This window comes from Shimia gijangensis (genome assembly GCF_900142085.1).
Taxonomy (GTDB): Bacteria; Pseudomonadota; Alphaproteobacteria; order Rhodobacterales; family Rhodobacteraceae; genus Shimia; species Shimia gijangensis.
This window is the reverse complement of sequence record NZ_FQZQ01000002.1, coordinates 1-57,671: the sequence shown is the minus strand read 5'-3', so window position 1 is coordinate 57,671 and position 57,671 is coordinate 1. Positions and strand designations below refer to the sequence as shown.

Genomic DNA, 57,671 nt, shown 5'->3' with positions numbered 1-57,671 from the left:
GGCAGATAGGCGGCACAGCCCTTCATCAAAGCCGCCGGATTCACCAGCGCATTTCCCGGAGTAAACAACCCGCGTTGATAAAAACCTGTCCCAATACGGGTTTGCATTTCAGATTGATCCAGCCAGCGGTGTTCAAGCCCAAGCTGGCCAAGGGTCTCGGCGATCTCGTCAATGTGCTTTTCACCATCTGGCCCGGCAGCTCCATAGAATCTTCCTGCCTCGCTCCAGTCACAAGGAATCTGAAATTCATTAACCCGGCGGCGCAAGTCTTCCAGCCCGGACGCCCAAAGCTGCATATTGCGACGCAAAATTTCCAACCTCTTGGGGGGGCCATGCGAATGAACATTCAGCATAAACCCAGCATTACGCCCCGAAGTTCCGAAACCGGCGCGTTCTGCTTCAAGAAGAATGGTCTCATCGTTCGGGCATATTTCGCCCAATCGAAAAGCCGTCGCGATACCGCAAACACCTGCACCAATCACAACGGTACGGACCTTGTGCGCCCCTTGCAGAACATTGGGGGCCGCCACCGCTGGCAGGATATGCCACCAGCCATTACTGTCGGTGTGTTTGGGAATAACCTTGGCCTGCAACATCATTAATATCCGCGCGACAAATCAACGATTGGGGCCGGGATGCCGCCATCCAGCACTTTGCGAATGTTGCCTAAGATGAAACGCGCGGCGGATTTTTCGTTGGTCGGAGCAGCTGCGTGCGGTGTGACATGCACGTCTGGACGCATCCAATAAGGGCTGTCTTCCGGCAATGGTTCGGTGCGAAACACATCCAATGCCGCCGCTTCAAGATGCCCGCTGTCCAGCGCGGCAATCAGGTCTTCGTCGGTGATGCTGGCGCCCCGACTGCAGTTGATGACAAAGCCACCCGCCGGCATTTTGTCAAAAACGGCCTTGTTCAAAAGATCTGTGGTCTTTGGTGTAAGGGGCAGCAAATTGACCAGAATGTCAGCACCGGACACAACGGTCTGAAGTGCTGCGTCACCATGCAAACAGGTAACTCCATCAAGTGTTTTAGGACTCTGGCTCCAACCAGTTACAGAAAACCCAAGATCCCGGAGGCGAACGCAGGCATCCAAACCGGTTTGCCCCAGCCCCAAAATCGCGATGCGGCGTTCGCTGTTTTCCGGATAGCCATGCCGCAACCATTTCTTTTGTCTCTGATACTGAGCGTAACGATGATAGTGGCGATGGAAATGCAGAGCCCAATGCAAAATGTGCCCTGACATATCCTGCACCAGCATGTCATCCTGAAGTCGGACCACCGGAATTTCCGGGTTGAACGTGGGATCTTCAGTGATGTGTGTCACGCCAGCCCCAACAGAAAAAACATATCGCAGATTGTCAAACCGACTGAGTTGACCCGCCGGAGGTGCCCAGGCAATTGCATATTCGATTTCAGCAGGATCAAACGTCTGATCCGACGTATAAAATGGTGATTCGATGCCCATTTCCTGCAAAACAGATTGCCACAGATCAATCGACGATCCAGTCCAGTGAAAATAGATTGCCATTGGTTGTTCTTTCCTTTGACTGATGAACCAGCGCTAAAAATGTTCCGTCAAACCGCCGTCCGGGCGTTGATCCGCGTATCGATGTCCGGCCATGCACCGCTTTGGGGCTTGCTTCAGGCATCGTGGTTGCCGAACACTGGCATAGTATTCTGGATCAAACGACTTAATAAAAGTCGCGCTTGGCGTAACCCTGAGTTACGCTGGGTATTCCGATTTACCGCAGAAACTTCTCGTCGCAAGGATGGCCCATGGCACTCGGTTTCAGAAAACTACCTTCTCCAAGGTCCTTGTTGGCGTTTGAAGCAGCTGCCCGCAACCTCAGCTTTACCGAAGCGGCAAAAGAACTGAATGTCACACGGGTCGCGGTTTCTCGTCAGGTTAGCCAGTTAGAAAGCTTTTTAGGCATCCAGCTATTTCTGCGTCACCAAAGCCGCATAGAACTCACCCGCGCCGGGCGTCGGCTGGCACGAGTTATCTTCAATGGGTTTCAGTCAATTGCCGAAGAAATTCAGGCGATTAACAACACGACCGACGATCAGCTTGTGACACTGGCCACCACGTCTGGGGTCTCGACCTATTGGATCATGCCCAACATCGGTCGCTATCGCCTGTTAGAGCCCTTGGTGGATTTCCGGCTCCTAGTCTCACAGGATGTGATCAACCTTGCCAAATCCGATGTTGATCTGGCCATTCGTTATGGCACTGGAAACTGGCCTGGGGCGACAAGCACCCTATTGCGTCGACAGATGATTTCTCCGCTGTGCAGTCAAAAGTTTCTGCAGGATCACGGACCGTTCGAAGACATCGAAGAGTTGACCAAGGCCCCCTTGTTGGATTTCGAATCCGCTTATGATCCATCATCTTCGTGGCCAAATTACTTTCGGGATATGGGCAAAACCCTGAAAACCGGGCTGAGGATGAGTTCATTTGATTCCTACATCAACTTTGTTCAGGCGGTTTTGGATGGGCAGGGCGTTGGCCTGCTCGGGGCCCCTTTGATGCAACAGTTCATCGATAGCAAAATTCTGGTGCCTGCCCTGGATACCGAACCGCTTCCTCAACACGGCTATTATTTGTGCCAACCTGAAGGTGCTACATATTCTAAGGTCGTCGAAGATTTTCGCGTTTGGCTATTGTCTGAGCTTTGCAAAGGTTGAGCCCTTGACCGGGCTGGCTACTTGAGGGTCAGCTAATGAGCAATGATGCTCTGTTGGAACCGGACATTGGATTGTAAAGGGCGGAGGTCCAACGCGTTGCTTCAACCAATCGCCGATTACTGTCTCTGCACGTCCCATTCCATAGATATTGGCCGTATCGACATGCGTTATGCCAAGGTCCACACAGGCACCCGGAATGGTCGCCGAGCCTTCATCCGTCGCGGGGCCGTAGAAGTTCGTGAATGGCATTGATCCGTAACCAACCACGCTGACCAAGGGGCCGTCTAGACCCAGTTTGCGCTGTTTCATTTGGGATTTGTCCTTGCTATTTTTCTTTTCCAGGTAGCAAAAACAGCTTCTAAAAATGCGGGCGTTCAAATCCATCAAATTCAGTGTCCGAAGTTCCGGTGAAGCGGCCGTGCTTGCACCCCAAACCGGGCACTTTGAGATCGGCTGCATTTCCGGTGAAAACGGTAGAAGATCAACCAACGAACCACCACAGATTTTTTGTGACCTGTCACTCTACTTTGCATTCAGGTTCACACCGACCCAAATCCATATTGGCTCAAAGTTTGCAAATTACGCCTGAGCCAGCATTTGCAAATCGCCAATCCGAATTAGACCGAGTCTTCTATCTCAAAGGGAGAAGGTTCCGGAAACCATTGCTCAAGCTGCGTGCGCACCATCGCCTCGACTCGTGGGTTCGGCGTACTTTCAAAACTGTCGTTCAACGTTATGCTCAAGGGTTTGCGCCTGTTGACCCACTTCAGTTGCCACCAGGTCCAAGGTGCAAAATTCTCAAGGCTCACATAGCCTTGGATCTTCCGGCTGAGCGACCAATCTGCTTTAACGGCGGCTCCGATCTCAACCGCGAGATGACGCGACAACCATTCAGGCGGCACGTTGTCTCCGGCACGAAATCGGGAATGGCGGGTTTTGTCTATGAGCTCTGCATAGTTCCGACACATCGCCTCGCAGGACTCGGTGTCCATAATTTGAGGGCCGTGAATGATGTGATTGCGCGGCTCAGATCCAAATCGTTGTGACAGCGCCTGGTTAGCGGTTGCCAGAGACAGGTTCCAAGGGCTTGATTTCACAGGATCCAGTTTGTCCAGCGTCTGAACCTGCAAGGGCTTAAAATGAGCATAAGGCATGCCGTCGGGGGCAAATAGCGCGGGCAACAGATCAGGCGACATCACCAGCATGTCGTCTTCGATGTACAAAAATCGCCGTGAAATGCCCGGCAGAAGGTGTAAATGGCTGACGATGCAGAATGAATTGAACGTTGGCAAGATATCTTGCGACATAATTTGGTCGTGATGCACCACTTCGATCTGAGGGTGATCCACATTGAGCCAGGCTGGGACTTGTGGCCGACAGCTGACAAAGTAAATTCGACGGATACCCTTTAGATTTTTCGCAGTGGACCGCAAGGAATACCGGATAATATCAAGATTGTCGCGCGTACGATTGGGGTTGCTGTCATGCTTGTCAGACACATAGTCATTCAGCGTTTCCTGATAGCCCGGAAAGCTATCATCGACCCATGTATAGACCAGGTCAATTGGCTCAGCTAATTGCGACATGGGCCCTCCTGCCTATGTTAACAAATCTATCTGACAGCCCGACCGACATTGCAAGCCAAGACACGGTTTCTTGGGGAATTATGCCGTCAGATCAATCTGTCGCGCCCCACCCAATCCCATGGCACGGACATCTTGGAAGGCGCCCAGTTTTTCGCATTTCACAGTGTCACATCGGCCATTTTCTTTGGTGAAGTGGCACACAATGCTTGCGGTATTTGATAAGTTCAGGGCAATAAAGGAACACAGAGATCGGACCCATAGTTTTTCATCGGGACGAGGTCTGCAAATTTTTTGGAGTTTCCATTTCAATGCCGAAGACATTCTTGAATTCAACGATCCGCCGCACGGCTATTACAGCCGCCACTTCTTTGTTGTTTTCATCGTCTTTGGTTTTGGCCCAAACGCCATTGGAAGGCTTCAGCACCCGGTTCGTGAATTTCGAGACCGCCGAAACTTTGCCGGACAATACTTTTTTGCTTCACGCGGGCACCCACCAGACGATTGGGAGCGGCAGCGGAACCGGAAGCCAACTGTATTACGGGGCGCTGGACTATGCCATCACGGATGATTTCCAACTTGGCTTTACAACTCAGGTAATCGAGGACATCACTGAAAAGCCAATCCTAGGTGTCCAATACCCAACGCGTTTTCTCACCTATGGCGCCAGCGTCAAATATCGATTTGTAAACACCTCTCAATGGCAGATTGCTGCGCAGGCATCGCTTGAGTATTTGGAATTTCGAACTCAGCATTTTGGAACGAACGTATCTGATGCCAGCAATTTCATCGGATCTTTCCAGATGCCGATCACCTATACTGCTAGACCAAATTTGCAATTTCACCTGACGCCCGGCGTATCGGTGTTTCCAGACGACCTTAACGGTATTCCGTATTACGGGACCGTTGCCAGCGTCGGTGCCGGATTCACTTGGAAAAACTCGGACCGGCTGCAGACATTTGCCCAGGTTTCCACACCTCTGAGCGGTGGCAATACGATTGATTCCAACCGAAATATCACCAAGGAACTCGTCTACACTGCGGGCATGCGCTATGCATTCACCCCCAAAGTTGCGCTGGAAGGCTATGTCACCAACGGCATCGGCGTATCACCGGCAACCAGCATCCTGACCTTCTATCCTGACGGCGATGAACCACTTTTCGGCCTGCGTGTTCTCTACACGCCGGGCCAGAAGTTAAGCAATACTTACCGCCCGACACCGCTTGCACCGGTGACCTTGCGCGATTTGGGATTGCAGCAGGACGGCTTCACAGTTGGCACTGGCAGCGTACTTGAACCTGGCGCGCTGAGGCTGTCAGCTTCTGGTGGTACGGATGGAAATTATGCTCTTGTTGCATCTATTGGTCTGGAGCAGGATTTTCAGATCGACGCCATAATCGAAGACTATTCTAACGATGGGTCTTTGACTGTTGTCGATGACCCCACGCCGAATTCTGCGCGCTGGATGCTCGGAGGGCGTATTCGTGTGCTTGACCAGAACAACGGCAGTCCGTTTTCCTGGTCGCTCAGAGTTCTCGGTGGCCGCGATTTAGAGACACTTGATGTTGGCGTACTTTATTTTGCGACACCAGCCAGCTTTGACGTCGATGACCGTTTGACGTTTCATGTAGAACCCAAAGCCGCTGCTTTCGGAAATACAACCATTCTGGGCCTGGGACTGGGTGTAAACTATGAGATAGCAGATGGTCTTCAGTTGATAGGTGAAGTCACCCCTGTATCGGATGGCCGCACTCCGGCCTGGGCAGCGGGTTTGCGGTACGATCTGGCAGACGCCGGGTGGAGTCTTGATCTCTCAGCAACGAACGCGATTGGGCGCTATGGTCACGGTACAATGGTCTCTCAAGACGACACCCGGTTTGCCTTTGGTCTGACAAAGCAATTCAACCTTCGCAGAAATCACTAAGCCTGTTTAAAACTTGCAAAGAGCAACCTGAATGATTTTGGCTTGCCGCAACACCCGGACACAATCGCACGCAAGCGCCTAAGCATTGCCCTAGGGCGCTGGGACGGCGCATTGTTTAAATATCAAAGGGCTTAGGGCACACCGTCACACAACCATGGGCGTGACGTGGTGTCCGGCAGATTGGTCCAAAGTTAGACTGGTTTACTGTTTGGCATTAAAAACAAACAGCGTTTCGCCATTGATCGTGTATGTGTTTATCAGATCTTTGGCTGTGTCGGAAACCAACCAATTCTCCAACTTCAAAGCAAGATCGTTTTTCACATGGCCATGTTTTTCAGGACTCACCGGAATATAGGCATATTGGTTGAACAAAGTCGGGTCACCCGAATAGAGCAGTGCAAGATCACCTTGATTGCCAAAGTTCAACCAACTTGCCCGATCTGACATGATATAGGCGTTCATACCCGAGGCCGTGTTCAATGCGGCCCCCATGCCTGCACCCACAGATCGATACCAGCTTCCGAACTCTTCAGACACAAGTCCGGCATTTTCCCAAAGGCTTAGCTCTTTCTTATGAGTCCCGCTGTCATCTCCCCGGCTAACAAAATTTGCCTCGGCGGTTGCCACTTTCTGAAGCGCATCGATCGCATTATCCGCGCGCCCTACAGCGGCGACATCCGATTTAGGGCCGATAAAGACAAAATCATTATACATGATTTCGCGGCGATGTGTGCCGTTGCCACCTGCCAGAAAGGTCTCTTCAGCCTTTTTCGAATGCACCAGAATGGCATCCACATCCCCGGCCTCTCCCAGACGCAATGCCTGCCCCGTGCCAACAACAAGAAGTTGCACTTCAAGGCCCAGATCATTTTTGATTGCCGGCAGCAGGACGTCAGACAAGCCTGAATTGTGAAATGAGGTTGTAACGGCCATTTTCATGTCATCAGCCCAGCAGGCTCCGGAGATTGCGGCCGCGGCGACTATGCCAGTAAAAAATGCTCTCATTCGACAATGTCCCCATTCAAAAACGCATTTGCCATCGCAGTTTTGGGTTGTTCAAAAAACTGTGCAGCGTCGCCTTGTTCGTGAATCTTGCCGCCAAGTAAGAACAGAACTTCGGTGGCAAGACGCCGTGCCTGCCCCATATCGTGGGTCGACATAATCAAACGTGTGCCATCATTTGCGGCATTTTTCAGAATGGTTTCGACGTCGCGCATGGCAGGTCCGTCCAACGACGCGCAAGGTTCATCCAGAAACAGCACATCCGGCGAACGGATCAAAGCACGCCCCAGCGCAAGCTTTTGCCGCTCACCACCTGAAAGGACCGTTGCAGGTCGTGACAGCGCATAGGTCAGACCAACCTTTTCAGCCATGCCTTCGGCCAGTTTCCCGGCTTCGGCCCGCGTCTCGCCAATCAGCCGAAGCGGATAGGCCAGATTATCACGAACAGAACGACGCAACATGACGGGCGATTGAAACACAAATGCCTGCCTTTGCCGCGCCTCTTCCTGGTCGCAGGCCCAAACGATGCTGCCTTCGTTCAGGCGCGCGATACCATGCAACATCCGCAACAATGACGTTTTGCCCGCCCCGTTTGGGCCGATAACAATCGTGATACCATGGCCCTCCAAGGTCAGATCAACCGGGCCGATCAGCACTTTGCCACGCCTGCGAGAGATCGCACTTTGTGCAATCATAGGAAACAGTTCGCTCACCAGCGCCCCTCCTGCTCGGTTTGCGTCAACCAGTGGATCGTCAGGTTTACAGCGATGGCCATTCCAATCAGAACAAAACCCAGCGCCAACGCCAGTGCAAAATCGCCTTTGCCTGTCTCCAAAGCGATAGCCGTGGTCAGAACCCGCGTGTGGTGGTCGATATTGCCGCCGACCACCATAATGGCGCCGACTTCACCGATTGCGCGCCCAAAACCAGCCAGAGACGCGGTCAGCAATGCCCGCCTGCCGTCCCAAAGCAAAGCCATCATTCTTTGAAAATGGGTGGTGTTCAACGAGATCAACAGATCGTGGTAGTCCGACCATAATTCGCGCAAGGCCTGATGGGCGATTGAAGCAATCAGCGGTACAATAATTATGACCTGTGCAATGGTCATCGCTGTCGGTGTGAACAAAAGTCCAAAAACCCCAAACGGGCCGGATCGGCTCAGACAAATGTAGACGATCAAACCGACAACAACCGGAGGAAGGCCCATCAACGCATTCAAAACCGCGATTGTCAGGCGGCGAATTCGAAAGCGGCGAACCGCCAACAAGGCCCCAAGTGGCAAGGCGATTGCCGACGCAATCACCAAAGCGGTGAGGGTCACATGCAGCGACCGTAAGATGATCTCAACGAGGTCTGGATCAAGCCCTATCAGGAGCAACCAAGCCTGGGACAGCCCGTCCCAAATATCCGCCATGTTCGTGCTTGCCTCTTTCCCGAGTGACCTTCGCCTATCGCAGCATAAAGAGCCTCAGTAGGACCGAAGGTAAATACAATAATCCGGGATGTCCCAAATTGCCATCATTTTGAGCGCCAGATTATTAGGTTCGGCCAAATTGTAACGTTGGGTTTTCAACGGGTTCAACACTGCAAGACATAACAATCAAAATGCGCAAATTTTTCATAGTGTTCTTGGAAAAACCGGGGAAAAGCAACAAGCTTCAAACCGGGTGGCCCTTGGTCGATCCAGTCAGCTCACTAAACTAGAGGCCCCTTGTTGATTAACAATCCGGGAACATCGAGAGCCATTTCCCTCAATGTCATCACAATGGGCAGTCTGAATCGCCCCGAGTTTGTCGGAGACCGTCAACTTAAGAAAGGATGATGGTTATGACAAAAAGCAAAATGGGAAATCGCTATGCGCCTGAGGTTCGGGTTCGTGCGATTCGGATGGTGTTTGAGCACCAAGGTTCATATGAAACGCAGGCGGCCGCGATCGCGGCGATTGCACCCAAGATTGGCTGTATTCCGCAAACGCTGCGGGGATGGGTCATGCAGGCCGAAAAAGACAGTGGCATGCGCGACGGCGTGACGACCGAGGAACGGGACCGGATCAAAGCCCTCGAACGCGAGAACCGAGAGTTGCGCCAGGCCAATGAAATACTGCGTAAGGCGTCAGCATATTTTGCTCAGGCGGAACTCGACCGCCCACTGAAGCGATGATCACCTTCATTGAAGATCAGCGCGTTGTTTACGGCGTCGAGTCGATCTGCAGAGTTCTGCCGATTGCGCCGTCGACATATTACCACCGGCTGGCATGTTACGCTGATCCTTCAAAAGCCTCTGGGCGTGCCCAGCGAGACGCTGAGCTGCGTCCCGAGGTTCAACGGGTTTGGGATGACAATTATCAGGTCTATGGTGTTCGAAAAGCTTGGCATCAGTTGAAGCGCGAGGGCTTTGATGTCACGCGATGCACCGTCCAGCGCCTTATGAAACAAATCGGCATACGTGGTGCCGTGCGTGGAAAGGTGGTGAAGACAACAGTTCCTGACACGTCAGTGCCCTGTCCTCGTGACAAGGTGAACCGCATCTTTCGGGCACCAGCGCCGAACCTGTTGTGGGTGAGCGATTTTACCTATGTGTCAACCTGGCAGGGCTTTGTTTATGTGGCCTTCGTGATCGATACGTTCGCTGATCGTATCGTGGGCTGGCGGGTATCGAGGTCAGCCAAGACTGACTTTGTCCTCGATGCTCTGGAACAAGCCTTGCATGATCGACGACCTGTTCAGGAAAGCGGGCTGATACATCATAGCGACCACGGCGGGCAATATTTGTCCATTCGCTATACAGAGCGTTTGGCTGAAGCTGGAATTGAACCATCGGTCGGCAGCGTCGGGGATTCATACGACAATGCCCTTGCTGAGACGATTAACGGACTCTACAAAACCGAACTGGTTCATAAGCAAGGTCCCTGGCGCAACATACAGGACTTGGAAATGGCCACCCTCGGCTGGGTCGATTGGGTCAACAATAGACGTCTGCTTGGCCCTATCGGAAACATCCCGCCAGCAGAGGCTGAAGAGAACCTCTATGCACAGCGCGACGTGCTCGAATTGGTCGCGTAAAATGAAGCTATAGGTCTCCGGTAAAACTGGGGCGATTCATCCTAGATTGTTTTCATTTCAAATTATGGGGGATGGCTGTACTTCACTCTACCTAATTTGAAATTCATCACCTACAATAAAATTCTTAGTTGACGGCTGGAGCAGTAAGAAAAGATGTCGGATAAGCAGCCGAAGAGTATTAGTGAATTACGGAATCCGCATTGGATTGATGAATTAAGACCGGGCGTTGTTGGGCGCGGGTTTATTGAAAAACAGCTCAGACACACCCTGATGTTTGTTGAGCGCCCAGTAAATCGTTTGCTTGTTACATTTGACAACCTTTCGAACGTTGGAGACACATCCATCGCAAGAGAGCCATGGGCTTTCAAGTTTGCTCGGGACATTAACGTGTCTCATCTTGGGATTATGGCGAATGTCGGAGATTGGTACCGTGATCCCGATCTAATAGACCGCATGCAAACCTTAGTCGATGATGGCTTCTTTGACGGTTATGACAGAGTCATTTTTGCTGGTGTTTCCATGGGAGGATTCGCCGCGATTACATTTGGGTCTCTGGTAAAGTCTGCCCACGTTGTCGCAATAAATCCGCAGAGTACGCTCGACACCAATTTGGTCCCCTGGGAAACAAGATATAGCAAGGGACGACGTCAGGATTGGACACTTCCCAGATCTGATGCCGCCAGCGATACTTCTGACTTGGAACGCTTGAATATCTTCTATGACCCTTATCACGAGCTGGACTCGAAACATGTTGCGCGTTTTTCCGGGGACAACATCCGGGTGTTCAATTGCCGATACTCAAATCACAAAACGGCAGTGTTCTTGCGAAAGATTGATGCGCTTAAGCCGATAATGAAACATGCTGTTTTTGACGAGTTAACAAAAACGGAGTTTTACAATTTATATCGTGAAAGACAAAAACTACCTTGGTTTAGGGGCGCTTTAGCAAGTTACTATTCAGAGCTTGGGCGCTTTGAAATGGCAGAAAGAGTTTCGAGTGCGTTTATGCAACGCAAAAGGAAACTGAATAGTCGAACAGAGACTGAAGATGAAAAAGCACCTCTCCCTGACGTCGAGGATCCAAAAATAACGGCCGCGCACTATCACCAGAACGACAAACGGCTAATTGTCACCACTATGAAAAATGAAGGTCCGTTCATGTTAGAATGGATCGCGTATCATCGGTCGATTGGATTTACTGATTTCTTGATTTACACGAACGACTGCAATGATGGCACGGATGCAATTGCCAAGCGCTTGGAGCAATTGGGAGTCGCGCAACACGTTGACAACGTTTTCAAAAAAGGCGCAAGCCCGCAACGTGTGGCATTGCGCCGTGCGCTTGCGCAGCCGGTATATCAAGAAAGCGACTGGGCATTGTGCGCTGACTGCGATGAATTTCTGAATATTCGGGTTGGACAAGGTCATTTAGACGATCTTTTTAAAGCCGTTGGAGACTCAGATGCCATTTCCCTGTGTTGGAAGATTTTTGGCTGTGGTGGGCAGGTGGAGTACAAAGACAAATTTGTCACGGAGCAATTCACCTGGGCTGCCGAAGAGGCTTTTCGCGCCAAGTACAAAGCACTGGGGCTGAAAACGCTATTTAGGCCTTCTGAGGCTATCTTCAAGATAGGCGTCCATCGCCCCAAATTTCACGAACAACCCGACAGCTTTCTTTGGAAAGACGCAGGCGGTCAAATCATGCCAAAGCAGTATTTCGCTGCCGGTTGGTCGGCACACAAAGCGTTCAGCCACACATACGCTCGGCTACACCATTACGCCGTTCGGTCTACAGAAAGCTTTTTGGTGAAAAGAGATCGAGGGCGAACCAACCACATTGATCGCGACCAAGGCTTAGCATATTGGGCAGACCTGAATTTGAATATGGCTGAAGACACGTCCCTTTTGAAACGGTTACAACCTGCCAAAGACGAATTTGAAAAACTACTGGCTGATCCTGTTTTGGCAGAGCTGCACGAAGATGCATGCAAATGGCATCGCAGTAAGATTGACACGCTGAAAGCTGATGCAGCTTGGCGACAGTTCCACGATATGCTGAGTACGGTTAATCGTCTAGGCGAACAACCAGTAGATCGGGAGGCACTACTCCAAGAGGAAACACAGAATGAGTGACCCTTATGTTGTCTTGCATGGCGGGTTCCACAAGACGGCGACCAGTCACATTCAGTCAATTCTCGCTCGAAACTCTAACATGCTGAAACGCAAGGGCACCTATTACATTCACCACAGAGACACGCGAAAAAAACTGACTGTTCCCTCACAGTTCAATACGTACATTAAGTTGGGTATGAAGTGGGATCCGGTTATCTCCGATGAAGAACTCGTCCAGATTACAACAGAGTTCTTTGATGGTCTGAATGTGCCAGACAACACCAGGCTCATATTGTCAGACGAAAACTTAGCTGGCCACTGCGGTCATTGCGTCAAACGAGGTCTGCTTTATCGCTGGCACAAAAAGCTTCTGAAGACCTTTGCCTCGCAGATTCCGTGGACTGTGAAGGAACTGCATTTAAGCGTTCGAAACTATGCAGATTTTTTTGCTTCTGCTTACGTCGAATATCTTCGGTCCGTGTCGAGCACATGGATCATTGATGAAAACCTTATGCGATTACAGGTAATGCAGAATGTGCCCGCTTGGCACAGCGTTATTGAATCGATGGGTAAGTGCTTTCCAGATGCAACTATTTTTGTTTGGAAGTACGAGGATTTTCGCACGTTAGAAGGTCGCGTGCTGTCTAATATTTGTGGCCCTGAAATCAACGTGAAAAACCTCAAACAGCCAAAAGATAAAAACAAGCGCCCAACCGCATCAGGAAGGGCTGTTTTCGAGCTTTTGCAACTCATGCACAAGGATGGGGTGGAATCGGCGTTGGAGCACAGGCTGGAGTTGCAGGAGCAATTCCCAAAAGGAGATCAGTTTGGCAGTTACGATCCCTGGACGCACCATGAAAGGGCTCATTTGGGGCGAATGTATGAGCGCGACCTTGGTGTTATCGAAGAGAACCCACAAGTACGCTTTGTATGGCCAGATTGTTAGATGCCACCGTAACAAGGGTGAACAAGATCATGTCTTGCCTTGAAAAAACCAAAACCCCGATTGATGACTGTCTTCTCAGGAAAATTAGGCACTCTGTAGAACGAATTGGAGGAGCTAGCAGGTTTTGAAGGTAGGTATCAAATCTCCCTCTTTGAGACATTCCGATCGTTTGATTGAAGCAACCCTTGTCTCAGATAGATTTGCAACGTTTCCTAGGCGTAACGACCATGGTTTTCATGCTGCGGTTCGTGGTAACGAGCCTGAACAGTATCCGCCGTTGGGAGTCTGTTCAGCCCCATTTCCAAGAGCCGCATAAAAGTGAAAAGGTTAATCTGGATATTAGCGCGTTTCGAAATTAGGCTTTGTAATTACTTTGTATTGACAGGCTTTAATCGGATGTGCGCCTAAAAGTGAATGAATTAGTAGGTACAAAAAAGGAAATACGATGAGTGGCGAATATGAGATTGGGATGCTGTGGATCGAAGGCCCCCTGAGTTATGTTGAAACGCTATGTGCTCAATCGTTTATGGATGCTGGCCATCATGTGAAGCTGTATCACTATAAAGACGTACAGAACGTACCCGAGGGTGTGGAGTTGATCCATGGTGACACCATCCTGAAAATCGACAAGTTTATTCAACACAGGCGCACTGGCAGTTTTGCACTTTTCTCAGATGTCTTTAGATATCATCTGCTGAAACAGCGGGATCGGATGATCTGGGCTGATCTGGATGCCTATTGTGTGAAGACCTTTCAATCCAAAACTGGTCACTTCTTTGGCTGGGAATCCTCCAAGCATATTAATGGCGGTGTGCTAGGCCTGCCATCTGACAGCGAAGCACTGGGCCAATTGCTGGAAATGACCGAGGACGAGTATGGAATTCCTGAATGGTTTACAGAACAGGAACGCGACCGGCTAAAAATACTGAAGGATCAGGGGAACCCGGTGCATGTGGGTGATATGGTTTGGGGCGTGTGGGGACCTCATGCGGTGACGCACTACCTTCAAAAAACCGGCGAGGCCAAGTACGCTTTTCCGGTTGAGGGTCTCTATCCGATGAGTTTTCGAAATCGCCAGCAGTTAATGCGCAGTGGTTTGCAACACAAGATTGAAGAGGCTCTGACGCCAGATACGTATTCTATTCATTTCTATGGGCGGAGGGTGCGTGAAATCCTGGCTGATATCGGCGGATTGCCAGAGCCCGACAGCTACTTGGAAATGCTGCTAGAAAAACACAAAATAAATACGGCGGCCGCGCCTGTTTTGTCGCGCGAGATGAAAGCAGGAATTGCGAAGGCAAAGTCTATCGTGAAGGCAGATGTTAAACCAGCGGCGGCATTACCCGCAGCTCCGAGCTTGGGCGCGGGTAAGGGAGGTGTTAACATGACCGATCTGGCCGATCGGGTCGGGTCAGACAAGGGATCAGCCAAGCACCGATATACTGAGCTTTATCACATGCTTTTTCACCCCTACCGTCAGCGTAAGATTACCTTCCTTGAAATGGGACTGTTGATTGGCGGACCGGAGCATAACATTGATGCCGACCGCAAGACGGACGATGCGCCGTCAATCCGGATGTGGTTGGAGTATTTTCCTAAAGCCAACATCCATGGCATAGATATCTCGGACTTTTCGTGGTTCAAGGACCCACGCTTTACCTTCCATCGTTGTGATATGGATGACCGCCTTGAAATCGCAAGGGCGGCAGAGAAAATCACCCCGGCACCTACCATTGTTATAGACGACGCCAGTCATGCGTCGCATCATCAGCAGAATGCATTCCTTGAGATTTTCCCGCGCCTGGAATCTGGTGGGCTTTATGTGATTGAAGATTTGCGATGGCAGCCGGCTTCGTATGAGCAGCCGGGAATAACTAAAACCGCGGCTCTGTTCCGCAGTTTTCAAAATGATCGCAGATTCAGCCATTCTGATCCGGCGATTGAAGCGGAATTCAACGCATTGGTACCAGACATCTCGGGTTGTATTGTAGAGCCGGCCCGCTTTCAAAAGCGGCGACGCGATCAGGTTGCGGTAATTCACAAGCGCTGATCTTTCTCGATTACCAAGACCTTTATACCCGCAATATGGGTCTTGAGAGGTGGTCCTAGATTTTCGACCAGTTTGCAGCCTTGTTAAGATGGATCATGGTTTCATTTAGGCTGCTAGTCTCGTTGGATTTGTTTTGCTGGCATGTCCCTTAACCGGAAACAAGGCTCCGGACGTCGAATGCGGGCGTTCGGAGTTGAATTTACCATCAACGTTTACATTTCTACTTTCGATTTGGGGCTTCCTTCAAAGGCATACTAAAAGGTGCATTCGTATTTTGAAGGTCGCCAGGGCCCTTGAACAATCAATTGTCACCTCACACCCCGGTCGGTCAAGAAAGAGAGCATATTGCACCTCAAACAACGCCAGCGCACCCGTGTTCCTTTCTGTTGTAAACGCAGCCTTTCGCCCCCCGTCAGAATTTTCACTATTGAGACATCTAAATCGTCGACTTAGCATTTTCATCAGTCGCCGAAAAATCAGGCGGTCACTGCGCCAATCGACATAGCTTGACGGAAAAACCCATATGCCTAAATCCGCCTCCCCCGACACGCGCCAGAACAAAGCTCAGGGTGACCCCCTTCTGAGACCGTTCAAGTTGAAGCATTTGCAACTCAGAAACCGGGTAATGAGCACCAGCCATGCCTGCGGACTTGAAGTTAACGGGTTTCCCCAAAATGCGTATCAACGATATCACGAAGAAAAAGCCAAGGGCGGCATTGGGCTTACAATGTTCGGTGGGTCGTCCAACGTGGCCCCGGATTCACCTTCGGTTTTTCAACAATTAGATGTCGGTACCGACGAAATAATTCCGCATTTGCAGCAACTGTCTGAACGGGTTCACAAATACGGCTCGGCGCTGATGTGTCAGATCACCCATCTGGGACGTAGAGGGGATCCACATGCGGACAATTGGTTGCCATCCATCGCGCCATCGCCAATTCGGAAAACACTGCATCGTAGTTTTCCAAAAGAAATGGACAAGCACGATATCCAGCGCGTAGTGAAGGCCTATGGTGCTGCCGCACGGCGGTGTAAAGACGGTGGTCTTGATGGTATTGAAACTCTGGCCAGCTCACATCTGATCGGCCAGTTTCTTTCGCCATTTACCAACACACGCACCGATGAATTCGGTGGATCTCTGGAAAACCGCTGCCGGTTTGGGCTGATGGTACACGAAGAAATTCGACGTCAAGTTGGTGACGATTTCATTGTCGGAATACGCTATGTCGTGGATGAGGAATTCGAAGGCTTGGCGTTCGAAGACGCCGTGAAGATCGCCCATATCTTAGAGCGCGAAGGGCAGATCGATTTTTTCAACGCAATCTATGGAAAAATGGACACATATCGTGGGCTAGCGATGGACAATATGCCGGGCATGGCCTCGCCTATTGCGCCGTGGTTACAGGCTGTTGGCGCATTCAAGAAAGAAGTCAGCCTGCCAGTTTTCCATGCCGCCAAGATTGCAGATATTGCGACCGCGCGCTACGCGATCAAAGAAGGGTTGCTTGACCTCGTCGCCATGACGCGCGCGCATATCGCTGATCCTCATATTGTCGCCAAACTGATGCGTGGTGAAGAGGACCGAATTCGTCCCTGTGTTGGTGCCACGCATTGTATGACCGGGTTTCGACCACGCTGTTTGCATAATGCCGCGAGCGGGCAGGAAAATAAGCTGCCGCATGTGGCGGGTCAGGCGACCAGCCCCGGCAAAAAAGTTGTCGTTGTCGGTGGCGGCCCGGCCGGTCTTGAGGCGGCGCGCATCTGTGCGGAACGCGGCCACGACGTGGTATTGCTGGAAGCGGGGACAGCCTTGGGGGACAAATTCTAATCGCAACCAGCGGCTCAACCTGGCGCAAGGACCTGATAGGCATTGTCGACTGGCGTGCAGAAGAGTTGGAGCAACTTGGGGTCACAGTGCGATTGAATACTTTTGCCGAGGCCCAAGAGGTGCAGGCTGAAAACCCTGACGTGGTGATTATTGCAACGGGTGGTTTGCCGGATATTGACTGGATTAGCGGCGCAGAGCATTGCACTACATCCTGGGATTTTCTGACAGGTGCGGCACCCACCAAAGAAAGCATTCTTGTATACGATGGTACCGGGCGTAATCCAGCAATGTCCTGTGCAGAACGCGCAGCTGTGGCTGGTGCGCAAGTGTCTCTGGTCGCGCTGGATGGGTCTTTTGGTCCGGAAATGACTTATTCAGAGCAGGTCACCTGGAAGCAGAGATTGTATGATTTGGACATCCCGGCCAGCTTTGATCTTCTCCTGAAATCGGTGCAGGAATCAGGAGACAAATTGCAGGTGACTTTTGCAAACGAAGTAACAGGTAAGCAAGTCACCAAAACCGTAGATCAGGTGGTGATTGAGCGCGGCACACTGCCAGCAGACGACCTATACCAAGAACTTCGCGCGGCTTCTGCGAATGATGGCGTTACGGACATCGAATGCCTGCTTGCCGGAAAAGCACAGCCTGGTAGTGAAACCTCCAATGCTGCGTTTCAACTGCACCGAATTGGCGATGCTGTATCGAGCCGGAATATCTATTCCGCCATTCTGGATGCGGCGCGGTTAAGCAATTCGATTTAGCCCTGTAGCAATGCAGCCTGATCGGCAAAAACCTCCGATTGCGACGCCTCACTGCGCAACCAATCGATAAACAGCTCAAGCGCCGGAGGTTTCTGGTTGTGCTTAGGCGTGACAACGTAGAACGCACGCCTTTCAACCGGTTGTGACTCAATGATTTTTATCAAAGACCCATCTGCAAGATACTGCTCAATCAGCGGCGGACCAAGCAAGGCGATCCCCTGCCCGTCCAACGCTGCCTGAACCAGATTTGTGTAAGTATTGACGGACAATGCATAAGTAAGGCTTTCTGGCGCAATTCCGTTCGCTTCGAACCAATACGACCATCCCGTTTGCAAATCATACGCCCCTTCTAGGCCAATCAAGGTTTCTTTAAGGATGTCGTGGGGGCCCAACGGCATGCGGTGGTCTTGCACATACGACGGGCTGCATACCGGGGAAATCTTTTCGTAAAACAATGGCTCGCAGTAAAGATCTGGCCACTCACCATTGCCATAGCGCACCCCCAAATCTGCCTCTTCGCTGCTGAAATCGATATTTTGATCCGATACCAGAAGCCGAATTTCGATATCCGGATGCAGCGTTCGAAACAGCCCAATTCTGGGCAAAAGCCAATGCGCCGAAAACCCTGTGGTTGTCGTGACAGTCAACCGATTTAATGAGCGCCCCTTTTGAATCTCACTGGTGCCTTCAAGAATGTCATTCAGAGCGCTTGAAACAACATGATAGTACCGTTCTCCAGCGATGGTCAGCTTGAGCGTTTTGTGGGTTCTCAGAAAGAGTTTCACACCCAGGCGCTCCTCGAGCGCCTTAATCTGCTGGCTAACCGATACCCGACTTACATTGAGCTCTTTCCCCGCCTTGGTGAAATTTAAGCAACGACCAGCGGCCTCAAAAGTTACAAGGTGGTTCGGTGACGGGAGTTTAAAGCGCAATCTGGCCATAAAGTATTTTTTACACCTCGCTGTCTGCAGGTAAATGCAAAGTTTCCACCTTTTGTCGGTTGCCGCGGCAGGCAGCTTCCCGTCGTATGCGGCCTCTCAGGGAAACGAGGCACCACATCGTTCTCAGCGCAACGCCTTTACAGGCTATCCATTGGCAGCTCGCGTTTTCGACGGGTAACAAAGTCACGAAGTCCCTCGTCGATAGCCTCATTCAAAGGTGGCGCTTCGTAATCGGCCAGCCTTTGAGTCACGAGCGTGGATGCACGTGCCAAGGCGTCCTGGCTGCCTTCCTCCGACCACTGTTCATACGTTCCAAGATCAGCGGTTTCGGGGGTAAAAAACGCAGTGGAATAATGTCGCAGCGTATGTTCACAGCCTAGGAAATGACCCGCCGGACCAACTTCGTTCGCGGCTTCAAACGCAAGATCTTCCGCTTCAAACTGCATCCCTCGCGCCAAACGCTGGAGCACAGTCAGCTGATCAGTGTCCAGCATGAATTTGGCAAAGCAAGCTGACAGGCCGCTTTCCAGCCACCCGGCGGAGTGGAGAAAAAAATTCCCACCAGCAAGAATGGCCGGCAACATAGTTTGCAAGGATTCTGAGGCCGCCAGAGAATCCGTCGATTTTGACCCGGTGCGCATGCCGCCAGTCCGCATCGGAAGTTTGTATCTCCTGGCCATTTGACCAGTCAAGAACATCAACTGTTGCGTTTCTGACGTGCCATACATTGGTGCTCCGGTTTTCATCGAAACCGTCGACAGCGTGGCTCCGTAGACGACCGGTGCGCCTGGACGAACCAGCTGGGCATAGGCGATCCCGGCAAGCGCTTCGGCATTCAACTGAGCATAGGCCCCGGCGGTGGTGATGGGTGTGTTAGCACCTTGCATGATAAAAGGTGAAATGATGCAGGCCTGATTGGCCTCGGCATACACACGTATCACCGACAACATGGTTTCGTCCCAAACCAGCGGCGAATTGCAATTTACCAGAGAGGTCATCACTGTGTTTTTTGCAAGAAAGGCCCCGCCAAAAAGAATTCGACACATCGCCAAACAGTCTTCGGCACGCTCGGGCGACGTCACTCCGCCCATGAACGGTTTATCGGAATACCGAATGTGGCTGTAGATCATGTCCATATGTCGATGCGCGACCGGCACGTCGACGGGCTCGCATAAGGTTCCACCTGACATGTTCAGGGCCGGTGACAGATAGGTCAGCTTAACGAACGCCTCAAAATCAGCCAGCGTTGCGTATCGCCTCTCACCGTCCAGCGTGCGCACATATGGAGAGCCGTATACCGGTGCGAACCCCATGGAACGTCCACCAATATCAACCGAGCGGTGGGGATTTCGCCCGTGGTACCGGTAAGACGAAGGGGCCAGGGCGACTTTATTCATTAATAGCTCGCGCGGAATGCGAACCCGTGATCCGATAACGTCGGCACCAGCCTCGCGCCAGGTCGCTAAAGCCATAGCGTCGCGAAACTCGATTCCGATGTCTTCCAATATGCGCATTGAGGCGGCGTGGACGGCATCCAACTGGTGTTCGCTAACCAACTCATATGTTGGGATATCGCGGATAATCGGACCCGGCATCATTATCGCGGGTGCTGACAGCCGTTCCGTGCCACGCCTCGAACGTGCTCTTTTCGAGCGTCTTGCCATTTTTCGTTCCTATTTTTGCGTCCCTGAACATTTCAGAGTGTAGGGGAGCCTCGAAAACAGCGACATCCGCTAAGTAGTGACCCTTTGCGTAAACGAATTCTTATGTAGATCTGCGTTTTTGACCGGCGTGTTTGTTTTACCCCAAGACAGCCTTCACAGCCCCAAGCGTTGCGGAAACCACCGTGTCTGCCTCGGCACGCGTCAGGCAAAATGGTGGTGCAAAACCTAGTATGTCGCCCTGCGGCATGGCGCGAGCAATAACATTGCTTTGCTCCAACAGTTTGGCAGAAACTTGCGGCCCGACCTTATCCTGAGCATCAAAGAAAATTCGGTTGTCCTTGTCCTTCACAAACTCAACTGCGCACAACATACCTTCGCCGCGGATGTCTCCAACGTTTGCATGATCTGACAACCCGTCCTGCATCGTCTTCTTAAGATACGCTCCAACTGTGCCCGCATTTTCCACCAGATTAAGTTCATCAATCAGCTTGAGATTGGCCACACCCGCTGCGGCCCCAATGGGGTGCGCCGAATAGGTCCATCCGTGGCCAATCGGGCCACTTTCATCTGTCCCCTGCTCTAACACTTTCCAAACTTTGCTGGACACAATGGAGCCGGACAAGGGCGCGTAGGCCGACGTCAGCCCCTTAGCGATGGTAATAATGTCGGCCTCAATCCCATAATGATCTGAGCCAAACATCGTTCCCAACCGGCCAAAGCCAGTCACCACCTCATCGGCAATCAAAAGGATGTCGTGTTTCATGAGCACCGTTTGAATAGCCGCCCAATACCCTGCAGGAGGCGGCACGATACCCCCTGTTCCCAACACCGGTTCGCCGATAAAGGCCGCAATCGTGTCCGCCCCTTCACGGGCAATTTGCGCTTCCAGTTCAGCCACACAATGAGCCACAAACTGTTCTTCGCTTTGGTCCAGATCGTCGCGGCGATAATAATAGGGCGCCTCCGTGTGGATCACCTGCTCAACCGGCAGGTCAAATTTGTTGTGAAAAAGTTCAAGCCCGGTCAGCGATCCTGTCACCAAGCCCGAGCCGTGATAGCCACGCCAGCGCGAAATGATCTTCTTTTTCTCCGGCCGGCCGAGGATGTTGTTGAAATACCAGATCAATTTGACGTTGGTTTCATTGGCGTCCGATCCACCAAGACCAAAATAGACCTTGGACATATTGCTAGGCGCGCGATCCAAGATCATCTTGGACAGAGTGATCGATGCCTCTGTCCCGTGCCCGACATAAGAGTGATAGTAAGCTAGTTCTTTGGCCTGATCGGCAATCGCCTCAGCAATCTCTGGGCGGCCGTAGCCCACGTTGACACAGTAAAGGCCGGCAAACGCATCCAGTAGTTTGTTGCCATCGCGATCTTCAATATGCACGCCGCTTGCGGTTTTAATCACCCGGCTAGGGCTTTCACCTCTAGCGTGCTGCGCAAGATGGGTCGAGGGATGAAAGAAGTTTTCGCGGTCCCAGCTGTCCAGTTGATCATTCTTCAGCATCTTACCATCCCGTTTTGCATTGTCTGTTTTGTTTGTTTCGTCGCGGCACAATTTGAATCGCTTCGCCTGAGACGAAAGGCTGGCGCAATTTCTCAAAAGACTCCAATGTATTTTTGATGTTTCTCACATCACAAACCCTCATACCTGTGAAAGGATGGCCCGTTGCCCGCAAAAAACGCCCCCTTTAGCCGCCACGAATATGACCGCCGCATCGCTATGACCCGCGCAGCCATGCAGGACGCTGGGCTGGATCTGCTGTTTGTCACCGACCCATCCAATCAAGCATGGCTCACCGGATATGACGGCTGGTCGTTTTATGTACATCAAGGCGTTCTTCTGGGGCTCGAGGGCGATCCGATCTGGTGGGGGCGTTATATGGACAGCGTCGGGGCCAATCGGACCTGCTGGATGGAGGCTGAGAGCATCCACGGTTACGCCGACAACTATGTGCAATCAACCGAACGCCACCCGATGCAGGATTTGGCCAAACACATTCGTACGCTTGGCTTTGAAGGCGTCCGGATCGGTGTTGAAATGGACAACTACTATTACTCTGCCAAGGCCCATTTGGTCTTGGTTCAGGAACTGCCACAAGTACAAATCAAGGATGCCACGGCGTTGGTCAACTGGCAGCGATTGGTGAAGTCAGAAGACGAAATTGGCTTTATCCGCAAGGCCGCCCGAATTTCTGAGAAAATCATGGCTACCGCGTTGGATAAGGCAGCGCCCGGGGTGCGCAAGAACGATTTGGTCGCCGAAATTTTCCACGCTGGAATCACCGGCGTGGGCGAGATTTGGGGAGATTACCCCGCGATTGTACCACTCACCCCGTCCGGATTGGACGCCACAGCAGCACACCTGACATGGGACGGCACTCCGATGCGCGAGGGAGAGGCGACGTTCTTTGAGCTGTCCGGCTGCTACCGCCGCTACCATGCCCCCCTATGCCGGACCATATTTCTTGGCACCCCACCCCAGGAAATGTTGGACGCTGAACAAGCCCAGCTTGAAGGCATCTCTGCCGGACTGGAGGCCGCACGCGCCGGAAACCGCACCTGTGACATTGCCAATGCCTTTATCGGTGTTTTGCAGAAACACGGCATCCACCGCGAAGGGCGTTGTGGCTATCCCATCGGGCTCAGTTACCCGCCCGATTGGGGCGAACGTAGTGCGTCAATCCGCAGCGAAGACCAGACCGTATTGCAACCGGGTATGGTATTTCATTTTATGCCTGCTTTGTGGATGGACACCTGGGGGCTTGAGACCACGGAAACCATTCTGATCACGGAAAATGGGTCTGCCGAGGCGCTCTGCGATGTTGAACGCAAGCTTTTCGTCAAGAGTTAGACCATGGACACACTTGCCCGCACCATCGAAATCCTGCGCGACCTGGTCGCTTTTCCCACCGTGTCCAGCGACAGCAATCAGGACCTGATCGCTTATATCGCTAACCTATTGCAAGACTGCGGTGCCACAGTGGATGTGATCACCGCCCCGTGTGGGAACAAAGCCAACCTGTTCGCCACTTTGGGCCCCGAAGTGGATGGTGGCATATTGCTGTCCGGCCACAGTGACGTGGTGCCTGTCACTGATCAAAACTGGAGTTCCGATCCCTTCGCTTTGACGGAACGCGACACGCACCTTTTCGGGCGTGGCACGTGCGACATGAAGGGTTTTATTGCCGCGACCCTTGCCATGGCACCGTATTTTGCGGCGCAAATCAAAGCTCGCCCGCTGCATTTTGCCTTTACATATGACGAAGAGGTTGGCTGTTTCGGGGCCCAGCATCTGGCCCAGAAGCTGCAGGATCGCGGCTTGACGCCCGGTGTCGCGATCATTGGTGAGCCTACACAGATGCGAATCATCGAAGGTCACAAAGGATGTTACGAATACTCCACCCATTTTCGAGGTCTCGAAGGTCATGGATCGGCACCGGATCTTGGCGTGAACGCGGTCGAATTTGCCGTGAAATATGTGGCTCGGCTTTTGGAACTCAAACAGGCGTTGCAGGGTATGGCCCCTTCCGACAGCCCCTTTGATCCGCCCTGGACCACCGTCAACGTCGGAGCCATGAATGGCGGCGTCGCTCATAATGTCATCGCCTCCAAAGCGCAGGTAGACTGGGAGATGCGCCCTGTACAGGCGTCAGATGCTGAGTTTGTGAAATCAGCGCTGCGCCAGACTTGCGAAACTGACTTCTTGCCAAAAATGCGGACCGTTCACCCAGAGGCCACAATAGAATTGGAGACGATTGGCGAAGTTGCGGGTCTTATCCCGACAGACAAGAACGAAGCCCGCCAGATTGTCAGCGAGTTGACAGGGGCCAATGGAGCAGACCTTGTGGCCTTTGGCACCGAAGCGGGAATTTTTCAGGCGCTTGGCACAGACGTCGTTGTCTGTGGGCCGGGATCGATCGAGCAGGCCCATAAAGCCGACGAATTTCTTTCACTAGATCAGCTATCTCAATGTTTGACGATGCTGAGCCGGCTTGGCGACAGGCTGTGACGCCAATATTTTTGGTGCAACATGTTTGGCACGACCGGAATTGATGCCGCGACAAACATCGCGCAGAGGGTTTATTAGAGATTTCCGGTTGTGGCCGGGCCGCCGCAACTGATATTTGCAGTAAAAGGCCCGCCCTAGAGACATCCTTGTCAGGCACGGCCAACACTGACTCCTGTATCGTCTCTGCAATGGAGAACTGTCTTGCCAAAACCTGCCCCCCGAAAGCCAAAGGAGACCACGCCAGTGGTCTTTGAAGTTTTCGTGCAGGCCGGATTTTCTGAATTTGAGCTGTCCTCGGTTCTGACAACGTTGAAATTTGCTAACAAAGTTTGCGCGGCACCGGCATTCAGCTGGCGGATTGTGTCTGATACGCCGGGCTTGGTGAACGGAGCCTGCGGGACAATCGCGCGGGCTGCGCCTGCCGTGTTTGACCATGAGCTGGCCGATTTTCTGGTGATCACCGGCGGCGAAAAATGCAATTCACAAGGCTGGCTGGCACGGGTTCGGGCGATGCAGCGGCTCAAACGGCCTGTTGTCATCTTTTCCGACGCAGCCACCGCCTATGTCCGATCATTGGGCGGCTCGCAAGGGCCGACCGCAACTCATTGGAGCGATGTGTGCATTCTCAAAGAAGAAGGCTATTTCCCGCATCTCACCACAAGCTACTCAATGCCGGCAAATGGCGTCACCACTTCTGCTGGGTTCAGTTTCACAATGGAATTGGTGTTGGATTTGATATCAGACCTGCTCGATCCCGGTCAGTTGACGGAATTGGGCAGCCATCTTTTGTTCGAGACCCTGCGCGATGGTGCTGCCGAGCAACCAAAAGGTGTTGGCTTTCTCGGCAATCTATTTGAGCCTTCAATTGAACAATCCATCCGGATTATGGAAGAAAACCTCGCCGATCCGCTGCCTATACCTGACATCTCGGACCGTGTTGGCATTTCAGTCCGTCAGCTTGAGCGACTATTTAAAACCAAGTTAGACACCTCACCCGGCAAATATTATAAACATTTGCGCGTAAAGCGTGCCCATATTCTGGTCACCGGAACCAAATTGAGCCTTGTCGAAATTGCATTGGCAAACGGGTTTGGATCTGCGGCCACGCTTTCAAATGCATATCGGTCCGAGTTTGGAATGTCCCCAAGTGCGGCACGTGCGCGTCGCCGTTCCCTGCCCAAAGGCTCTCGGTCTTCATAACCAAAAAATTGACTCCACGACACGCTCGCAGTGTATTTCAGGAAGACCAAATTCCGTAAGTTTTTCGCAAGTAGGCAACCGCCGCTCTATTCGCACTATTGCGATCATTCCCACCTACCGATGACGTGACCAATGGGTCAAACACTTCGGCTTCGGTGTGATCCGGTTCATACATATTGGCGGGCACCCAGATCGGCACACCCTGCCGCGCTAACATGCCTGACAACCACACGTCATCCACGCTCCAGGCCAAATCCGGGATATCAAACGCCAAATCGTCAAACATTTCAGGGCGCAGCAAAACACCGCCACAGCCTTCGAAAATATCCACATAACCCGAGCGACAAAACACACGGCGATGCGGGGCCTGAACATCGCGCCAACTGCGCCCCGCGGCTATTTGTTTGGCAAAAAATCGCAGCTGAAACTCAACGTCTGTGATCCGCCAACGCCGGATCGCACGGGGCTTTAGAGACCGTTGAGTTGAGGCTCCATCTACCCATTCACTATGCAATCCAAGGGCGGCAACTGCAGCTTTTGGTTTGGTCTGGCTGGCGCGCAACAACCGCGTGGACCACTCCGGCGTATAGGCCCGGTCATCGTCGCACAGCAGCAATTGTACGTTCTGACCGGCAAAGTCACGAACCGCGGGCAAAACCTTGGTGGCCGGACCCAGATCCGTTTCACAGCGTCTAATTTGCACGCCATTTGGCACATCCGGCAAACGCCCATCCCAATTTGGAAAGCGTGCATAGTTTTTTGGAATATAAAGGATAATTCGATCAAAAGGGACGCTCTGGCGCTTCAAACACTCCAAAGTTGCACCAATTTTGGCGAACCTTGGCGGGATCGAAGAAAGCGTCGCAATCAGCATAGCCTAGGGCCACAAACCAAAGTGTTTACGGAAATACAGCATGCCTTCGCGATTGGCGGTTTGACGGTCCGCTCCATCAATCACCGAGAGCGCCAATGGCGAATGGCGTTCTGCCTCGCTATCGCGCGGATCTAAAAGGCGCCCCTCAAGCCAGATAGGTATGCCGCGCCGGGTCATCATGCCTGACAGCCACACATCGTCTACCCCCCAAAGCACAGGCGGGATGTCGTAGAATTCATCGTCAAACATTTCAGGGCGCACCAACACTCCAGCGTAGCCTTCGAAAACATCCACATAGCCGGATTTTTTGAACACACAGCGCGGCGGCGCCGTCAGTTCGTGCCGCCGCTTTCCAGCACGTATATCCTGCCACAGATACCGCAGTTGAAAGCCGATATCCGTGATGCGCCAACGTCTCACAGCACGGGGCTGTAGTTCACGTTTTCCGGTTCCTCCGGCCACGACATGCGCCTGAATCCCACCTTGGGCAATGATACATCCGGGATGGCGGGCTTTAAGATCGACATAGCTTTGTGCCCAATGCGGCGCATAGATGTGGTCGTCATCACAAAACAGGATGTCACAATCGACACCCTTAAATTCCTTAGCTGCGCAAAGCACCTTTGTCCCGGGGCCAAAGTCATCTTCCGTCCGGCGGATTTCGACACCGTCCGGCACCTCCGGCAACGTCCCGTCCCAGTCGGGAAACCGACGGTATGCATTCGGAATATAAAGAAGAATTTTGTCCACGTTGGCCGATTGCGTCATCAGACTGTCCAGCGTGGCGCGCATTTTTTCGAAGCGCGGCGGAATAGCAGTAAGAGAAATAATCAGCATCAACAGTGTCCTGCTTTATGGCCAAAGCTCATAGGTGTCTCGAAAATGGGCAATGCAGGTCTTGTTGGCAATGTCGCGATCAGCCCCCTCAATTTCGGCCTTGTGCAAAGCATCAGAAATGCCTGCAGGCGTGTGTTGAGTGTCATGCTGATCCGCCAAGGCCCAAATTGGCACGCCCATCCGGGCCAAATTACCGGAAAGCCATACATCGTCCACGGCCCAGATCACTTCGGGAATATCAAAGGCCGCATCATCAAAGAACTCTGGCCGCATCAATGCGCCGCCAAACCCTTCAAAACAATCCACATAGCCAGACTGGCTAAAGGTCACCCGCGTGGGCTCACGCAAATATTTGCGTTCAACAGGCGGGAACAGAAACTCCCAAATCATCTTGGCCTTAAACTTGAAATCTAATGCCCGCGGTTTGCGCCTTGCGCGAGGTTGGGGACGATTCAGCATCTGGCTTTGGCCGTACCGATCGGCCTCGAAACCGGCAATGGCAATACAGGTGTCGGGGTGTTCAGCCCGCGCATCCAAAAAGGCCTGCGCCCAATGAGACTTGTAACGCCGATCATCATCACACAGCAGAATATCGCAATCCACGCCCCGAAATTCCTTGGTGGCATAAAGCACCTTGGTCGCAGGGCCCAGATCCTGCGAAACCCGCCGAATTTCAACGCCTTCCGGCACTTCTGGCAAGGTTCCATCCCAATCTGGAAACCGCCTGTAATTCTCTGGAATATATAGAATAATTCGGTCAATCTTGGCCGTTTGACTTAGCAAACATTCCAAAGTCGGACCCAGTTTGTCGAACCGTGTAGGGATGGAAGAAAGTGACACGATCAGCATGAGTGCATGGGCCTCTTGAGGGGGTTGCAAAGCAAAAGTACAACCGGAAAATGGTGACCTCTATTAAGCAGAAGGCACCCTGCACCGCAAGCTTCGCTTACGCATGGGCGACGGCGAAGGCCGAGAACGTTTTTGGCCCCCTGACAGTCAGATTTCCGATTTATGCAAACCGTATGTCAACGGACCCAAAAGCTCCAAAATCCGCGTGGATGTCTGTCCCGGACGGGCATTCGACCGGGCGGATAAAGCTGCCTGACAGGATCACCTGACCGGGTTCAATGCTTTGGCCATACTGCGCCATGCGCCGCGCCAGCCAGACCACACTTTCCACCGGATCGTTCAGCACCCCTGCACCCAGCCCGGTTTCCTCGATCTCTCCATTGCGGAAGGTCAGCGCACCGACCCAGCGCAGATCATGATCTTCAACACCGTGTTTTTCACGCCCTAGAACGATACCCGCATTGGCGGCATTATCGCTGATTGTGTCATAGACGGTGCGCACCTTGCCTGTCTTGGGGTCTTGCCGTTGAATACGTGTGTCGAGAATTTCAATCGACGGCGCCACATAGTCTGTCGCAGCGATCACATCCGCTCTGGTGATGTTTTCGCCACCCAAGGGTGCTTTCATCACAAAGGCAATCTCAGCTTCGATCCGGGGTTGGACAAAGCGCCCAGCGTGCACGATCGCACCATGCTCAAACAGCATGTCATCAAACAGGATACCGCTGTCAGGAATATCGATGTTCAGCGCGTATTGCATCGCCTTTGAGGTCAGCCCGATTTTCCAGCCAATCACCTTTTGCCCCGCGGCAAGCTTGGCGCGATAGATCGCGTTTTGCACCTCATAGGCATCGTCCATGCTCATGTCCGGATGGCGCAATGTCAACAGGCCAATCTGCTCGCCAGATTGCTCTGCCGCCAAAAGATCAACGGCAGCTTGGGCGTGATCTTCCGGCGTCATACCACTTCGTCCTCGATACCATTGCGCAGCGTGCCGATGCCTTCGACCTCGATCTCGACCACATCGCCGGGTTTCAGATACTTGGGTGGATCAAAACGCGCGCCTGCGCCGGTTGGCGTGCCGGTGACAATGATGTCGCCGGGTTCCAGCGTCATGAAAGTCGAGATGTATTCAATCTCGCGGCGGATCGGGAACATCATCCGGTTCAGCGTATCGTCCTGGCGTACTTCGCCATTCACACGGGTCACAATGCGCGCGTCATCCAGCTGTTTGGCTTCAGTGAAAGGTACCAACCAAGGGCCAATCGCGCCCGAGTGATCCCAGTTCTTGCCTTGGGTGACGTTGAATTTGGCATGGCGCACCCAATCGCGAATGGTCCCTTCGTTACACAGTGTTAACGCAGCGATATGATCATAGGCGTCTTCCTGACTGATCCGACGGCCTTGCTTGCCAATGACGATGGCCACTTCGCCCTCATAGTCTAATGTATGGTTTTCCGGAGGACGTACCAGATTGCGACCATGCCCAGTGAACCCGCTGGCAAAACGAGGGAACAGCGACATATATTTCGGCTGAGCACTCCCATCTTTGTACTCGGCATTACGATCCGGGAAATTCACACCCACGCAAAGGATGCGTGGCGCGTTCGGCATCACCATCTCATAGACAAAATCGACATGTGTGACCGCCTGCCCTTCAGCGGCTTCGGTCAATTGCACCAGACCATTTGCAGCCACGGCATCATACAGCGTGGTCCACTGTGGAAAGGCGTCATTCAGGGCAATCATGCCCTCGTCAGTGACCGCACCATAAAAGGTCTGTTCATTAGCGGTGTAGGTTGCAAAACGCATTGCTTACTCCTCGTCGGTGGGCCCAATGCCACCCCTGCACAGATATTTCGGGGCCATGACGCCTTGGCCATCAGACACCGACGTTTTACCGACGTAAAACAGAAGGCTATTTTGCCACCGCAAAGACCAAAATCCCCGCAGTGGCCCTGGAATTATAAAACCGGGAAAATGACATTTGTCTGGCCGGTTCCAGAGGATGGAAAGTATGGTGTCACCACTTCGCATTTGGCGTCATATTTATCCCAGCCCAACGCGCCATATAGCATTGCCGTGTCATGCATGGACCCTTCTCCACAGCACAGTTCCGCATAGTCGCCCAGCATCTTGAGAAAAGTAGCATGGTCGCCGTTTTCCCACAATTCAAGCACACGCAAGTCCATCTGGCGATTGAATTCTGAGCTGATGGTGAAAGTGCCATTGTTGGCGGCGTAATCTTTGTTGGCCCAGATCTTGTGGCTGAGAGAGCCTGACGCGACCAAGAGAACTTTTTCATCGCTGGCTTCAATCGCTTCGCGGATAGCTTCGCCTACAAGACGGCTTTCATCATGTTCATGCACCGTGGCCCAGGCCGCGATCGACACGACCTTCATGTCGTGTTCACGGCTCATGAACCGCATCGGCACCAGGGTGCCATATTCCAGTTCAAGACTGTCGAGATGGTGGCACAGCGTATAGGCTCCCTTGTCCGAGGCGATCCGTGCAATATCATCACCCAAACCGGGATTGCCATCGTATTCATAGGGCATATCCTGAATGAATTGCGGAAATTCATTGGACGTAAACAACCCTTTGAAACGGTCATTTGCATTGATGTGAAAGCCTGCGTTGATCACCCAATGGGTGTCGCAGATGACAACCGTGGTTGCGCCTAGCTCTTTGGCACGACGGGCAATTTCAGCGTGACCGTCGATGGCTGGCTGGCGCTTGCCTTTGACCCGACCTTCTTGTTCAGACATCAGCAATGTCGGCACGTGGGTCATCTTGGCCGCAAGTACGAGTTCTCCCATGGTGTTCTCCTCCCTATTAACCTTACGCGCCGAGGCGCATGATTTTGTGTTGGCCGGTGGCAAATCCAATGTGCTTTTGTTCCATATAGAATTCAAAACTCCAATCGCCGCCGTCACGACCAATGCCGCTGGCCTTCACCCCTCCGAACGGGGTTGGCAAATGGCGCACGTTTTCCGAGTTTACCCAGATCATGCCCGCTTCAAGACTGTCCGTAAACCGCAAGGCGCGGGTCAGATCGTTGGTCCAGACATAGCCGGTCAGCCCGTATTGAGTGTCATTGGCCATTTCCAACGCCTCTTCTTCTGTGCTGAAGGGAATCGATGTCAGAACCGGGCCAAATATCTCTTCCTGAGCGATACGCATCTTGTTATTGGCGTTGGTGAACAAGGTCGGACGCACAAAATACCCTTCATCACCGACTTTGACGCCGCCCGCTGCGACGGTCGCGCCGTCTTCTTTGGCGATGTCAAAATACGAGGTCACTTTGTTGTAGTGTTCCTCGGTTACGATCGGGCCGATTTCGGTGACTGGGTCCAGCGGGTGGCCGACCTTGATGTTGTTCACGCGCTCAACCAGTTTGGTTTCAAACTCTTCGCGGATCGTGTCTTGAATCAACAGGCGCGAAGATGACGTGCAGCGTTCTCCATTAATCGAGTAGATCATGAAAATCACCGCATCCAGCGCACGATCCAGATCAGCGTCGTCAAACACGATAACAGGGTTTTTCCCACCCAGTTCCAGATGCATGCGCTTGAGCGTATCGGCGCCCTGCTTGGTGATGATCGATCCCGTGCGGCTTTCTCCAACAAAAGCAATCGCCTTGATCGCGGGATGTTCAGTCAGACGTTTGCCTGCATCGTGGCCATAGCCGTTCACTGTGTTCAGAACACCGGGCGGCAAACCTGCTTCTTCAGCAATCTCAACCAATAGACGCGCAGTCAAAGGACTGTCTTCGGCTGGCTTGTGCACAACCGTGCAGCCCGCCGCCAACGCGGGCGCGATCTTCCATGTAGACAGCATAAACGGCGTATTCCACGGCGTGATGACACCGACGGGGCCGATAGGCTTGCGCGTGGTAACATTCATCAGCGTTGGCGATTGCAGATGCTGACCATCACGGGACGCTGTCACCTGATCGGCAAAATAGCGGAAATTCTCAGCACCGCGCAGCGCAGCCTTGGACATGAAACGCAATGTCTGGCCTGTGTCCCAGCACTCACAAAGTGCAATCTCTTCGGCGCGCGCCTCAATGGCATCGGCCACTTTCAACAGAATCTTCTTACGCTCAAGTGCTGGCATGTCGCGCCACGCCGGAAAGGCATCCGCCGCCGCCTTGGCCGCCGCGTCGACATCAGACACATCGCCGCGCGCTACATCGCAAACCACACTTTTGTCCACCGGCGAGATCGACTGAAATACACCTGCTGATCCAGCACAGTCTTCTCCGGCAATGCGGTTCATGATGCCGGTGTTCTTGAAACGGCTCAAGTAGCCATTCAACTTTTCGATATTGGCGCTCAGTGCGGCCATTCAGGTGCCTCCAGATGAGAACGGGCGTTTGGATTCAAAACAAAGATCGCATTCAACGGTGCTTTTATCCGGCCCGCTTCGGGATGAGCGATGCTCTATGACGACCTAAACAAGTGCAGGTAATCTCGGCATAACTCCAATTGATCTTTATTTAACTTGTTAACTAAAATGATATTAGTTAACTACCGGCTTAGCTGTCAAGTTCTATTCTTGTACCAAACTCGTATCAGAGTGGTCAAAGAGCAATCGAATAAAATCAATTACTTGACGCCAAATTCCAGAAAACCCCTACCAACACAGAGATCAGCTTCCCCTCTGCTAGTATGGCATCATAGTCTGAATTTCCTCAAGCCGACATCCAAAGATATCAGCGTGAAATCGCCTCACAAAGCTTCGACAAAGCCAACACAACATCGGCCATATAGTCGTCGTCATACCCGGCTTCGTTCTCCAACACACTTTGGAAGGCGCATGAAATCTCATTTTCACAGTCCACCAAAAGGAACTGCCCGCCGTAACCTGCGTGGCCCAGAAGCTGACCGTTTGTCATGGTGTGGTTGGAGTACTTTAGCCAGTCTTTCGGAGGCGACATTGGCAAAGCCGCCCGCCCCAAGGTTGCGTTCAGAAATGCCTGGTTTGCAAATGGCTTGCCGTGAACGTCCAGGCCTTTGCGCGCGAAGAGCAACCCAAATCGTGCGAGATCGCGCGCGCTCAGGCACCCCCCACCGGAGAACGCAGGCATTTGATCAGGTGACAGACTGATGTGGAAGGCCCCTTCGTAACCCGCAGCATCGGCGATTGCCTCGATTTCAACCTTCAGGTCATGTGGACAAACTTTGTGGCAAATCAGGGTCAGAACATCGGTGTTGGCCGACTTGTATTGAATAGTCTCCATCGCCGTCTCTGGCCGATACCCCGAAATACGAGAAGCGAATTCGGACAAAGAGATCTCGGCCACACCGTCCTCTGGCAGCCGCCAGCCCAGCGCGATCTCTTCAGCGTAGCAGTCCGAAAGCGGATCGCTGTAGTCTTCGGAAAAGTCGTTGTCGATGGCCATATCCAAAAGCCGCTGCACCGGGGCATCCGCATATCCCGCGCCGATCTCGGGGAGATAATGGCTGACGGGTTGCTCTAAATCCAAGAGCCCCTGCGCCACCAGACGACCAACGATCAAATGGATATGCAGTTTGGTGACAGACTGGATCGAGTGAGGTTGGAGCACCGAAAAATCAGAGGCGCATCGTTCGAACACCACGCGATTGCCCTGAACACAGATCAACGCAGAAAACGCCGGGTGACTGATGAGGTCATTCAACCCTTCTACGCAGTTTACGAGGTCTTGTGGATCGTCGATCAGCTCCATCACATGGCGCGATCGCACCATATGCATACGCCGCATGAGCTTGTGGGCATTATGAAACCCGTGGCGGCGACGCGCGGGCTGGTTCCAACGCTGCTTGTTATCCTCACCGACTCGAAGGTCAGGGTTCACATGGACGTCTTGTTCGGACATCACCGGGTCACTTCGTGGATCAGAGCATCCACCGCGACAATTCCACCTGGATAGACAAACATCGGGTTCACCTCAATTTCCGCCAAACTATCACTGTGTTTCAGGAACTCTTGACACAAATTGTGCAGGCTTGCGGCAATCCTGTCCAAATCGGCACTTTGACGTCCGCGAAACCCATTCAGAAGATGCCCGGCTTTCAAGCCGGTGATCGCGATTTTGATGTCTTGAACTGAGCAAGGCAGCAACAGGGTTTGTGCGTCTGCGATCAGCTCAACCAGAATACCGCCACTTCCCAAGGTGAGTGCGGAACCGAACTGTGGGTCCCTGCGCAAACCAACAATCAATTCGGCCAGTGGGGGGGCTGACATTTGTTCAACAAGGAACCAGTCCGTCACAGCTTTGGGCGCAAAAGCGGTGACACTCGCTCGCATGTCCTGAACGGCTTTCTCCAACGCGGCTTCACCCTCGATACCCAGCGTAACGGCGCCCGCTTCGGTCTTATGGGCGAGGTCGGGGCTCATCATTTTAAGGGCAACAGGATAACCAATCTCACCGGCGACCTCTGCCGTTTCATTGGCGCTGACACACCGTCCAGCGGGCACCGCAACACCCGCATTGGCCATCCAGACCTTGCCTTTGTCCTCCGTAATCATGACGAGGTTTTTAGCGTCAGCTGCAGCCTGTAACGGTTCGGGTGGCGACTGCAGAATGCGCTGTCTGACTTGGTTCCATTGCGCGGCCTGTTGCATGGCATTCAGCGTCTCGTGGATGCCCTGCATCGGCGCGACACCTTCGGAAATCAGGAACTCACGGGTTTCGGGATCAATGTTTTCCGGAAGTGTTGCGCAAATCGCGGCGGGAATTCCCAATTCGCGTGCGGCGCGAGCAAAAGCGCCAGCATCGTTTTGGTAGTAGATTTTAGAGTCGTCAATGCTCGCAGCGGGATAATCCTGCACCAAGACCGCCATCTCCACGCCAGAGTCTTTCATCGCCTCCAGAAAGACGGGATAGGTAATTTCAGGTTGCCCCCAGATCGGCGTTGTATAGTCCAGAGGGTTTGACACAGTCGCAATGTCGGGTAGTAGTTCCGTCAGTATATCAAAGGTCTGTTCAGCAATGGGTGGAAAGCTCAGACCAATCTTTTCGCTATGATCCGCAAGCATTGTGGCACCGCCCCCGGAGCACGTAAATCCTGCCACTCTTGTCCCCTTGGGTGCGTCGACAACGCAAAGATATTTGAGCGTTTCGAGCATCTGCGAGGGGTTGGATACGCTGATCACCCCAGTGCGGTCGAACAGCGCCTCGTAGAGTTCGTTTGATCCTGAAAGCGATCCGGTGTGGCTGATGGTCAGTGCAGAGCCAATGGTGGAAGTCCCGGTTTTCAACGCGACAACCGGCGTGTTATTTTTTAACGCCTTCAGCGCAGCCCTTTCAAAGTGCGGGATGTCGCGCAAACCCTCAATGTGCAGTCCAATAGCCCGCACAGCCGGGTCGTCGCTCAGCACATCCAAATAGTCTTCTAGCCCCATAACCGCCTGATTTCCTGCAGAAATCATATAGGCCATTGGCAATGAGCGCTGGCTCATGGTGATGTCAGACGAGAACATACCAGACTGCGTGATGATCGCCGCGCCATATCCGGGCGACGAACCACCGTGTTCAAAAGGCCATAACGCGGAATTGCCGAGGTAGTTGATAACGCCGTAGCAATTGGGGCCGATCAGGGCCATGTCTCCGACGGCACCCTTCAATGCTTCTTCTGCCGCAACACCTTCGCCGCCGGCCTCTTTGAAACCTGCCGCATAACAGGCAATGCCACCTGCCCCCATATCAGCCAATTTCTTAATCGCTGGAACCGCAGCCTTAGCCGGAATAGCCAAAAATACCGCGTCAGGCACGCCCGGCAAATCATCCAAAGTCGGATAACAAGTCAGCCCCGCCAGCGTCTCACGTTTGGGATTAACCGCCCACATCTTTCCTTTGAAGCCACGCCGGCGGGCCTCTTTAATGGCAGTGATCGCGTCACTGCCACCGACAAAGGCAATCTGGTCGGGGCTTAAAAGCCGGTCAAAATTCCGGCGCTGAGCGGGGGTCATGCGCCAAGTGGCCTGAGGATCGAACGCGTGATGATGTGGCGCTGAATTTCACTGGTGCCATCCCAGATACGCTCAATACGGCTGTCGCGCCACAAACGCTGGATCGGCAGCTCTTCCATGAGCCCCATGCCACCAAAGATCTGCACCGTGTCGTCGGCCACTTTGTTCAGCATCTCCGAGCAATAAACTTTGACCATCGCCGCGTCCTGATCTTCCATCATGCCCGCATCAGCGCGTCGTACCGCATCGGCCACCAAAAGGTCAGCGGTACGCAGACCGATGGTCATATCCGCCAGCCGGAAACCCGTGGCCTGAAAACTACCAATCGGTTTGCCAAACTGTTTACGGTTCGCAGCCCAGTCGGTGGCCAGTTCCAGCATGCGTTCGGCTTTGCCGCAGCACGTGGCACCAACCCAAATACGACCCATACCCAACCATTGCCCGGCAAGATCGAACCCTTTGCCCTCTTCACCCAAGACCTGGCCTGGCCCAAGGCGCACATCTTCAAAGATCAGCTCATAGGTTTTGTATCCCCGGTTCGACACACATTTGTTGCCTTCGCGGAACACCACACCGGGCATGTCGCGGTCTACCAGAAACGCGGTGATCCGTTTGCGGCTACCGCGCGGGGTTTCGTCCATACCCGTGACAGCAAACACAATCGCAAAATCCGCCATCGTGGGGGCCGAGATAAAATGCTTGGAGCCGTTCAATATCCAGTCGTCGCCATCACGGCGCGCATTGGTTTTCATGCCCATCGCGTCTGATCCGGCCTCAGGCTCGGTCAGTGCAAACAGCTCGCGTTTTTCACCAGTGACGCAGGGCGCCAGATAAGTGTCGATCTGATCGCCCGCGCAAGCCATCAACAGCTCAGTAGGGCGTGCAATCCACGAATGCAGCGCATGGCTGGTGCGGCCAAACTCACGCTCGACCAAGGAAGACTGCGTATAATTCAGACCGCCACCGCCAACGTTTTCGGGTAGGTTCGATGCATAAAGGCCAAGTTCTTTGGACTTGGCCTCAATCTCGCGGCCAATCTCTTCGGGAACCTCGCCCAATGTATCAGTCACCTCTTCGTGAGGGATGACGACGTCGGCGATAAAACTACGTACTGTGCTTTGAAGAAGCTCGTCTTCATGCGAAATGGTCATGTTCATTTCGGTCTCCGGTTAAGCGGTGTCTTTGCTGGCGTTGCGTCGCGACATGTAAGCCGAGAACGCAAACGCAAGGATGGTGATGGCGATCAGAACCACGGCAGCGGCGGCCACGGTCGGATCGGTGTTTTCCCGGATGCCGTTCCACATGCGGCGCGGCAGGGTGTAGACGCTGAATTTGGAGATAAACAGCGTCACAACAATCTCATCCCAACTCAGGATGAACGCGAACAAGGCTCCGGCAAAAACACCCGGTTTGACCGACGGCAGGATGACCCGCCGCATGGTGGTCCAGTTGGACGCACCAAGGTTTTTGGAGGCTTGCTCCAGCTTGGGATCAAAGTTTGCCAGTGACGCACTGACCGTGATCAGAACCATGGGCGTGGCCAGAATGGTATGCGCCAGAATAAGGCCGATATAGCTGTCGATGATCCCCATCGGTATCCATAAGCGATAGAAGGCCATCGCCGAGATGATCTGCGGGATGATCAGCGGCAGGAGCAAAAAGGCGCGCACGACCTCGCTGTATTTAGAAGACACCCGCCATAGGCCAATCGCGCAGAGTGTGCCAAGTGCTGTGGCCAACAAGGCGGTTGAGACACCAATCACAGCACTCTGGAAAAAACTCGACATCCATTCTGGGCTGCTAAACAGTTTTTCGAAGTGGCGCAAAGACAGCTCGCCCTTCGGCATCGACAAAAAGCGTTTGGGCGTCAGCGAAACTGGGATCGCGATCAGAGCCGGAGTCACCAGAAACATCAGCAGAACCCAAGCGCCTGCGCGGTTAAAGTGAGAGAACAATCCGGTTTTCATCACGAACTCCCCCCGAAGACGGTGCTAAGCTTCATAAACCGCGACATGATGTAGAGCATGGCCAGCACGCCAAAGAGCATCAGCCCGGCCAGCATTGCAGCGGTGCCCCATTTCAGCGTCACAAGAAGCTGCACAGAGATATATTCTGCGATCATCAATACCTTGCCGCCACCAAGAACTGCCGGTGTGACATAGAACCCGAGGCTGAGGATGAAAATCAAAAGGGATGAGGCGACAATGCCTGGCGTCGTGAGCGGCAGATAGATCCGCCAGAACGTCTGAGAACCCGTGGCGCCAAGGTTGCGCGAGGCATTCATGACGCGCATGTCCAGCGACTGCATGTTCACAAGCAGTGGCAGCACTGCATAAGGGATCATGTAGTGAATCATACCGATCAAAACGCCCAACTCGTTGCGCATGAACGCGATTGGTTCGGCAATAACGCCCATTCCCTCAAGCGCATTGTTGACCAACCCACGGTGGCCCAACAACATCAACCATGAAAAGGTACGTACCAGAATAGATATCCAAAAGGACACTAACAGCAGTGTCAGCATGTAGCTCTTTTGCTTTTCATGGCAGTGAACCATCGCATAGGCGATCGAGTAGCCTAGAAACACGCTGCCGACGGTAGTGATCAGACAAATGCGTATCGTGGTCCAGAAGATGCGCAGCAAAGAGTCGCTTTCAAAAAGCTTTTGATAGTTGCCCAAACCCGGCTCGGGGTCAGTCACACTAAGCCAGAGAATGTTGAGGATTGGGCCGAGGTAAAGAGCCGCAACCAGCAACAGGAAAGGCGCCACAAGGGCCCAACCGGGATGAATATGTCTTCTTAGCGCACTCATGAGGGCCGTGATCCGCAATCTAAGGAAAGAGGTGCCTGCCCGAATTACTCCCGGGCAGGCCGAGGTGCGATCAGCTGATCGCTTCGAGGAAGGCGTTTACAGCATCTCCGCCATTTTCGCCCCACCATGTTGGGTCATTGAAGGCGACGCCATCGATGTTCATAGCCGAGGTGATGGCATAAGGTTGCTGACCTTCTGGGATGCCATCGAAGGCTGCCGGGTTCGAAGGCGTCATGCCAAGGCAATCGAGCAGCTGCAACTGAGCATCCGGGTCCTGCGCCTGAGCAATGAACTTCATGATCTCTTCGCGGCCCGCTGGGTTGCCTTTTGGCACGATGTACGCACCCGGCATTGCCAAAGCTTGGTTCATCACCAATTTGTAGCGACCCTCAGTATCTTCTTCGATGTTACGGCCACGGTTCTGCCAAACCATACCCATGGTAACTTCGCCGTTCACGCACATCGAGTGCGCTTCAGAACCAGAGCCCCAGTACAGGCTGTCGTCCTTCATGCCTTTGATCTTGTTCAGGGCACGATCCATATCCAGTGGATACAACGCGTCTTTGTCAACACCATCCGCCATCAGAGCTGCCTCAAGCGAACCGTTGGCCCATTTGTAGAGCGACCGCTTGCCAGGGAACTTGGCTGTGTCAAAGAAATCAGCCCATGAGTTGGGTGGATTGTCGCCATAAGCTTCGGTGTCATAAACGAAGGCATAGCCATAAAGGATGATCGAAACGCCGTGATCCAGCGCATAGTTCGGCAGGGTTTTGTCTTTGCTGACCACGTTGTAGTCGATCGCCTCAAGATGGCCAGACGCCCCAAGCGCAACAGCGTCAAACAGGTCGGCATCGCAGACGTCGGCAGTAACATTACCGCTGTCGACCATCTCTTTGATTTTGCCCTGCAGAGGGCCGGATGTGTCAAAGCGCAGTGGCAGGCCGCCAGCAGCTTCGTGCGGCTTGCCGATCGCGCCGCCATGGCATTCTTCGGACTGGCCACCCCAGTTCCACATTACAATGTAATCCGCTGCGGCTTCGGCACCGCCCGGAAAGCTTGCCGCGGCAGAAAATCCGGTCATCGCGCAAAGCGTTAGAAAGGTCCTGCGTTTCATCTTGCCTTCTTTAAAGGCCTTTGCGCCATCCACGAGTGTCTCGCGCATAAACTGCTTGTCTTGCATAGTCAGTCTCCTTGTTGGTGTGCCGGTTCTTTTCCAGCATTTGAAATATGACGCCTTTTTTGACGCTCTATTGGGTGATCTTCTGGTTATCCCTCAAGTTTTACGGCTGCGCCCTTATCCCAGTAGAGGTCAGCACTCTGACCTTCCTCAAGAGGATCCCGGTTGCGCCAAGAATCGATATCGACCTCTAGCTCCTCACCGCCATTGGTCAGGAACATGATCCGCTGCATCGAGCCGAAATACGTAATCGACTGGATTGTGCCGCTAAGACGTGGCTCGCCCTCTCCTGTACCGGAGGCGCGGATGTCGATCTTCTCTGGGCGCAGCGCATAGACGCCGTCTGCGCGTTGCAAAAAGTTGCTTTTCCCGAGGAAACCCGCGGCAAATTCATTGGCCGGTTTCTCGTACAATTCATAAGGTGTGCCCACCTGTTCAATCGCGCCGTCGCGCATGATGACGATGCGATCAGACATCGATAGGGCTTCTTCCTGATCGTGGGTCACATAGATGAACGTGGTTCCAACGCGCTTGTGGATGTCTTTCAGCTGATCCTGCACTTCGACGCGCAGCTTCTTGTCCAATGCCCCAAGGGGTTCGTCCAACAGCAGCACCGGAGGTTCAAAGCACAGGGCGCGCGCAAGGGCGACACGTTGCTGTTGACCACCCGAGAGCTGCCCGGGCTTACGATCGGCAAAGTCAACGAGTTGCACAAGATCGAGCATTTCATCGACCTTTTCGCGGATTTCTGCTTCGGGGCGTTTGCGCACGCTCAGGGCATACCCAATGTTGTCCCGCACGGTCATATGGGGGAACAGAGCATAGCCCTGGAACACCATACCAAAATTGCGTTTTTCAGCTGGTACGCCCGAGATCGAGGTTCCATCGAGCGCGATATCGCCTGAGGTGATGTCGAGAAATCCGGCAATCATCATCAAAAGCGTTGTCTTGCCGGAGCCTGATGGGCCCAAAAGGGTCAGGAACTCGCCGCGCTGAATCTCAAGGTCGACCCCGTTGACCGCGCAAAACGTGCCAAAAAACTTGGATACGTCGCGAACCTGAAGGCTGCCTTTGTCGCTATTGGCTTCAAACATGTTAGATCTCTGCTCCGCGCAGCTTCAGTTTGTTGCGCGCTTCCTGTGGTGTGATCGCGCGACCGCCCATACGTTCAATAATCTCGACCGCACGAGTAACGAGTTGACCGTTTGTGGCCAGAACGCCGCGATCCAGGAACAGGTTGTCCTCCAGACCGACACGCACGTTGCCACCCATTGCAACCGCAGCAGCAGCCATCGGCATCTGCATGCGCGAAATGCCAAACCCGGCCCAGCTGGCGTCATGCGGCAGGTGGTCCTTCATGACCTTCATCGTGTCGACGCTCTGATCCGCGCCCCATGGAATACCCAGACAAATCTGGAACATGGGTGGGTCCGCGATCAGGCCTTCCTTGATCATCTGACGCGCAAAGCGAATGTGGCCCAATTCGAACACTTCCAACTCGGGCTTTACGCCCCATTCCCGCACCTTTTCGGCCATGTAGCGCAAGGTTGGCGGGGTCGAGATATAGATATTGTCGCCATCGCCAAAATTCAGCGTACCACAATCCAGAGAACAAATGTCAGGGCGGCATTCTTCGATGTGGATCAGGCGCTCTTCGGCGCTGATCATGTCGGTACCGGGACCGGGCATCGCCGGGTTATCAGCGTCCTGAATCCAGTCGCCACCCATACCTGCGGTCAGGTTGATCACGACGTCTGTATCGCTGTCACGGACCCGATCCACCACCTCTTTGAACAACTTCGGATCTCGCGACCCCTGCCCTGTTTCCGGGTCACGTACATGGATGTGCGCCACCGCTGCTCCGGCCTTGGCGGCTTCAATAGCGGCATCCGCCACCTCTTTTGGTGTGACAGGTACATGCGGGCTGCGATCAGTAGTGGCCCCTGCTCCCGTGACCGCACAGGTCACAACAACATCGTAGTTCATTGGCGCGTTTCCTTGTTCTTTCCTCCATTGTTGTGAACGAGACAACAAAAAAATTGTCGAATATTCGCCTCATATTGCTTAATAGTGACGAAATAATGCACCAATTTGATGATTCTGCAGAAAGAATAAAATGGACCTGAAACTAGATCAGCCCATGGAGCGCGGCGAGACTCACATGGTGTTTGTGGTCATACCCCGATTCAATTTGGGCACTTTGGTCAACATGATCGAGACCATGCGCATCGCCAACTACCTGTCGTCGCAAAAATCTTTTTCGTGGGAGATCGTGTCCTTTGACGGCGCACAGGTCATCGCCAGTAGCGGCCTTTCGGTGACAGCTTCGACGGACACCGAAAATATACGCTCTGCGGATTATGTGTCCGTTCTGGCGAGCTGGGGGGCCGAGCATTACAACAACCGAAATCTGGTATCGTGGCTGCGCAGACGGTCTCGTCAGGGGGAAACGATTTGCGCTGTCGAATTGGGTTGTTACCCGGTTGCAAGGGCCGGTTTGCTGGCCGAAAAAGAAGCAACAACCCACTGGTCCTGGATGAATGGATTCAAGGAAACTTTTGACAATATCGACGTCAAGGAACAGGTCTTTACCACCAACAATCGCGTTCTGACCTGTGCCGGCGCGATGGCCGTTGTCGATATGATGCTTTACATCATTGAGATTATTCACGGTAGCGCCTTTTCAGGTGAAATTGCGGACCAGATGATGGTGCATTCGATCCGCGAAAAATCCGCACCACAGCGGCGCACAATGGGGCATGGCACCGTGACCCTGCCTCCTGTCATACGCGAGGCAATCGCGCTGATCGAACGCAACATCGAGGAACCGTTAAGCGTACCTGAGATTGCAGAAGCTTTGGGCGTGTCACAACGCCAGCTAGAGAGGAATTTCAAAAAACAGATCGGGTGTACCGTCGTTCAGTTTGGCCTTTTACTCCGTCTGCAAAGGGCACGTTTGCTTTTGATTTCAACGAATTTGAGTGTCCGTGAGATCGCCACAGCTTCTGGGTTCAACACCCTGTCGCATTTTGCCTATTCGTTCGGCAAATTCTTCGACAGGCGGCCATCCGAGTATCGCGAAGCCTGGCCCCAGGACGAATCCGCACCTAGCTGGCCGGGAACGCTATCGGAATTCATTGCGTCCCTACAGCTCAAACAACAAAAGAAAAACGCCCTGTAACCGGGTGTGGGCACAGGGCGTTTTGGTTCTGCTTAAGAGGGTCACCCGTCGTCGCGAGAAGCCCTAAGCGCATTCAGCAACGCCACGATCTCTTTGTCGCGCTGCGTGGCCATATCCGAGAAATGCTGGTCGCCCGCGATGTCGTTGCAGCCCTCGACCATACGGTCCCGTAGCTCTTGCGTCAGCTCCGGTGCCTCCAGCCGGGTCCATGGCAGCTTGAGCGCCGGGCCAAACTGATCAAGGTTCGTCGCCATGCCGCCCTCGCCACAGGCGACGTGGAACGCCATGCACTGACCTTGCGCCATCATGCGCGGTGCGGGACCGTTCATCAGGGCAATGTCGATGTCTTCGGGCGTTGCCTCGCCATTGGCCACCATATGCAGCGCCTCGCGCCACAAAGCCTCTTGCAGGCGCGTGGCGACAAAACCGGGGATTTCCTTTTTCATCATCAGGGGTGCTTTACCCGCGATGCGATAGAACTCTCCGGCCCACTGAACCGCTTCGGGCACAGTGTTGTCTCCACCAACGATCTCGACCAACGGCAAGAGATAGGGCGGGTTAAACGGATGCCCGATCACCGTGCGCTCAGGGGTTGCACATTTGGCCTGAATGTCACTCATCATCAGACCCGAGGTCGAAGACCCTATGACCACATCCTTTGGCACAACCTCACCCAGCCTGCGATAAAGCTCTTGCTTCATCTCAAGGTTCTCAGGCGCGCTTTCCTGAATAAAATCAGCGCCTTCAACAGCCTTTTCGATATCCGTCTCAATCGTCAGCCGGTCCAGCGAGGCGCCTTCGGCAAGGCCCAGCGCGGTCAGGCTGATCCAGGCCGTGTCCAAAATGGTACGAAAGGCCGGAATTTCCGCTTCGCTGTGCAGATAGGTGGTGACGTCATAGCCGCGCGCCAGAAAATGCGCGGTCCAGCCCCCCCCGATGGGCCCGCCGCCAATACTGGCGACGCGCTTAACGTCCTTCGGTGCTTTGAACATGTTACTCACCCTTAAAGTTGGGTTCGCGTTTTTCGACAAATGCCGCCACGCCCTCGGCCGCATCATCCGATTTCAGCATCTTGCGATAGGTTGGCATGGGATCAGTGCGCATTTTGTGGAACGCATCCTCCAAAGGGACACATTCGATAGTGCGCTGAACCTCTTTGACGCTTTGCATAGCCAGAGGTGCAGACCAAGCCAGCGACGCCGCCCACTCGCGGGCAGCATCCATCAGTTGATCCTTGGGCACGATCTTGTTGACCAGCCCGTAGTGCGCAGCCTCAGCCGCAGGCATGCGACGCCCGAGATAGAACATCTCCATCGCGATGTTGTGAGGGATGCGACGTGGCAGACGTTGCAATGCACCTGCGTCCGGCACAATACCAAGCGGCATTTCCGGCAGACCAAATTCAACGTGATCGGCGGCGATCAGCAGATCACAGGCCAGCGCCATCTCGAACCCGCCGCCAATGGCCAGACCATTGATTGCGGCAATCACCGGCTTGTTCAGGAACCAGTTCTCGGTCAGGCCAGTGAACCCGCCATCCCCGTAATCATCGGTTTCCCACCAGTTATCGAGCTGCATTTCACCCGAATTCAGCGCCTTGAGATCCCAGCCTGCGGAAAAGATCTTGTCCCCTCCGCAGGTGAGAATGGCGACCCGAAGCTCCGGGTCGTCATGCAGTTCTTTGAAGGCCGCAGCAAGGGCCTGAGACGTGGCAACGTCAATTGCGTTGACCTTTGGGCGATCAAGAGTGATCTCCAAAACATGCCCGTCGCGACGGGTTGTGACACCTTCAGTCATGTTGTCTTCCTGTTCTTACGTAATTCGTGCGTTTCCGAAACCAGCCTTACGAGAAGGCTGGCATGACCTTGTCACAAAACAGCTCGAGCGAGCGTTTCTGTTCTTTGTGACCCAGACCCAGGCTGGCGTAGTAGATGAAGCTATCGACACCGATAGCCTCGTACTTTTTCAGCTTTTCGATCACCACGTCTGGCGTGCCAAACATCAGGTTCTCGGTCAGCATGTCCGCATCGTATTCCGCGCGGTTTTCCAGGCTTTCCAGTGGAATTGGTTTCGCAAATCCGTTTTCCACATCACCTAAGTTTTTGAAATAATTCTCAAACTGCCCCAACTGGGTCCGAGCTGCGGCCAAAGGCACATCCACGTCTTCGGGTTTGTCATAAACCGCCGTGTGACGCATCATCGCCATCGTTGGCCGCTTGCAACCCGGATTGGCGTCAACCGCTTCCTGCAGGCGCTCCATATAAAGCTCGGCTTCGCTCATTGGGCGGGTGAGCGGCCAAGATTGGATATTGTAGCCATTTTTCACTGCGTAATCGAAGGTAATCGGCGAGCGGGCAGCCACCCAGATCGGCACGTCTTTTTGAGCAGGTTTCGGCACCGAAGTTGACACTGGATAGTTCCAGAAATCACCGTCCAACTCGTGATCGCCCGCCCAAAGCGCCCGCACTGCAGGCAGCATTTCCTGCATGTACCGCCATGCGTCGCTTTGCTTGAGCCCGGGATGCATCCGATCAAACTCGCGTTGATATGCGCCCGATCCGATTCCGAACTCCAGACGACCATCGCTCAGAAGGTCGGTCATGGCCGCCTCGCCAGCCAGACGGATCGGAGACCAATATGGCGCCACAGCCACAGCGGTGCCCAAGCGAATTTTACTTGTGTGCTCACCCCACCACGTCAAAATCTGAAACGGGTTCGGCGCAATAGTCATTTCCATGGCATGGTGCTCAGCCGCCCAGGCGATTTCAAAACCGCCCTGTTCAGCCATCTTAACCATGTCCAGAGTGTGATCGCGGACCGCCTTCATATCAAGGCTGGCATCCATACGCTCCATGTTGACTGCAATTTGGAACTTCATAGGTCGTACTCCGTGTTTCGCTGAAATCAGCGCATGACAAATGGGTTGGCCATCGGTTCATCCGATGTGTTTATCCAGACCGTTTTCGGTCTGGTGTAGTCGTAAATCGCCTGGAAGCCGGCTTCGCGGCCATAGCCCGAGCCTTTGTTGCCACCAAATTCGGCAATCGGTGACACCATGCGATAGGTGTTGACCCACACAATGCCGGCGCGCACGGCGCTGGACATGCGCAAGCTTCGCGCGCTGTTCTGGGTGAAAATCCCGGCGGCAAGTCCGTGCTCGCTGTCATTTGCCAGCGCCAGGACTTCTTCCTCGGTCCTAAAGCGTTGAACGCTCAGGACCGGGCCAAACAGTTCCGTGTCGACAATGCGCATGTCCTGACGCGGGCATTCGATGATTGTCGGCTCGTAAAACAGACCTTCCAACCCCTCGGGTTGCTTGCCACCCACAAGGACTTTGCCGCCCTCTTCCCGGGCAAAGGCCACTTCGCGCTGGATGTGATCCAGCTGGCCTTGCGTACACAAAGGGCCCATCTGGGTTTCCTCAGCCAGCGGGTCACCAATCAGGATGTTGCGCGCCATGCCGGTCATGCGTTCAAGGAATTCATCCGCAATGTCTTCGTGCAGATAGAGCCGCGATCCCGCGACACAGCTTTGCCCTGTGGCCCCGAAAATTCCCGCAATCGATGCATTGACCGCACTTTCGATATTGGCGTCGTCAAAGACGATGAAGGGCGATTTGCCGCCCAGTTCCAATGAGACTTCAGCAAAGTTCTGTTTGGAGTTTTCCAGCACCAGACGCGCCGCATTGGGCCCGCCGGTAAAGGAAATCCGCGCCACCTGTGGATGGCTGGTCAGCACCTTGCCGCACGGGTCGCCGTGCCCTGAAACGATGTTGATGACACCGGGCGGGAACCCCGCCTCTTCGATGAGTTCGCCAAATTCCAGCATCGCGGCAGAGGCGTGTTCCGAGGCTTTCAAAACAACAGTGTTGCCTGCCGCCAGCGCCGGGCCGATCTTGACCGCCACAAGGAACAGCTGTGAATTCCAAGGAACCACGGCTGCGACAACGCCCAGCGGCTCGCGTTTGGTAAAGACAAACATGTCGGGTTTATCGATGGGCAGGGTCTCGCCGCTGACCTTGTCGGCGCAGCCCGCATAGAAATGAAAATATTCGGCGATATACTTCGCCTGCCAGCGCGTTTCTTTGAACATCTTGCCACTGTCGATGGATTCGGTGCGTCCCAGATCTTCAGATTTGTCGGCAAGAAGATCCGCCAGTTTGCGAAGGCAACGGCCCCGATCCGTCGGGGTCATTTTCGCCCAAGGCCCGGTGTCAAACGCCCGATATGCGGCACGAACGGCGCGATCGACATCACCGGCCGTGGCTTCCGGAACGCGGCTCCAGACTTCACCGGTTGCCGGGTTGATACTGTCAAAGGTTTTTCCGTCAGACGCATCAACCCAGTCGCCGTCTATCAACATTTTGTAAGTGCGGATGTCGCTCATATCGCCGTTCCTTTTGGTCCCGTGATTCTCATTCTTACGGGTTCAACGTACTTAACATGCGTAATTTCGTCGTATTATGTCGAAATTTGGGAATAAAATGCCCTAAAACGCCGTCTAACCTTTCAATAAGGGAGACAGCGAAATGGCGAACAAAAAACAAATCGTAGGAAAACCGCTCGAAATCGGGGGGCGAGTTTTGTCCCTTTCCCGGGCAATTCGAGCCGGTGATTTTGTGTTTCTGACCGGGCAAATTCCGATGCAGGACGGGGTTCCAATGACCGCCGGAAGCATCGAAGATCAGACCCGCGCAGTTCTTGACGGCATTCAGGCAACCTTGGCCGAAGCGGGCTGTGAGTTGAGCGATGTTGTAAAATCCATGGTCTGGCTTGGTGACCGAGCGGACTTCCCGGGCTTCAATGAAGTCTATGGCGAGTATTTCCCTGTTGAGCCCCCGACGCGCTCAGCTCTGGTCAGTGATTTTCTGGTGGATATCCGGGTCGAAATCGAGGTCGTCGCCTATCGCCCTTTGGAAAGCGGCGTGTGATATGACCCAGTTTGCACCTGACGGAACCGCCTATGATGTCAGCGGGCCAGAGACTGCGCCGGTGGTGGTTTTGATCCACGGGCTTGGCCTGAACCGCGCCTGCTGGCAATGGACAACTCCAGCACTAAGAGATCAATATCGCGTCGTGGCTTACGATTTGTTTGGCCACGGCCAAAGCCCTGCTCCAAACGAAACGCCCTCGCTGGCGATGTTTTCACGTCAGTTGGCGGCACTTCTGGATTACCTTGGAGCAGAAACAGCGTCGATTGCGGGCTTTTCTTTGGGTGGAATGATAGCCCGTCGATTTGCACAGGATGTGCCAACAAGGGCGACTTCTTTGGTCATTCTGCATTCCCCCCATCAAAGAACCGAGGCGGCCCAGACTGCAATTTTGGACCGTGTTGAAATGGCACGCGAACAAGGCCCATCATCCACTGTAGAAGCCGCGTTAGATCGTTGGTTTACAAAAGACTTTCGACTAGCCAACCCCCAAATGATGGAACTGGTGCGGGGCTGGGTCACGGCCAACAAGATCGAGATTTACCACACGATCTACCGGGTTTTGGCCGACGGGATTGACGAAATCACAGCACCCACCCCAGCAATTTCCTGCCCGACGCTAGTCATCACAGGGGATGAAGATTACGGCAATGGCCCTGAAATGACCAAGGCAATTGCCGCCGAAATCAACGGCGCAGAAGCTCTGATTTTACCTGGTCTCAGACATATGGCTTTGGCCGAGGATCCTGTCGCGGTAAACGCCCCAATCCGTCGCTTTCTGCACGCCCATACCCAAGGAGTCGCAACATGAGCACTCAGATTCTGAAAGGGCTGCGCGTGCTGGATCTCAGCCGCATGCTATCTGGCCCTTACTGCACGATGATGCTGGCCGATCACGGCGCCGAGGTCATCAAGATCGAAGACAAGCGCGGCGACACCAGTCGCAACAACGGCCCCTTTCGCGATGATGATCCGGAACACGACTGGGCCGGATATTTTGTCAGCCTAAATCGCAACAAGAAAAGCGTTCAGCTGGACCTCAAAAGCGAAGCCGGCAAAGAGGCATTTCGCAAACTTGCAGCCTCTGCAGACGTGATCGTCGAGAACTTTCGCCCCGGCGTGATGGACCGCTTGGGATTATCCTACGAATCTTTGGCCGAAACCAATCCGGCTTTAGTCTACGCCGCCATTCGAGGGTTTGGTGATCCACGCACCGGCGACAGCCCTTATGGCAAATGGCCGTCCTACGATGTGGTGGCGCAGGCGATGGGTGGATTGATGGCTGTGACCGGCCCAGATGCAGACACCCCCACCAAAGTTGGCCCCGGAATTGGCGACGTGTTTGCCGGGATGATGATGTCCTTTGGAGTGATGACAGCGCTTCGCGAAGCGGAGGCCACAGGAAAGGGCCAATTCCTTGACGTTGCCATGTATGACGCGATGATCTCGTTGTGCGAACGTGCAGTTTACCTGCATGATATGACGGGTGAAATTCCGAAACCTGAGGGCAACGGTCACCCATTGCTGGCCCCGTTTGGATTGTTCCCAACCAATGACGGCTCGGTCGCGCTTGGTATTGTGGATGACTCATTTTGGCAAGTTCTGGCAACAGCGATGGGCAAACCAGAATTAGGCACAGACCCGCGCTATGCCACCCGCGCGGCGCGCTCGGGAAATGCGACAGAAGTCAATGGAATGGTTGGGGACTGGACGGCCCAGCGCAGCAAGGCTGATCTGACTGAAATACTAGGCGGGAACGTTCCTTTTGGCCCGCTGAACACCATCGAAGATATCTTTCGTGACCCACATGTTGCGGCTCGTAAGATGCTCACGCATGTGCCCCACCCGGATCCATCTCGCTCCCCTTGGACCGTGGCGGCAAACCCTCTTAGGTTTGGTGGGCATCCGCCCACGGCATTTGCGTCTCCCCCCCGATTGGGCGAGCACACGGAGACATTTCTCAACGCCGCGGAAACGCCCCCAATGAGCGACGAGGAAAAGCGATCTCTGCGCGGTGCTTTTGGGACGTTTGCCACCGGCGTTACGGTGGTAACCACACGCCAAAAAGACGGCACGCCACGCGGGTTCACGGCCAATTCGTTCAGCTCTGTCTCTTTGGACCCGCCCCTTTTGTTGGTCTGCATCGCAAAATCCGCCTTTAGCTGCGACACCTTTGCCGAAGCGGATCATTTCGCGGTGAACATCCTGAGCGAAGACCAAAAAGCAGTGTCAGGACTTTTTGCCTCACGTGCGCCGGACAAGTTCGAACAGGCTGACTGGCATCCTGGATATGCCGAGATGCCGGTACTCGACGGGTCTCTGGGCAGTTTTGTATGCGAACGTCACAAACTAGTGGATGCAGGGGATCACCTGATCCTGATCGGCCTCGTGAAAGAACACGCCAAAAGCGACAGCCAGCCCTTGGGATATTTCGGGGGGTCGTACTTCTCGATTGGCCTGGAGGAACCGCTGGTCAATGCCGCTGGCGCCGGGGGCAAAGTTTCAATCGGGGCCGTCATGGAACGCGACCAGAAAATCCTATTGCAGAAACTTCCTGACGGCGACTTTTGCGTGCCACATACGGTAGAAGGCAACAGCAGTCTGGATCGCTTAACAGACATGCTGAAAACCAAAGGTCTGACTGCTCAGCTGGACTATCTTTATGCGATCTACAGCGAAAGCGAGACCGGCCACCACGGGATCTATTACCATGGTACAGTTTCAGGAAATGCCCCTGAAAACATGGCATATTTTGAACTTTCCGAACTTCCCTTGGAAAACATCCCCAGTACGGCGGAACGCAGCATGCTGAGCCGCTACCGGGACGAGTACAAACACGGCAGCTTTGGCATTTATCAAGGCGACGAGGCCTCGGGACTTGTCCACAAGGTTGCCGGAATGCACCAATCGAAACACTAAACAAATAGGAACGCGTAATGCTGCCTGAACTACGAAAAGTCGTAACTTTTGACGAAGACATATACCGCGATGGTGAACGCGCTGCGGACCCGGTTTTGCGGGTGATTGGTGTAGCGGCGGTTGTCGCCAACCCTTGGGCCGGGCGCGGTTATGTCGAAGACCTGCAACCCGAAATTCAACGCATGGCGCCTCCGCTTGGCAAGATGTTGACGGATCGGCTGATTGCGTTGGCCGGGTCTGGCGACGCGATCGAAGCTTACGGAAAAGCATGTATCGCAGGTGCAAACTGCGAATTGGAACATGCCTCGGCGCTGATACACACGCTGCAGTTTGGTAATTTTTACCGCGAAGCCGTCGGTGCCAAAAGCTATCTTGGCTTCACCAACACGCGTGGGCCTGCCAACTCCCAAGTGCAAATTCCGTTGATGGACAAGCACGACACAGGCCGACGCTCGCATTATCTGACAACGCAGTTCTCGATCTATGATGCCCCTGCTGAAAATGAGCTGGTCGTTGCACTTGGGGCCGCAACAGGCGGGCGTCCGCACCATCGCATCGGAGATCGGTATTCGGACCTGGCGGCCCTAGGCCGGGATATCGAAAACCCGGCTGGGATCAAAAAGTAATCGACCGAAAGCAATGCCCTGGCAGAGACACACCCCTCTCTGCCAGAACACAGGCTGCTTCCCACTTTTCCTGCCGATTGTTGCTAAAGAAGTCATCGAAAATGGCCGCATGAACAATGACCCTTCGGAGTAGACCGTGCATTCTTTGAGAACTGCGCATGGCTCATTCTTTGGCTTCGAAAAGACCCCAATTGGCCAGTGCGCATCAATACGCTTACGCTGACGCTCAGTTCTTCTGTAGCCTCTTTTGAGATTAGTCGTCTTGTTTCAACCTCAAAAGTCCGCAAAGTGGTCAGTTGAACATTTTTTGGGAACATGTCGCGACAATGAGAAACCCTATAGCAACATTTTTCTTAATACAAAATCTCACAAACTGCTTGTCGAGCCAGAACGCAACGTTGAATGTCGAGTCATCAGCTTTGGATTGCGCCTATGAACACTGAGTCAGCCTCTTCTCATCGGCCCCGCCAATCTGGAGGGCGTAGAAAGAAAAGCGTTGCGGCACACAAACTGCCCGCCTCCCGCACGGCTCCTGAAGCGGGGCGCTTCAAGCCGTTGACAGATAGCGATGTCGCGCAAATTCACGAAGCGTCGCTGGATATCCTCGAAAATATAGGTCTTAGCGATGCGCCCCAAGGCGTGATCGAAATCGTTTGTCGTCACGGAGGAAAGCACACGAGTGATGGTCGCTTAACTTTTCCACGCCCTTTGGTGACAACGGCATTACAACAGATAACACGGAAGATCACGCTCTGTGGACGCGCACCAGGCCGGGATATTGAATTGTCTGGAGCCAAAGTGCACACGGGGTCCGGGGGGGCGTCGCCTCAGGTCGTTGATCTTGAAAGCGGAAGCTACCGCGCTGCGACACTGAACGATCTTTATGATGCGGCTCGACTGGTCGATACTTTGGAGCATGTTCAGTTTTTCTCGCGATCCATGATCGCAAGCGATATGCCGGACTCCAGATCACTGGATCTGAACACAGCTTTTGCTTCTCTCGCCGGGACTTCCAAACATGTCATCGTCAGCATTAGCCATGCGTCCCACGTCCACGACATCGCACAAATATGTTACGCAATCGCAGGATCGGAAGGAGCGTTTCGAGACCGTCCGTTTCTGTCCGTGAACATCAATCACGTTGTACCCCCTTTACGATTTGACCCCGATGCATGTGACGTCATGACAGAAGCCATTACATTTGGCCTGCCAGTGATGGTTAACACTTTTGGGCAAATGGGCGCCTCGAGCCCGGTAACTATCGCGGGGTGTCTGGCGCAAACCAATGCGGAAACTCTGGCTGGCATGGTTTTTGCCTGGGCGCGCGATCCTGATGTCAGGGCGATCTACGGAGCGCGCCCAATGGTGACAGATCTGCGCACAGGCGGCATGGCAGGCGGCAGCGGAGAACAAGCAATCCTGACTGCGGCCGCGACCCAAATGGCTCGGTTTTATAATTTGCCAAACTCAACAATCGCGGGGGCGACGGACAGCAAGCTTGCCGACGCGCAATCTGGGTTTGAAAAGTCCATGGCCATCACCATGGCCGTGCAGGCAGGCGCAAATCTGATCACTCAGGCTGCGGGCACTCAGGCCGGGCTTCTTGCTACGTCCATGGAGGCCTATGTCGTCGATAATGATATGCTTGGAGCCATTCTCCGATCAGCTAGCCCAGTCGAAGTCAATGCCACGACCCTCTCAACGAATGCCATTGCCGAGGCGGTGCAAGGCGAAGGCCACTTTTTGGGACATACAGACACCTATGCCCGTATGAAATCGGACTTTGTTTACCCGGAACACGCCGATCGTCAGGCGCCTGAGGCGTGGATCGCGAGCGGTGCCCCGACAATCAACACCACTGCAAAAGAAGCGGCGCGTCGTATTCTGGCCACGCATTTCCCGTGCCACATATCGGCAGAAACAGAACAAGAATTGCGGGCGCGATTTGACATACGCCTCACAGCCACAAGGACGCAGAACTCATGAAGATCGCTGTAATGGGCGTTGGGGCCATGGGGTCGATTTATGCGGCGTTGCTGGCAGATGCAGGCCACGAGGTCTGGGCCGTCGACACATGGGCAAACCATGTGGACGCAATAAATGCCAATGGTCTAAGGGTCGAGGGGGCCAGCGGTGACCGAACCGTTGAAACCTTGCGCGCCACAGGACAAATCGCAGACGTTGGGCCTTGTGATCTGTGCCTGATTGCAACCAAGGCGTCGGGTGTCGGCCCTGCCGCACAAGAGGCGGCCAAAGTGATCGGCCCCGATGCGCTTGTTTTGACGATCCAAAACGGACTAGGCGCCGGCGAGCGCATCGCCCAACACATACCGGCTGAAAATGTGTTGCTTGGGGTTGCCGATGGTTTTGGCGCCTCGATGAAAGGCCCGGGACACGCGCATCACAATGCCATGAAACTGATCCGTATCGGCGAAATCAATGGCGGCCTGACAGACAGATTACGTCAAGTCGAAGCCGTCTGGCAGGGCGCAGGCTTTAACGCCAAGGCTTTTGAAAACATCACACAACTGATCTGGGAAAAGTTCCTGTGCAATGTGACTTTCAGTGCGCCTTGTACAACCTTTAACCAGACCGTTGGCGAATTGATGTCCACCCCCGACCATTGGCAAATCGCATTGGGAGCTATGTCAGAAGCCTACGAGATCGCTCGGGCCAAGGATGTGCCATTATCCTTTGACGACCCCATCGCCTATGTCTCGCAATTCGGCGGTGGCATGCCTAATGCGCGCCCGTCCATGTTGCTGGACCACATGGCTGGCAGAGCCTCAGAACTGGACGCTATCAATGGAATCGTTCCCGTGATGGGACGCGAATTGGGAATTCCCACGCCGATTAACGACACGCTTGCCGCAATTTTGCGCCAGCGCGAAGCAGCCTTTGGAGCATCCTGACATGAATATCGGCTCGTTTATCTATGATGGCAGAGCTTTCTATGGCGTCTTCGACGAGGAACAAGTTTCGCCCGTCAGTGCTGAGTTTCTTGCAGATTTTCCAACGCTGCGAGACGCGTTGGACGCAGGCGCGCTGGAAAGGCTTGCTCAAGATGCGAAAGACCATACAAACCGCATCAATTGCGACAGCATAGAGTTTCTGCCCCCAATCCCGAACCCGCGCAAGATTATCTGTGTCGGCATGAACTACCCCAAACCCTATCCGGTTGACGGTGTCGCCCCTCCCAATCCTGAAAACATTATTTTGTTTGGAAAAGAACGGGACACTTTGCAGGCACATAATGCGGCACTTGAAATCCCCGCAGGGGACCCGGCAAACAGCTTTGACTACGAAGGTGAAATCGCCGTAGTGATCGGCAAATCTGCCCGCAATGTCTCCGTAGGAACTGCGATGGACTATGTTCTGGGGTACTCGGTCTTCAACGACGGGTCCGTTCGAGATTGGCAAAGGCACTCGATTTATGCAGGCAAAAATTTTGCCGATTCAGGCGCATGGGGCCCTTGGATTACAACGGTCGATGACCTTCCTCCACCGGAAGAGATGCATTTGAGCGTTTCCCTAAACGGCACTCAGGTACAGTCTGCCTTAGGAAATGAGATGATATTTTCAGTGGGTGAACAAATTGCTTATGTGTCTTCTTTGTTTGCTCTCCGTCCGGGAGACGTCATTGCAACCGGCTCGCCTGATGGAACCGGAGGCAGCCGGACACCCAAGCGTTACCTAAAAACAGGCGATACAGTCAGCATGACGGTGTCAGGTATCGGCACATTGCTTAACACAGTTGGCTAGGATCAATGAGTTGCAAACCCGTTGACCTACCCCGCACGGTTGGAAACCGCACGGGCGTCAGTTCCCCCACTTGCCAGCAAGTGTTTGAGTTCTCAAAACGGCGCGTGACAACAGGAAATTCGGATCTTCCTGAGACCACTCAAATCGCCCCTGGGGCCTTAGGTCTTCAACATGAGTGTATTCTCATTGCCCGATACCACCTGCCTGGATCACAGCAGGCCGTACCTGTCACCTAGCTGGTTTCAAACGGCCTCACTCACGTCCTCTTAAGCCCCCTTAGCGGTTGGTGCATTACCTAACGACATATACCGAGCAATTCGCATGCCTCACAACACGCGCGGCATTCGGGCCCAGAAGATAGTCTTTCAGATCGGCCTTGTGCGCCCCAACAACGATCAGGGATGCGTTCGACTTCTCTGCAAGGTGCAGAATTTCCTCATAAATCCGTCCCGTGGCAACCGCATGGCGTACCCGACTGTTATGCTCAGCGCCCAAAGCTTTTGTGACCAGAGTGTTGGGTGCTGTCAGACAGCACGGCGCTCTAATCTGATGTAATCCGATATAGTATGAAGTATCGTTTTATAACAGATGCCTATAAGATTTTCTCCTCCCATATCTTCCCTTTTAGACTGATACAATCTACGCTCTGAAGGTGGATAATTGGGTGGGTGAAATGCGGGCCAGAAACAAACTCACAATGCTACAGATCCGGCATCTTGCGCCGGGTAAGTACAATGATGGCGGCGGCCTCTGGCTGCAAATACGTCCGGATGGAGGAGGCCAGTGGTTCCTTCGGGTCACAGTGCATGGGCGCCGTCGTGAGATGGGTCTGGGGGGGTTGCAGGATGTAAGTCTTGCCGAGGCGCGGGAAGAGGCTGATCGCTGGCGATCCGTGGTCCGAGCCAACAAAGATCCGATTAAGGAACGTGCTCGCATTCGGCGTGAGCTCGAACGTGATGACCACACCCTTGCAAGTATTACAGATCAAGCTTTCAGAGCTCGGCAGGCCGAGTTGAAGGGGGATGGTAAAGCGGGACGTTGGATGTCCCCGTTAAACATGCACATACTGCCCAAGCTTGGTAGAGTGCCAATCGAGATGATCGACCAGCAGGATATCAAAAATTCGCTTGCCCCTATCTGGCATGATAAAGTTAGCACAGCTCGAAAGGCGATGAACCGCCTGAACATCGTGATGCGTTACGCAGCCGCGATGGATCTTGATGTGGATATTCAAGTGACCGAAAAAGCCAAAGCGCTTCTGGGCACGCAAAGGCACGTCACGCGAAACATTCCCGCAGTGCACTGGAGGGACGTGCCTGCCTTCTACGCATCGCTATCTGAGCCAACGGTTGGCAACCTTGCCTTGCGGCTCTTAATCCTGACCGCGGCACGAACAAGTGAGATACGGTACTGCCACGAAAGCGAGATCCAGGATGATGTCTGGGTAATTCCACCGGATCGCATGAAAGCTGGGAAGGAACACCGGATCCCCCTGCCCCGTCAGGCCCTGGAGTTGCTTGAGATAGCCCAGATGTGGCGGAGAAGCGGCTTCTTCTTCTGGAGCCGGCGTGCTGTAATCTCTGACGCAGCCATGTCCAGCATCATGAAACGTCGGGGAATGGAGGAACGACCGCACGGATTCCGTTCAAGCTTCCGGACATGGTGTGCAGAAGCGACGGACACGCCGCGCGAGGTTGCAGAAATTGCTTTGGCGCATTCCGTTGGCGGAAAAGTTGAACAAGCTTATCGCCGCACCGACTATCTCGATCAGCGCCGCGACTTGATGCAGAGGTGGGCCGATCATGTGACGGGAGGTGAGTAATGAAGAAAACCGATGATGACCCAACCAAACGAATTTGGAAAAGAGAAAATCTGGACGTGCTGTCAGACAAATTCGAACTCGTCTCCACTAGGACAAAGTTACTGCCCTTTATGCCGTGCAGAGACCGCGCCACTCAGCAAGAGCAGCGG

49 protein-coding genes, 1 pseudogene and 1 other annotated feature (1 of these 51 running past the window's edge) are annotated in these 57,671 nt (G+C 53.6%); of the genes and pseudogenes, 20 read left to right on the top strand and 30 right to left on the bottom strand.

Annotation, left to right across the window (positions count from 1 at the left end):
• Both BUC32_RS01775 and BUC32_RS01770 read right to left on the bottom strand, forming a co-directional pair.
• Positions 1-596 carry the 5' end (the start) of an NAD(P)/FAD-dependent oxidoreductase gene (locus BUC32_RS01775; RefSeq protein ID WP_175556872.1) on the bottom strand. 718 nt of this gene lie to the left of the window's left edge, so 596 of the gene's 1,314 nt are visible here — the first part of the coding sequence; it begins with the start codon at positions 594-596; its stop codon lies off the left edge, out of view.
• A gap of 2 nt (positions 597-598) precedes the next feature.
• Positions 599-1,528 (bottom strand): 2-hydroxyacid dehydrogenase, encoded by a 930-nt coding sequence (locus BUC32_RS01770; RefSeq protein WP_083599202.1) that lies wholly within the window; start codon positions 1,526-1,528, stop codon positions 599-601.
• A gap of 248 nt (positions 1,529-1,776) precedes the next feature.
• Here BUC32_RS01770 and BUC32_RS01765 point away from each other — a divergent pair, with 248 nt between their 5' ends.
• The gene (locus tag BUC32_RS01765) at positions 1,777-2,685 is read left to right on the top strand and encodes a LysR substrate-binding domain-containing protein (protein WP_083599201.1); all 909 of its coding nucleotides are present in this window, start codon (positions 1,777-1,779) and stop codon (positions 2,683-2,685) included.
• Here the strand turns inward: BUC32_RS01765 and BUC32_RS01760 are convergent.
• Positions 2,659-2,994 carry an aldo/keto reductase gene (locus tag BUC32_RS01760; RefSeq protein ID WP_245815119.1) on the bottom strand — a complete coding sequence of 112 codons (336 nt, stop codon included), beginning with the start codon at positions 2,992-2,994 and terminating at the stop codon, positions 2,659-2,661. The genes BUC32_RS01765 and BUC32_RS01760 overlap by 27 nt on opposite strands.
• Positions 2,995-3,302: 308 nt before the next feature.
• Positions 3,303-4,271 (bottom strand): hypothetical protein, encoded by a 969-nt coding sequence (locus BUC32_RS01755; RefSeq protein ID WP_073248812.1) that lies wholly within the window; start codon positions 4,269-4,271, stop codon positions 3,303-3,305.
• Positions 4,272-4,579: 308 nt separating this feature from the next.
• Between BUC32_RS01755 and BUC32_RS01750 the strand changes: the two genes are divergently transcribed.
• Complete coding sequence (locus BUC32_RS01750; RefSeq protein WP_073248810.1) at positions 4,580-6,193, top strand: hypothetical protein; 1,614 nt, start codon at positions 4,580-4,582, stop codon at positions 6,191-6,193.
• A gap of 201 nt (positions 6,194-6,394) precedes the next feature.
• On the opposite strand, the gene BUC32_RS01745 is transcribed toward BUC32_RS01750, so the two are convergent.
• The 3 genes from BUC32_RS01745 to BUC32_RS01735 are packed head-to-tail and all read right to left on the bottom strand — an operon-like array spanning position 6,395 to position 8,609.
• A complete protein-coding gene (locus tag BUC32_RS01745; protein WP_073248808.1) occupies positions 6,395-7,198 on the bottom strand; it encodes a substrate-binding domain-containing protein in 804 nt (267 codons plus the stop codon).
• Complete coding sequence (locus tag BUC32_RS01740) at positions 7,195-7,890, bottom strand: ATP-binding cassette domain-containing protein (protein ID WP_073248806.1); 696 nt, start codon at positions 7,888-7,890, stop codon at positions 7,195-7,197. The genes BUC32_RS01745 and BUC32_RS01740 overlap by 4 nt, the downstream gene beginning before the upstream one ends.
• 14 nt (positions 7,891-7,904) lie before the next feature.
• Positions 7,905-8,609: an ABC transporter permease gene (locus tag BUC32_RS01735; protein WP_073248804.1), complete on the bottom strand. Its 705-nt coding sequence runs from the start codon at positions 8,607-8,609 to the stop codon at positions 7,905-7,907.
• A gap of 413 nt (positions 8,610-9,022) precedes the next feature.
• Here BUC32_RS01735 and BUC32_RS01725 point away from each other — a divergent pair.
• The 6 genes from BUC32_RS01725 (at position 9,023) to BUC32_RS20865 (ending at position 17,954) form a co-directional block, all read left to right on the top strand.
• A protein-coding gene (locus BUC32_RS01725) for an IS3 family transposase (RefSeq protein WP_139280609.1) occupies positions 9,023-10,257 on the top strand; the annotation gives its coding sequence in 2 pieces (ribosomal slippage) (positions 9,023-9,317 and positions 9,317-10,257; 1,236 coding nt in all).
• Positions 9,310-9,426: a sequence feature (AL1L pseudoknot), on the top strand. It overlaps the preceding gene by 117 nt.
• A gap of 153 nt (positions 10,258-10,410) precedes the next feature.
• Positions 10,411-12,390 carry a glycosyltransferase family 2 protein gene (locus BUC32_RS20880; RefSeq protein WP_245815118.1) on the top strand — a complete coding sequence of 660 codons (1,980 nt, stop codon included), beginning with the start codon at positions 10,411-10,413 and terminating at the stop codon, positions 12,388-12,390.
• Positions 12,383-13,315: a hypothetical protein gene (locus BUC32_RS01715; RefSeq protein WP_073248798.1), complete on the top strand. Its 933-nt coding sequence runs from the start codon at positions 12,383-12,385 to the stop codon at positions 13,313-13,315. The genes BUC32_RS20880 and BUC32_RS01715 overlap by 8 nt, the downstream gene beginning before the upstream one ends.
• 445 nt (positions 13,316-13,760) lie before the next feature.
• On the top strand, positions 13,761-15,365 hold the full coding sequence (locus BUC32_RS20875) for a hypothetical protein (RefSeq protein WP_245815117.1): 1,605 nt from the start codon (positions 13,761-13,763) through the stop codon (positions 15,363-15,365).
• Between the two features lie 625 nt (positions 15,366-15,990).
• Complete coding sequence (locus tag BUC32_RS20870; protein ID WP_245815116.1) at positions 15,991-17,193, top strand: oxidoreductase; 1,203 nt, start codon at positions 15,991-15,993, stop codon at positions 17,191-17,193.
• A gap of 86 nt (positions 17,194-17,279) precedes the next feature.
• A complete protein-coding gene (locus tag BUC32_RS20865) occupies positions 17,280-17,954 on the top strand; it encodes a hypothetical protein (RefSeq protein ID WP_245815115.1) in 675 nt (224 codons plus the stop codon).
• Here the strand turns inward: BUC32_RS20865 and BUC32_RS01695 are convergent.
• The 3 genes from BUC32_RS01695 to BUC32_RS01685 form a co-directional block, all read right to left on the bottom strand.
• Positions 17,951-18,895, bottom strand: coding sequence for a LysR substrate-binding domain-containing protein (locus BUC32_RS01695; RefSeq protein WP_073248796.1), 945 nt, complete (start codon positions 18,893-18,895; stop codon positions 17,951-17,953). The two genes, BUC32_RS20865 and BUC32_RS01695, sit on opposite strands and share 4 nt — an antisense overlap.
• A 137-nt stretch (positions 18,896-19,032) precedes the next feature.
• Positions 19,033-20,559: a trimethylamine methyltransferase family protein gene (locus BUC32_RS01690; RefSeq protein WP_073248794.1), complete on the bottom strand. Its 1,527-nt coding sequence runs from the start codon at positions 20,557-20,559 to the stop codon at positions 19,033-19,035.
• 136 nt (positions 20,560-20,695) lie between these two features.
• A complete protein-coding gene (locus BUC32_RS01685; protein ID WP_073249202.1) occupies positions 20,696-22,069 on the bottom strand; it encodes an aspartate aminotransferase family protein in 1,374 nt (457 codons plus the stop codon).
• Positions 22,070-22,231: 162 nt separating this feature from the next.
• Between BUC32_RS01685 and BUC32_RS01680 the strand changes: the two genes are divergently transcribed.
• From BUC32_RS01680 to BUC32_RS01670, 3 genes are all read left to right on the top strand, one after another.
• The gene (locus BUC32_RS01680) at positions 22,232-23,416 is read left to right on the top strand and encodes a M24 family metallopeptidase (RefSeq protein ID WP_175556871.1); all 1,185 of its coding nucleotides are present in this window, start codon (positions 22,232-22,234) and stop codon (positions 23,414-23,416) included.
• A 3-nt stretch (positions 23,417-23,419) separates the two neighbouring features.
• Positions 23,420-24,574 (top strand): acetylornithine deacetylase, encoded by a 1,155-nt coding sequence (gene argE / locus BUC32_RS01675; protein ID WP_073248790.1) that lies wholly within the window; start codon positions 23,420-23,422, stop codon positions 24,572-24,574.
• A 243-nt stretch (positions 24,575-24,817) separates the two neighbouring features.
• The gene (locus BUC32_RS01670) at positions 24,818-25,774 is read left to right on the top strand and encodes a GlxA family transcriptional regulator (RefSeq protein WP_083599199.1); all 957 of its coding nucleotides are present in this window, start codon (positions 24,818-24,820) and stop codon (positions 25,772-25,774) included.
• Positions 25,775-25,811: 37 nt separating this feature from the next.
• Here BUC32_RS01670 and BUC32_RS01665 read toward each other — a convergent pair whose 3' ends face one another.
• From BUC32_RS01665 to BUC32_RS01595, 15 genes are all read right to left on the bottom strand, one after another.
• Complete coding sequence (locus tag BUC32_RS01665; RefSeq protein ID WP_073248786.1) at positions 25,812-26,648, bottom strand: hypothetical protein; 837 nt, start codon at positions 26,646-26,648, stop codon at positions 25,812-25,814.
• Positions 26,649-26,651: 3 nt separating this feature from the next.
• Entirely contained in the window at positions 26,652-27,485 is an 834-nt protein-coding gene (locus BUC32_RS01660) for a glycosyltransferase family protein (protein WP_073248784.1), read from the bottom strand.
• 15 nt (positions 27,486-27,500) lie between these two features.
• Positions 27,501-28,334, bottom strand: coding sequence for a hypothetical protein (locus BUC32_RS01655; protein ID WP_073248782.1), 834 nt, complete (start codon positions 28,332-28,334; stop codon positions 27,501-27,503).
• Between the two features lie 160 nt (positions 28,335-28,494).
• Positions 28,495-29,295 (bottom strand): 2-oxo-hept-4-ene-1,7-dioate hydratase, encoded by an 801-nt coding sequence (gene hpaH / locus BUC32_RS01650; protein WP_073248780.1) that lies wholly within the window; start codon positions 29,293-29,295, stop codon positions 28,495-28,497.
• Entirely contained in the window at positions 29,292-30,146 is an 855-nt protein-coding gene (locus tag BUC32_RS01645; RefSeq protein ID WP_073248778.1) for a fumarylacetoacetate hydrolase family protein, read from the bottom strand. Before BUC32_RS01645 ends, hpaH begins: the two co-directional genes overlap by 4 nt.
• A 152-nt stretch (positions 30,147-30,298) precedes the next feature.
• Entirely contained in the window at positions 30,299-31,153 is an 855-nt protein-coding gene (gene hpaD / locus BUC32_RS01640) for a 3,4-dihydroxyphenylacetate 2,3-dioxygenase (RefSeq protein ID WP_073248776.1), read from the bottom strand.
• Positions 31,154-31,175: 22 nt separating this feature from the next.
• Positions 31,176-32,684 carry a 5-carboxymethyl-2-hydroxymuconate semialdehyde dehydrogenase gene (hpaE, locus tag BUC32_RS01635; RefSeq protein WP_073248774.1) on the bottom strand — a complete coding sequence of 503 codons (1,509 nt, stop codon included), beginning with the start codon at positions 32,682-32,684 and terminating at the stop codon, positions 31,176-31,178.
• A 367-nt stretch (positions 32,685-33,051) separates the two neighbouring features.
• Positions 33,052-34,197 carry a serine hydrolase gene (locus tag BUC32_RS01630; protein WP_073248772.1) on the bottom strand — a complete coding sequence of 382 codons (1,146 nt, stop codon included), beginning with the start codon at positions 34,195-34,197 and terminating at the stop codon, positions 33,052-33,054.
• Positions 34,197-36,293: an acetate--CoA ligase family protein gene (locus BUC32_RS01625; RefSeq protein ID WP_073248770.1), complete on the bottom strand. Its 2,097-nt coding sequence runs from the start codon at positions 36,291-36,293 to the stop codon at positions 34,197-34,199. The genes BUC32_RS01630 and BUC32_RS01625 overlap by 1 nt, the downstream gene beginning before the upstream one ends.
• Entirely contained in the window at positions 36,290-37,450 is a 1,161-nt protein-coding gene (locus BUC32_RS01620; protein WP_073248768.1) for an acyl-CoA dehydrogenase family protein, read from the bottom strand. The genes BUC32_RS01625 and BUC32_RS01620 overlap by 4 nt, the downstream gene beginning before the upstream one ends.
• 12 nt (positions 37,451-37,462) lie before the next feature.
• Positions 37,463-38,260, bottom strand: coding sequence for an ABC transporter permease (locus BUC32_RS01615; RefSeq protein WP_073248766.1), 798 nt, complete (start codon positions 38,258-38,260; stop codon positions 37,463-37,465).
• Positions 38,260-39,105, bottom strand: a complete 846-nt coding sequence (locus tag BUC32_RS01610; RefSeq protein WP_073248764.1) for an ABC transporter permease — start codon at positions 39,103-39,105, stop codon at positions 38,260-38,262. The genes BUC32_RS01615 and BUC32_RS01610 overlap by 1 nt, the downstream gene beginning before the upstream one ends.
• A gap of 70 nt (positions 39,106-39,175) precedes the next feature.
• Entirely contained in the window at positions 39,176-40,285 is a 1,110-nt protein-coding gene (locus BUC32_RS01605; protein WP_073248762.1) for an extracellular solute-binding protein, read from the bottom strand.
• A gap of 86 nt (positions 40,286-40,371) precedes the next feature.
• On the bottom strand, positions 40,372-41,376 hold the full coding sequence (locus tag BUC32_RS01600; protein WP_073248760.1) for an ABC transporter ATP-binding protein: 1,005 nt from the start codon (positions 41,374-41,376) through the stop codon (positions 40,372-40,374).
• A gap of 1 nt (position 41,377) precedes the next feature.
• A complete protein-coding gene (locus tag BUC32_RS01595; protein ID WP_073248758.1) occupies positions 41,378-42,268 on the bottom strand; it encodes a BKACE family enzyme in 891 nt (296 codons plus the stop codon).
• 130 nt (positions 42,269-42,398) lie between these two features.
• On the opposite strand from BUC32_RS01595, the gene BUC32_RS01590 reads away from it, so the two are divergent.
• Positions 42,399-43,463: a GlxA family transcriptional regulator gene (locus tag BUC32_RS01590; RefSeq protein WP_073248756.1), complete on the top strand. Its 1,065-nt coding sequence runs from the start codon at positions 42,399-42,401 to the stop codon at positions 43,461-43,463.
• Between the two features lie 41 nt (positions 43,464-43,504).
• On the opposite strand, the gene BUC32_RS01585 is transcribed toward BUC32_RS01590, so the two are convergent.
• From BUC32_RS01585 to BUC32_RS01570, 4 genes are read right to left on the bottom strand one after another with little or no spacing between them, the layout of a single operon-like run.
• Entirely contained in the window at positions 43,505-44,455 is a 951-nt protein-coding gene (locus BUC32_RS01585; protein ID WP_073248754.1) for a 3-hydroxyacyl-CoA dehydrogenase NAD-binding domain-containing protein, read from the bottom strand.
• 1 nt (position 44,456) lies between these two features.
• The gene (locus BUC32_RS01580) at positions 44,457-45,260 is read right to left on the bottom strand and encodes a carnitinyl-CoA dehydratase (protein WP_073248752.1); all 804 of its coding nucleotides are present in this window, start codon (positions 45,258-45,260) and stop codon (positions 44,457-44,459) included.
• A gap of 46 nt (positions 45,261-45,306) precedes the next feature.
• Positions 45,307-46,341, bottom strand: a complete 1,035-nt coding sequence (locus BUC32_RS01575; RefSeq protein ID WP_073248750.1) for an LLM class flavin-dependent oxidoreductase — start codon at positions 46,339-46,341, stop codon at positions 45,307-45,309.
• A 26-nt stretch (positions 46,342-46,367) separates the two neighbouring features.
• Entirely contained in the window at positions 46,368-47,849 is a 1,482-nt protein-coding gene (locus BUC32_RS01570) for an aldehyde dehydrogenase (protein WP_073248748.1), read from the bottom strand.
• A 142-nt stretch (positions 47,850-47,991) separates the two neighbouring features.
• On the opposite strand from BUC32_RS01570, the gene BUC32_RS01565 reads away from it, so the two are divergent.
• The 7 genes from BUC32_RS01565 to BUC32_RS01535 all read left to right on the top strand — a co-directional run bounded on the left by BUC32_RS01565 (position 47,992) and on the right by BUC32_RS01535 (position 55,700).
• Positions 47,992-48,393, top strand: a complete 402-nt coding sequence (locus BUC32_RS01565; protein WP_073248746.1) for a RidA family protein — start codon at positions 47,992-47,994, stop codon at positions 48,391-48,393.
• A 1-nt stretch (position 48,394) separates the two neighbouring features.
• Positions 48,395-49,204 carry an alpha/beta fold hydrolase gene (locus BUC32_RS01560; protein ID WP_073248744.1) on the top strand — a complete coding sequence of 270 codons (810 nt, stop codon included), beginning with the start codon at positions 48,395-48,397 and terminating at the stop codon, positions 49,202-49,204.
• Positions 49,201-51,312: a CoA transferase gene (locus tag BUC32_RS21115; RefSeq protein ID WP_073248742.1), complete on the top strand. Its 2,112-nt coding sequence runs from the start codon at positions 49,201-49,203 to the stop codon at positions 51,310-51,312. The genes BUC32_RS01560 and BUC32_RS21115 overlap by 4 nt, the downstream gene beginning before the upstream one ends.
• A 17-nt stretch (positions 51,313-51,329) precedes the next feature.
• Positions 51,330-51,938, top strand: coding sequence for an amino acid synthesis family protein (locus tag BUC32_RS01550; RefSeq protein ID WP_073248740.1), 609 nt, complete (start codon positions 51,330-51,332; stop codon positions 51,936-51,938).
• 432 nt (positions 51,939-52,370) lie between these two features.
• Positions 52,371-53,924, top strand: coding sequence for a trimethylamine methyltransferase family protein (locus BUC32_RS01545; protein WP_073248738.1), 1,554 nt, complete (start codon positions 52,371-52,373; stop codon positions 53,922-53,924).
• Complete coding sequence (locus tag BUC32_RS01540) at positions 53,921-54,850, top strand: ketopantoate reductase family protein (protein WP_073248736.1); 930 nt, start codon at positions 53,921-53,923, stop codon at positions 54,848-54,850. The genes BUC32_RS01545 and BUC32_RS01540 overlap by 4 nt, the downstream gene beginning before the upstream one ends.
• Before the next feature lies 1 nt (position 54,851).
• A complete protein-coding gene (locus BUC32_RS01535) occupies positions 54,852-55,700 on the top strand; it encodes a fumarylacetoacetate hydrolase family protein (RefSeq protein WP_073248734.1) in 849 nt (282 codons plus the stop codon).
• Positions 55,701-55,991: 291 nt separating this feature from the next.
• Here the strand turns inward: BUC32_RS01535 and BUC32_RS01530 are convergent.
• Positions 55,992-56,210 (bottom strand): annotated as a pseudogene (locus BUC32_RS01530) (universal stress protein); the annotation flags it as partial.
• Positions 56,211-56,373: 163 nt separating this feature from the next.
• Between BUC32_RS01530 and BUC32_RS01525 the strand changes: the two are divergent.
• On the top strand, positions 56,374-57,522 hold the full coding sequence (locus tag BUC32_RS01525; RefSeq protein WP_073248732.1) for a tyrosine-type recombinase/integrase: 1,149 nt from the start codon (positions 56,374-56,376) through the stop codon (positions 57,520-57,522).
• The last annotated feature ends 149 nt before the right edge of the window (positions 57,523-57,671 follow it).

Excerpts from the sequence above, each read along its gene's own strand:
- BUC32_RS01585 (WP_073248754.1), bottom strand. The coding sequence starts at position 44,455 with ATGTTCAAAGCACCGAAGGACGTTAAGCGCGTCGCCAGTATTGGCGGC.
- BUC32_RS01630 (WP_073248772.1), bottom strand. The coding sequence starts at position 34,197 with ATGTCCGAACAAGACGTCCATGTGAACCCTGACCTTCGAGTCGGTGAG.
- BUC32_RS01540 (WP_073248736.1), top strand. The coding sequence starts at position 53,921 with ATGAAGATCGCTGTAATGGGCGTTGGGGCCATGGGGTCGATTTATGCG.
- BUC32_RS01735 (WP_073248804.1), bottom strand. The coding sequence starts at position 8,609 with ATGGCGGATATTTGGGACGGGCTGTCCCAGGCTTGGTTGCTCCTGATA.
- BUC32_RS20875 (WP_245815117.1), top strand. The coding sequence starts at position 13,761 with ATGAGTGGCGAATATGAGATTGGGATGCTGTGGATCGAAGGCCCCCTG.
- BUC32_RS01685 (WP_073249202.1), bottom strand. The coding sequence starts at position 22,069 with ATGCTGAAGAATGATCAACTGGACAGCTGGGACCGCGAAAACTTCTTT.
- BUC32_RS01690 (WP_073248794.1), bottom strand. The coding sequence starts at position 20,559 with ATGGCAAGACGCTCGAAAAGAGCACGTTCGAGGCGTGGCACGGAACGG.
- BUC32_RS01545 (WP_073248738.1), top strand. The coding sequence starts at position 52,371 with ATGAACACTGAGTCAGCCTCTTCTCATCGGCCCCGCCAATCTGGAGGG.
- BUC32_RS01600 (WP_073248760.1), bottom strand. The coding sequence starts at position 41,376 with ATGTTTGAAGCCAATAGCGACAAAGGCAGCCTTCAGGTTCGCGACGTA.
- BUC32_RS01770 (WP_083599202.1), bottom strand. The coding sequence starts at position 1,528 with ATGGCAATCTATTTTCACTGGACTGGATCGTCGATTGATCTGTGGCAA.
- BUC32_RS01615 (WP_073248766.1), bottom strand. The coding sequence starts at position 38,260 with ATGAAAACCGGATTGTTCTCTCACTTTAACCGCGCAGGCGCTTGGGTT.
- BUC32_RS21115 (WP_073248742.1), top strand. The coding sequence starts at position 49,201 with ATGAGCACTCAGATTCTGAAAGGGCTGCGCGTGCTGGATCTCAGCCGC.
- BUC32_RS01620 (WP_073248768.1), bottom strand. The coding sequence starts at position 37,450 with ATGAACATGACCATTTCGCATGAAGACGAGCTTCTTCAAAGCACAGTA.
- BUC32_RS01625 (WP_073248770.1), bottom strand. The coding sequence starts at position 36,293 with ATGACCCCCGCTCAGCGCCGGAATTTTGACCGGCTTTTAAGCCCCGAC.
- BUC32_RS01570 (WP_073248748.1), bottom strand. The coding sequence starts at position 47,849 with ATGAGCGACATCCGCACTTACAAAATGTTGATAGACGGCGACTGGGTT.
- BUC32_RS01560 (WP_073248744.1), top strand. The coding sequence starts at position 48,395 with ATGACCCAGTTTGCACCTGACGGAACCGCCTATGATGTCAGCGGGCCA.
- BUC32_RS01750 (WP_073248810.1), top strand. The coding sequence starts at position 4,580 with ATGCCGAAGACATTCTTGAATTCAACGATCCGCCGCACGGCTATTACA.
- BUC32_RS20880 (WP_245815118.1), top strand. The coding sequence starts at position 10,411 with ATGTCGGATAAGCAGCCGAAGAGTATTAGTGAATTACGGAATCCGCAT.
- BUC32_RS01745 (WP_073248808.1), bottom strand. The coding sequence starts at position 7,198 with ATGAGAGCATTTTTTACTGGCATAGTCGCCGCGGCCGCAATCTCCGGA.
- hpaH (WP_073248780.1), bottom strand. The coding sequence starts at position 29,295 with ATGACGCCGGAAGATCACGCCCAAGCTGCCGTTGATCTTTTGGCGGCA.
- BUC32_RS01645 (WP_073248778.1), bottom strand. The coding sequence starts at position 30,146 with ATGCGTTTTGCAACCTACACCGCTAATGAACAGACCTTTTATGGTGCG.
- BUC32_RS01760 (WP_245815119.1), bottom strand. The coding sequence starts at position 2,994 with ATGAAACAGCGCAAACTGGGTCTAGACGGCCCCTTGGTCAGCGTGGTT.
- hpaE (WP_073248774.1), bottom strand. The coding sequence starts at position 32,684 with ATGGCCGCACTGAGCGCCAATATCGAAAAGTTGAATGGCTACTTGAGC.
- BUC32_RS20870 (WP_245815116.1), top strand. The coding sequence starts at position 15,991 with ATGAGCACCAGCCATGCCTGCGGACTTGAAGTTAACGGGTTTCCCCAA.
- BUC32_RS01755 (WP_073248812.1), bottom strand. The coding sequence starts at position 4,271 with ATGTCGCAATTAGCTGAGCCAATTGACCTGGTCTATACATGGGTCGAT.
- BUC32_RS01695 (WP_073248796.1), bottom strand. The coding sequence starts at position 18,895 with ATGGCCAGATTGCGCTTTAAACTCCCGTCACCGAACCACCTTGTAACT.
- BUC32_RS01535 (WP_073248734.1), top strand. The coding sequence starts at position 54,852 with ATGAATATCGGCTCGTTTATCTATGATGGCAGAGCTTTCTATGGCGTC.
- BUC32_RS01605 (WP_073248762.1), bottom strand. The coding sequence starts at position 40,285 with ATGCAAGACAAGCAGTTTATGCGCGAGACACTCGTGGATGGCGCAAAG.
- BUC32_RS01595 (WP_073248758.1), bottom strand. The coding sequence starts at position 42,268 with ATGAACTACGATGTTGTTGTGACCTGTGCGGTCACGGGAGCAGGGGCC.
- BUC32_RS01575 (WP_073248750.1), bottom strand. The coding sequence starts at position 46,341 with ATGAAGTTCCAAATTGCAGTCAACATGGAGCGTATGGATGCCAGCCTT.
- BUC32_RS01550 (WP_073248740.1), top strand. The coding sequence starts at position 51,330 with ATGCTGCCTGAACTACGAAAAGTCGTAACTTTTGACGAAGACATATAC.
- BUC32_RS01610 (WP_073248764.1), bottom strand. The coding sequence starts at position 39,105 with ATGAGTGCGCTAAGAAGACATATTCATCCCGGTTGGGCCCTTGTGGCG.
- BUC32_RS01655 (WP_073248782.1), bottom strand. The coding sequence starts at position 28,334 with ATGCTGATCGTGTCACTTTCTTCCATCCCTACACGGTTCGACAAACTG.
- BUC32_RS01525 (WP_073248732.1), top strand. The coding sequence starts at position 56,374 with ATGCGGGCCAGAAACAAACTCACAATGCTACAGATCCGGCATCTTGCG.
- BUC32_RS01740 (WP_073248806.1), bottom strand. The coding sequence starts at position 7,890 with ATGATTGCACAAAGTGCGATCTCTCGCAGGCGTGGCAAAGTGCTGATC.
- BUC32_RS01590 (WP_073248756.1), top strand. The coding sequence starts at position 42,399 with ATGGACCTGAAACTAGATCAGCCCATGGAGCGCGGCGAGACTCACATG.
- BUC32_RS01665 (WP_073248786.1), bottom strand. The coding sequence starts at position 26,648 with ATGCTGATTGCGACGCTTTCTTCGATCCCGCCAAGGTTCGCCAAAATT.
- BUC32_RS01660 (WP_073248784.1), bottom strand. The coding sequence starts at position 27,485 with ATGCTGATTATTTCTCTTACTGCTATTCCGCCGCGCTTCGAAAAAATG.
- BUC32_RS01765 (WP_083599201.1), top strand. The coding sequence starts at position 1,777 with ATGGCACTCGGTTTCAGAAAACTACCTTCTCCAAGGTCCTTGTTGGCG.
- argE (WP_073248790.1), top strand. The coding sequence starts at position 23,420 with ATGGACACACTTGCCCGCACCATCGAAATCCTGCGCGACCTGGTCGCT.
- BUC32_RS01565 (WP_073248746.1), top strand. The coding sequence starts at position 47,992 with ATGGCGAACAAAAAACAAATCGTAGGAAAACCGCTCGAAATCGGGGGG.
- BUC32_RS01580 (WP_073248752.1), bottom strand. The coding sequence starts at position 45,260 with ATGACTGAAGGTGTCACAACCCGTCGCGACGGGCATGTTTTGGAGATC.
- hpaD (WP_073248776.1), bottom strand. The coding sequence starts at position 31,153 with ATGGGAGAACTCGTACTTGCGGCCAAGATGACCCACGTGCCGACATTG.
- BUC32_RS01715 (WP_073248798.1), top strand. The coding sequence starts at position 12,383 with ATGAGTGACCCTTATGTTGTCTTGCATGGCGGGTTCCACAAGACGGCG.